At 59.3% G+C, this 57,671-nt stretch carries 42 protein-coding genes and 1 pseudogene (1 of these 43 running past the window's edge); 21 read left to right on the forward strand and 22 right to left on the reverse strand.

The window, feature by feature from the left end; genetic code table 11:
• Positions 1-158: 158 nt before the first annotated feature.
• The 3 genes from AACY11_RS15230 to AACY11_RS15240 form a co-directional block, all read right to left on the reverse strand.
• The gene (locus AACY11_RS15230) at positions 159-755 is read right to left on the reverse strand and encodes a superoxide dismutase (RefSeq protein ID WP_095191553.1); all 597 of its coding nucleotides are present in this window, start codon (positions 753-755) and stop codon (positions 159-161) included.
• Between the two features lie 176 nt (positions 756-931).
• Positions 932-1,534, reverse strand: a complete 603-nt coding sequence (locus tag AACY11_RS15235; RefSeq protein WP_339434075.1) for a LysE/ArgO family amino acid transporter — start codon at positions 1,532-1,534, stop codon at positions 932-934.
• 5 nt (positions 1,535-1,539) lie between these two features.
• Positions 1,540-1,941: an ACT domain-containing protein gene (locus tag AACY11_RS15240; RefSeq protein ID WP_339434074.1), complete on the reverse strand. Its 402-nt coding sequence runs from the start codon at positions 1,939-1,941 to the stop codon at positions 1,540-1,542.
• Between the two features lie 95 nt (positions 1,942-2,036).
• Here AACY11_RS15240 and AACY11_RS15245 point away from each other — a divergent pair, with 95 nt between their 5' ends.
• From AACY11_RS15245 to AACY11_RS15260, 4 genes are all read left to right on the forward strand, one after another.
• A complete protein-coding gene (locus AACY11_RS15245; protein WP_339434073.1) occupies positions 2,037-2,930 on the forward strand; it encodes a LysR family transcriptional regulator ArgP in 894 nt (297 codons plus the stop codon).
• 54 nt (positions 2,931-2,984) lie between these two features.
• Positions 2,985-3,977, forward strand: a complete 993-nt coding sequence (locus tag AACY11_RS15250) for an NAD-dependent epimerase/dehydratase family protein (protein WP_339495121.1) — start codon at positions 2,985-2,987, stop codon at positions 3,975-3,977.
• A 116-nt stretch (positions 3,978-4,093) separates the two neighbouring features.
• Positions 4,094-4,948: an ATPase gene (locus AACY11_RS15255; RefSeq protein ID WP_339434071.1), complete on the forward strand. Its 855-nt coding sequence runs from the start codon at positions 4,094-4,096 to the stop codon at positions 4,946-4,948.
• A gap of 137 nt (positions 4,949-5,085) precedes the next feature.
• Positions 5,086-5,934, forward strand: a complete 849-nt coding sequence (locus tag AACY11_RS15260) for a cache domain-containing protein (protein ID WP_339495123.1) — start codon at positions 5,086-5,088, stop codon at positions 5,932-5,934.
• A gap of 32 nt (positions 5,935-5,966) precedes the next feature.
• On the opposite strand, the gene AACY11_RS15265 is transcribed toward AACY11_RS15260, so the two are convergent.
• Both AACY11_RS15265 and pobA read right to left on the reverse strand, forming a co-directional pair.
• Positions 5,967-7,484, reverse strand: a complete 1,518-nt coding sequence (locus tag AACY11_RS15265; protein WP_339495125.1) for an MDR family MFS transporter — start codon at positions 7,482-7,484, stop codon at positions 5,967-5,969.
• 79 nt (positions 7,485-7,563) lie between these two features.
• A complete protein-coding gene (pobA, locus tag AACY11_RS15270) occupies positions 7,564-8,757 on the reverse strand; it encodes a 4-hydroxybenzoate 3-monooxygenase (protein ID WP_339434068.1) in 1,194 nt (397 codons plus the stop codon).
• Positions 8,758-8,934: 177 nt separating this feature from the next.
• Between pobA and AACY11_RS15275 the strand changes: the two genes are divergently transcribed.
• Complete coding sequence (locus AACY11_RS15275) at positions 8,935-9,819, forward strand: helix-turn-helix domain-containing protein (RefSeq protein WP_339434067.1); 885 nt, start codon at positions 8,935-8,937, stop codon at positions 9,817-9,819.
• Between the two features lie 56 nt (positions 9,820-9,875).
• On the opposite strand, the gene AACY11_RS15280 is transcribed toward AACY11_RS15275, so the two are convergent.
• Together AACY11_RS15280 and AACY11_RS15285 are read right to left on the reverse strand one after the other, a co-directional pair.
• Positions 9,876-10,052, reverse strand: coding sequence for a hypothetical protein (locus AACY11_RS15280; protein WP_339434066.1), 177 nt, complete (start codon positions 10,050-10,052; stop codon positions 9,876-9,878).
• A 120-nt stretch (positions 10,053-10,172) separates the two neighbouring features.
• Positions 10,173-11,078 (reverse strand): LysR family transcriptional regulator, encoded by a 906-nt coding sequence (locus tag AACY11_RS15285; protein WP_339495127.1) that lies wholly within the window; start codon positions 11,076-11,078, stop codon positions 10,173-10,175.
• A gap of 114 nt (positions 11,079-11,192) precedes the next feature.
• Here AACY11_RS15285 and AACY11_RS15290 point away from each other — a divergent pair, with 114 nt between their 5' ends.
• The gene (locus AACY11_RS15290; RefSeq protein ID WP_339434064.1) at positions 11,193-12,071 is read left to right on the forward strand and encodes an MBL fold metallo-hydrolase; all 879 of its coding nucleotides are present in this window, start codon (positions 11,193-11,195) and stop codon (positions 12,069-12,071) included.
• A gap of 45 nt (positions 12,072-12,116) precedes the next feature.
• The gene (locus AACY11_RS15295) at positions 12,117-12,731 is read left to right on the forward strand and encodes an NAD(P)-dependent oxidoreductase (protein ID WP_339495129.1); all 615 of its coding nucleotides are present in this window, start codon (positions 12,117-12,119) and stop codon (positions 12,729-12,731) included.
• Positions 12,732-12,853: 122 nt separating this feature from the next.
• Here AACY11_RS15295 and AACY11_RS15300 read toward each other — a convergent pair whose 3' ends face one another.
• On the reverse strand, positions 12,854-13,735 hold the full coding sequence (locus tag AACY11_RS15300; RefSeq protein WP_339495131.1) for a LysR substrate-binding domain-containing protein: 882 nt from the start codon (positions 13,733-13,735) through the stop codon (positions 12,854-12,856).
• 146 nt (positions 13,736-13,881) lie between these two features.
• On the opposite strand from AACY11_RS15300, the gene AACY11_RS15305 reads away from it, so the two are divergent.
• Positions 13,882-15,519, forward strand: coding sequence for a 5-guanidino-2-oxopentanoate decarboxylase (locus tag AACY11_RS15305; RefSeq protein ID WP_339495133.1), 1,638 nt, complete (start codon positions 13,882-13,884; stop codon positions 15,517-15,519).
• Positions 15,519-16,967, forward strand: a complete 1,449-nt coding sequence (locus AACY11_RS15310) for an aldehyde dehydrogenase family protein (RefSeq protein WP_339495185.1) — start codon at positions 15,519-15,521, stop codon at positions 16,965-16,967. The genes AACY11_RS15305 and AACY11_RS15310 overlap by 1 nt, the downstream gene beginning before the upstream one ends.
• A gap of 137 nt (positions 16,968-17,104) precedes the next feature.
• Here the strand turns inward: AACY11_RS15310 and AACY11_RS15315 are convergent, their stop codons facing one another.
• Positions 17,105-18,034, reverse strand: a complete 930-nt coding sequence (locus tag AACY11_RS15315) for an AraC family transcriptional regulator (RefSeq protein ID WP_339434059.1) — start codon at positions 18,032-18,034, stop codon at positions 17,105-17,107.
• 336 nt (positions 18,035-18,370) lie between these two features.
• Here AACY11_RS15315 and AACY11_RS15320 point away from each other — a divergent pair, with 336 nt between their 5' ends.
• Entirely contained in the window at positions 18,371-18,724 is a 354-nt protein-coding gene (locus AACY11_RS15320) for an antibiotic biosynthesis monooxygenase family protein (protein WP_339495135.1), read from the forward strand.
• A 43-nt stretch (positions 18,725-18,767) separates the two neighbouring features.
• A complete protein-coding gene (locus tag AACY11_RS15325; protein ID WP_221732048.1) occupies positions 18,768-19,010 on the forward strand; it encodes a hypothetical protein in 243 nt (80 codons plus the stop codon).
• Between the two features lie 4 nt (positions 19,011-19,014).
• On the opposite strand, the gene AACY11_RS15330 is transcribed toward AACY11_RS15325, so the two are convergent.
• Together AACY11_RS15330 and AACY11_RS15335 are read right to left on the reverse strand one after the other, a co-directional pair.
• Positions 19,015-19,644, reverse strand: coding sequence for a flavin reductase family protein (locus tag AACY11_RS15330; RefSeq protein WP_221732047.1), 630 nt, complete (start codon positions 19,642-19,644; stop codon positions 19,015-19,017).
• 254 nt (positions 19,645-19,898) lie between these two features.
• The gene (locus tag AACY11_RS15335; RefSeq protein WP_339495137.1) at positions 19,899-20,309 is read right to left on the reverse strand and encodes a heme utilization protein; all 411 of its coding nucleotides are present in this window, start codon (positions 20,307-20,309) and stop codon (positions 19,899-19,901) included.
• A 341-nt stretch (positions 20,310-20,650) separates the two neighbouring features.
• On the opposite strand from AACY11_RS15335, the gene AACY11_RS15340 reads away from it, so the two are divergent.
• Complete coding sequence (locus AACY11_RS15340) at positions 20,651-21,409, forward strand: COG4705 family protein (protein WP_339434054.1); 759 nt, start codon at positions 20,651-20,653, stop codon at positions 21,407-21,409.
• 75 nt (positions 21,410-21,484) lie between these two features.
• Here the strand turns inward: AACY11_RS15340 and AACY11_RS15345 are convergent, their stop codons facing one another.
• The 6 genes from AACY11_RS15345 to AACY11_RS15370 form a co-directional block, all read right to left on the reverse strand.
• Positions 21,485-22,804, reverse strand: a complete 1,320-nt coding sequence (locus AACY11_RS15345; protein ID WP_221734371.1) for an MFS transporter — start codon at positions 22,802-22,804, stop codon at positions 21,485-21,487.
• Between the two features lie 308 nt (positions 22,805-23,112).
• A complete protein-coding gene (locus tag AACY11_RS15350) occupies positions 23,113-24,444 on the reverse strand; it encodes a sigma-54-dependent transcriptional regulator (protein WP_339495139.1) in 1,332 nt (443 codons plus the stop codon).
• Complete coding sequence (locus AACY11_RS15355; RefSeq protein WP_339495141.1) at positions 24,444-26,204, reverse strand: ATP-binding protein; 1,761 nt, start codon at positions 26,202-26,204, stop codon at positions 24,444-24,446. Before AACY11_RS15355 ends, AACY11_RS15350 begins: the two co-directional genes overlap by 1 nt.
• Before the next feature lie 84 nt (positions 26,205-26,288).
• On the reverse strand, positions 26,289-28,931 hold the full coding sequence (locus AACY11_RS15360; RefSeq protein ID WP_339495143.1) for an RHS repeat-associated core domain-containing protein: 2,643 nt from the start codon (positions 28,929-28,931) through the stop codon (positions 26,289-26,291).
• Complete coding sequence (locus tag AACY11_RS15365) at positions 28,928-33,430, reverse strand: SpvB/TcaC N-terminal domain-containing protein (RefSeq protein ID WP_339495145.1); 4,503 nt, start codon at positions 33,428-33,430, stop codon at positions 28,928-28,930. Before AACY11_RS15365 ends, AACY11_RS15360 begins: the two co-directional genes overlap by 4 nt.
• A 221-nt stretch (positions 33,431-33,651) precedes the next feature.
• Positions 33,652-35,175 (reverse strand): fumarate hydratase, encoded by a 1,524-nt coding sequence (locus AACY11_RS15370; RefSeq protein ID WP_221730643.1) that lies wholly within the window; start codon positions 35,173-35,175, stop codon positions 33,652-33,654.
• A 459-nt stretch (positions 35,176-35,634) separates the two neighbouring features.
• Here AACY11_RS15370 and AACY11_RS15375 point away from each other — a divergent pair, with 459 nt between their 5' ends.
• From AACY11_RS15375 to AACY11_RS15385, 3 genes are read left to right on the forward strand one after another with little or no spacing between them, the layout of a single operon-like run.
• Positions 35,635-36,741, forward strand: coding sequence for a GGDEF domain-containing protein (locus tag AACY11_RS15375; RefSeq protein WP_339495148.1), 1,107 nt, complete (start codon positions 35,635-35,637; stop codon positions 36,739-36,741).
• Positions 36,734-37,669: an iron-sulfur-binding ferredoxin reductase gene (locus tag AACY11_RS15380; RefSeq protein WP_339495150.1), complete on the forward strand. Its 936-nt coding sequence runs from the start codon at positions 36,734-36,736 to the stop codon at positions 37,667-37,669. Before AACY11_RS15375 ends, AACY11_RS15380 begins: the two co-directional genes overlap by 8 nt.
• 29 nt (positions 37,670-37,698) lie before the next feature.
• A complete protein-coding gene (locus AACY11_RS15385; protein WP_339465227.1) occupies positions 37,699-38,448 on the forward strand; it encodes an enoyl-CoA hydratase-related protein in 750 nt (249 codons plus the stop codon).
• Positions 38,449-38,701: 253 nt separating this feature from the next.
• Here AACY11_RS15385 and AACY11_RS15390 read toward each other — a convergent pair whose 3' ends face one another.
• From AACY11_RS15390 to pyk, 4 genes are all read right to left on the reverse strand, one after another.
• Positions 38,702-38,941 carry a hypothetical protein gene (locus tag AACY11_RS15390; protein WP_339495153.1) on the reverse strand — a complete coding sequence of 80 codons (240 nt, stop codon included), beginning with the start codon at positions 38,939-38,941 and terminating at the stop codon, positions 38,702-38,704.
• A gap of 214 nt (positions 38,942-39,155) precedes the next feature.
• Complete coding sequence (locus AACY11_RS15395) at positions 39,156-40,433, reverse strand: delta-60 repeat domain-containing protein (protein ID WP_339495155.1); 1,278 nt, start codon at positions 40,431-40,433, stop codon at positions 39,156-39,158.
• A 275-nt stretch (positions 40,434-40,708) separates the two neighbouring features.
• A complete protein-coding gene (locus AACY11_RS15400; RefSeq protein WP_339495188.1) occupies positions 40,709-41,443 on the reverse strand; it encodes a hypothetical protein in 735 nt (244 codons plus the stop codon).
• Positions 41,444-41,642: 199 nt separating this feature from the next.
• On the reverse strand, positions 41,643-43,094 hold the full coding sequence (gene pyk / locus AACY11_RS15405; protein WP_339431009.1) for a pyruvate kinase: 1,452 nt from the start codon (positions 43,092-43,094) through the stop codon (positions 41,643-41,645).
• A gap of 192 nt (positions 43,095-43,286) precedes the next feature.
• On the opposite strand from pyk, the gene AACY11_RS15410 reads away from it, so the two are divergent.
• Positions 43,287-43,673 (forward strand): tetratricopeptide repeat protein, encoded by a 387-nt coding sequence (locus AACY11_RS15410; RefSeq protein WP_339431008.1) that lies wholly within the window; start codon positions 43,287-43,289, stop codon positions 43,671-43,673.
• A 231-nt stretch (positions 43,674-43,904) separates the two neighbouring features.
• Entirely contained in the window at positions 43,905-44,264 is a 360-nt protein-coding gene (locus AACY11_RS15415; RefSeq protein WP_339431007.1) for a PilZ domain-containing protein, read from the forward strand.
• Between the two features lie 147 nt (positions 44,265-44,411).
• Here the strand turns inward: AACY11_RS15415 and AACY11_RS15420 are convergent.
• A pseudogene (locus tag AACY11_RS15420) lies at positions 44,412-44,549 on the reverse strand (DUF6124 family protein); the annotation flags it as partial.
• A gap of 226 nt (positions 44,550-44,775) precedes the next feature.
• On the opposite strand from AACY11_RS15420, the gene AACY11_RS15425 reads away from it, so the two are divergent.
• The 4 genes from AACY11_RS15425 to AACY11_RS15440 all read left to right on the forward strand — a co-directional run.
• Positions 44,776-47,946, forward strand: coding sequence for a hypothetical protein (locus AACY11_RS15425; RefSeq protein ID WP_339495157.1), 3,171 nt, complete (start codon positions 44,776-44,778; stop codon positions 47,944-47,946).
• 144 nt (positions 47,947-48,090) lie between these two features.
• Positions 48,091-51,828, forward strand: coding sequence for a Tc toxin subunit A (locus AACY11_RS15430; RefSeq protein ID WP_339495159.1), 3,738 nt, complete (start codon positions 48,091-48,093; stop codon positions 51,826-51,828).
• The gene (locus AACY11_RS15435) at positions 51,825-55,931 is read left to right on the forward strand and encodes a Tc toxin subunit A-related protein (protein ID WP_339465234.1); all 4,107 of its coding nucleotides are present in this window, start codon (positions 51,825-51,827) and stop codon (positions 55,929-55,931) included. Before AACY11_RS15430 ends, AACY11_RS15435 begins: the two co-directional genes overlap by 4 nt.
• Positions 55,928-57,671 carry the beginning of a hypothetical protein gene (locus AACY11_RS15440; protein ID WP_339495161.1) on the forward strand. Its footprint extends 2,309 nt past the window's final position, so only the first 1,744 of its 4,053 coding nucleotides appear in the window; it begins with the start codon at positions 55,928-55,930; its stop codon lies off the right edge, out of view. The genes AACY11_RS15435 and AACY11_RS15440 overlap by 4 nt, the downstream gene beginning before the upstream one ends.

Raw genomic sequence — 57,671 nt, forward strand, 5'->3', positions numbered from 1 at the left:
TTTGCCAATGTCGATACCGAGAAGCGTTATCGTATTCATGAGAGATCCTCCGCCGAAAACGAGAAAAGCCCTGCAAGCGTAAACCTGCAGGGCTTCTCGGTCAGGCTGACCATCTCATTAAACCCGGCATCAGCCGGGTTTCTTCTCTGGCGCGCAGCTTAAGCGGTGAAGGTTTTGCCTTCGAACTGCTCAGCGACGAACTTCCAGTTGACCAGGTTCCAGAACGCTTCGACGTACTTGGGACGAACGTTGCGGTAGTCGATGTAGTAAGCGTGTTCCCAAACGTCGCAAGTCAGCAGCGGGGTGTCGCCGCTGGTCAGCGGGTTGCCGGCGCCGATGGTGCTGGCCAGTGCCAGGGAACCGTCAGCCTTTTTCACCAGCCAGCCCCAGCCGGAACCGAAGGTGCCGATCGAGGTTTTGCTGAACTCTTCCTTGAACTTGTCGAACGAACCGAAGGCTGCGTTGATTGCATCAGCCAGCGCGCCGGTTGGTTGACCGCCGGCGTTTGGCGCCAGGCAGTTCCAGTAGAACGTGTGGTTCCAGACCTGAGCGGCGTTGTTGAAGATGCCGCCCGAGGAAGACTTGACGATTTCTTCCAGGGTCTTGCCTTCGAACTCGGTGCCCGGCACCAGGTTGTTCAGGTTCACGACATAGGTGTTGTGGTGCTTGTCGTGGTGAAATTCCAGGGTTTCCTTGGAAATGTGCGGCTGCAGGGCATCGTGTGCGTAAGGCAGCGGCGGCAATTCGAAAGCCATGATGATTCTCCTAATCAGGTCTGTTGCGGTGAGCGCAAGGCCGATCACGGGCGGCCAGAAATGCGACGACGAGTTTTTACTCTTTGCGGCGCAGGGTTCGGATCATAGCACCGGGGTTGCGGCTTAACCACGCAACAACTGTGTGGGATAGAGGTTCCAGAGCCTTTTGGAATAAATCACGGAGCGAGTATCAATTGTCCTGCCACCGCGAACATCATCACCGCCACCAGCAGATCGAGGATCCGCCACGTACTCGGCCGGGCCAGCCACGGCGCGAGCCATGCCGCCCCCAGCGCCAGCGTGAAAAACCACAGCAACGACGCACTGGCGGCGCCCACCACATAAGCGCCCGGCACCGATTGTTGGGCGCCAAGAGAGCCGATCAACAACACGGTATCCAGATAAACGTGCGGGTTGAGCAAGGTCACTGCCAAGGCGCTGAGCATCACTGCCCGCAGCGAGCGCACGGTCTGGTTTTCGCTCTGATCCAGGCGCTGTTTCGAGAACGCCCGGCGTAGCGCCTGGCTGCCGTACCAGATCAGGAACACCGCGCCACCCCAGCGCGCCACCGCCAGCAATGTCGGGTTTTGTGCCAGTACCGTGGCAAGGCCGAACACCCCGGCTGCCACCAGCAGCGCGTCGCAGGCAACGCAGAGTGCGGCGACCGGCAAGTGATGCTCACGACGCAGACTTTGTGCCAGCACAAAAGCATTCTGGGTGCCGATCGCCATGATCAGCCCCAACGCCACCAGCAACCCGTTCACATAGCTTTGCCACATAGAATTCACTCCGCGTTGGCTGCGAGATCGCGCAGCACGTGCATGGCGCGTTCGGCGTCGGCCTGACCGACAAACAGGTGATCGTGGTAGTAACCGGCGATCACGTTGCAACTGATCCCGGCCTTGCCCAGTGCGGTGGCGAATGCGGCAGTGAGGCCTACGGCCTCGAGCGCCGAGTGCACGTTGAGGGTGATCCACGCGGCCACGTAATCGAAACTGAAGCCGGCCTGTTCGGCCAGTGAGCGTTGCAGAATCACGGTCAGACCTTCTTGTTCACGAAAGCAGCCGACAATCTCCAGGCCAATTGGCAGTTGCCCGTCGGGCAAGGTGCAAAACACATAGTCGCCGGCGTTGAGCTGCGGGCTCATGCTGCGCAGCAGAGTCGAGAGTGAGGTTTCGCCAGCCATGGAAAGGTCCTTGAGAGAGAGTGCTTGCTGGCTATTCTCCAGTCGGACGCGTTATAAGAAAAACCAATAATGCTGATCGCTCATTAGGAAAAGTGATGTTCGATTACAAATTGCTGTCTGCTTTGGCCGCCGTGGTCGAGCAAGCCGGATTCGAGCGCGCGGCGCAGGTGCTGGGCCTGTCGCAATCGGCGATCTCGCAGCGGATCAAACTGCTTGAGGCGCGGGTCGGCCAACCCGTGCTGGTGCGCGGTACGCCGCCGTCGCCGACCGAAATTGGCCGGCGCCTGCTCAACCATGTGCAACAGGTACGTTTGCTTGAACGTGATTTGCAGACCCTTGTGCCGGCGTTGGATGAAGAAGGTTTACCCGAGCGACTGCGCATTGCGATCAATGCCGACAGCCTCGCCACCTGGTGGGCTGAAGCCGTGGGGGATTTCTGTGCCGAACAGCATTTGTTGCTGGATCTGGTGGTGGAGGATCAGACCGTCGGCCTCAAACGCATGCGCGCCGGTGAAGTGGCGGCGTGTGTTTGCGCCAGCGAGCGGCCGGTGGCCGGCGCCCGCAGCGTCTTGCTCGGCGCCATGCGGTATCGCGCGCTGGCCAGCCCGGCGTTCATCGCCCGGCATTTCCCCGATGGCGTGCGTGCCGAACAACTGCCGCGCACCCCGGCGCTGGTGTTCGGCCCGGATGATTTTCTTCAGCATCGCTATCTCGCATCACTGGGTGTCGATGGGGGATTCGAGCACCATTTGTGCCCATCCTCTGAAGGTTTTATCCGCCTGACTGAAGCCGGGCTCGGTTGGGGGCTGGTGCCGGAACTGCAAGTGCGTGAGCAATTGCAACGCGGTGTACTGCGCGAACTGTTGCCAGATAAACCGATCGACGTGCCGCTCTACTGGCATCATTGGCGCAACGGCGGTCAGTTGCTGGGCTTGCTGACCGAGCAATTGGTGCGATCTTCGCCACAATGGCTGGTGCCGTTGGACTGACGGCCAGCGTCAAGACACACGAATCAGGCAAATCGAAAGACAGCGGAGCTTTACATGAAAATTCTGGTCACCGGCGCAAGCGGCTTCATTGGTGGACGCTTTGCGCGTTTCGCTCTGGAGCAGGGCCTGGATGTGCGGGTCAACGGCCGCCGGGCCGAGAGCGTCGAGCACCTGGTCCGCCGTGGCGCCGAGTTTGTCCCTGGTGATCTGACTGACCCGGATCTGGTGCGCGAACTCTGCACCGACGTCGAAGCGGTGGTGCATTGCGCCGGTGCCGTCGGGCTGTGGGGGCGCTATCAGGATTTTCATCAAGGTAACGTGCAGATCACTGAAAACGTTGTCGAGGCCTGCCTGAAGCGACGGGTTCGACGGCTGGTGCATTTGTCGTCACCGTCGATCTACTTCGATGGCCGCGACCACCTGAACCTGACCGAAGAACAAGTGCCAAAGCGCTTCAGGCATCACTACGCGGCGACCAAATATCTGGCCGAGCAAAAGGTTTTCGGCGCGCAGGAATTCGGTCTGGAAACCATCGCCCTGCGCCCGCGCTTCGTCACCGGTGCCGGCGACATGAGCATCTTCCCGCGCCTGTTGAACATGCAGCGCAAGGGCCGTCTGGCGATCATTGGCAATGGCCTGAACAAGGTCGATTTCACCAGCGTGCAAAACCTCAACGAAGCCATGCTCAGCAGTTTGCTGGCCGCCGGTTCCGCGCTGGGCAAGGCCTACAACATCAGCAACGGTACGCCGGTGCCGCTGTGGGATGTGGTCAACTATGTGATGCGCAAAATGGAGATCCCAGAGGTCACCCGGTATCGCTCCTACGGGCTGGCCTACAGCGTGGCCGCGCTCAATGAAGGGGCGTGCAAGCTCTGGCCGGGACGTCCGGAGCCGACGCTGTCGCGGCTGGGGATGCAGGTGATGAACAAAAGTTTCACCCTCGACATCAGTCGCGCCCGGCATTATCTGGACTACGATCCGAAAGTCAGTCTGTGGACCGCCCTCGACGAGTTCTGCGGTTGGTGGAAAGCTCAGGACATTCGTTGAAACGAATCGGCCGACCGGCAATGAACCGCACTACAGGTTGAGGGTCAATCCCTGCGGCTGTGGGGTTTATACTTCGCCCCCATCTGCCATCACCGCGTTTCACAAAGGTTGCCTCAATGTCCATGCGTAATGATGCCCACGACGATTTCGATGATGTACCGAGCCTGCGTGCCGACACTTTCGACGACGATGACATTCCGACCACCGCCCGCACCTCCGTGCACTCGCGTACACCGCCCGTGGTCAAGGTCAAAGCGGCAAGCACCGGGCCTTTGTGGGCGCTGGTTGGCGCATTGTTTTTCGCCTTCATCGGCCTTGCCTGGTGGAGTTTTCAGCAGATCTCGCTGATGGAGCAGCAACTGGTCGCAACCCAGGAAAGTTTCGCGCGCATCAGCGAAGAAGCGGCGGGGCGCCTGCAGGACATTTCCGGCAAGGTCGTCGCCAGTCAATCCAACGTCACCAGCGACAGCGAAGCGTTGAAGCTGCAGATCAAGCAACTGGAAGGCAAGTTGCTCGATCAGAGCAAACAGCAGCAGGGCGTTGCCGGCCAGACCAGTGAACTGGACAAGCGTCTGGCGCAGATGAGCGCCCAGACCAGCGAGCAACAAAACGCCAACAGCCAGTTACAGGCACAGGTCAAAGCCCTGAGTACAGAGCTGACCACGCTGAAAAACGCCCCGGCCGATACCAGCAAGGTCGACGCCCAGCTCAAGGGTTTCGATGCGCAGCTCAAGAGCCTCGGCGCGGACATCGCCGCACTGAAGAAACAGGGCAATCCGAGCGCGGCAATTGATCGACTGGAGCAGGAAATCGTCGTTCTCAAAAGCGAACAGGACAACCGCCCGGCAGCACCGCAAGGTGCCGCCAATACCGCTGAGTTCGATGCGTTCCGTCGCCAGATGACCCGCAACATCAACACGCTTCAGGCGCAGATCCAGAACTTGCAGCAGCAGATCAATGCCCGGCCTTAAAGCCTGATCAAACGTGTGGCGAGTGGGCACGTTCCCTCGCCACAGCACGGTGTAATCTCCAGAAACCTTCTGAATGTCCCCGCATCATCCCAAGCCGTCTACGCTCTTGAAACACCAACAAGAACGAGGGATGCGCTATGGGTTTTTTGCATAAAGTGGCCTGGCTCGGCGTGATGCTCCTGGCCGGGTTCGGCCAGGCCAACGCCGCGACCACTGCCAAGGATGACAGCCAGGCCGCCATCGCCTTGCTGGAAAAAGCACTGGCCTACTACCACGACAACGGCGACAAGGCGTTCGCCGCGTTCAGTCGCCAGGGTGAGTTTGTCGACAAGGACCGCTATGTGTTTGTGCTCGACACCAAGGGCGTCATGCTCGCCAGCGGCGGGCCCTCGTCGGAGTTGATCGGCCGTGATGTGAGCGAGGTGCTCGGGCCGGATCTGCAGAAAGCCTTCAAAAATGCCTTGAAAGTGCCCGAGGGCAACGGCATCCAGCAAGCCGAGTACCGCTGGCAGAACTGGTCGGATGGCAAGGTCGAGCGCAAGCATGTGTTTTACCAGCGCATCGGCCAACGGATTCTGGCGGTCGGTTATTACCTGCCGCGGGCGTCGGCGGAGCAGGCGATGGCGTTGCTGAACAAGGCGGCTACCGATCTGGGCAAAGACGAGAAGGGCACATTGACGGCGATCAACTCGCTCAAGGGCGGCTATTTGCAGGATGACCTGTATGTGTTTGTCGTCGACCTCGATACCCGGCGCTATGTCGCCCACGGCACCAATCTGCGCTTGATCAATACCGACTTCAGCAAGGTCAAGGACCCGGAAGGCAAACCGGTGGGTGAGCCGATACTGGCGCTGATTGCCAAACAGGATGATGGCGAATACGAATACCGCTGGAAAAACCCGGTGACCGGCAAGGTCGAGGACAAGCATGCCTACCTGAAGAAGGTCGGCCATTTTCTGGTAGCGGTCGGTTACTACAGCCCTTGATCAGCCAGATCCTGTGGGAGCGGGCATGGCTGCTATTGGGTGCCGTGCTCTCTGCCGCGCAGCAAGTTGTTCGGCATCGCAATCGCCGCCGTCAGCCCCAGCAGCGACACCGCCGCACTGACCCACAGCAAATGCCGGAAGGTCACCGAAAGCTCCGTGCGCAAAGCGTTTCGAGCATCACCCGGCGCCGCGTTCAAACCATCAAGCAACACATTGCCCGAATGTCCCTCGCTCATCAGCGAACTGCTCGCCAGGTGGGCGAAACTGGAGTCCTGCAACAACGCCAGCAACAGCGCCGACATCAGCGCCACACCCACCGCGCCGCCGAGCGAGCGGAACAGGTTGGTGGTGCTGGTGGCCACGCCAATGTCGCGTTGCGCCACCGAGTTCTGCGTGCCTACCAGAGAGGTAGGGAACTGCATGCCGCCGGCAATCCCGCTGAGCAACATGAACACGCCGCTGAGCAGCGTGGCCTCTGGCGGACTGAAGGCCATGCCCAGGATCGAGATCGGCATCAACATCGCGCCGGTCAGAATCTGCGGTTTGTAACGACCGGTCACTGAGGTGCGACGCCCGGCAAAGTAGGCGCCGATTGGCAGCCCCATGGCCAAGGGCAGCAAGTGCAACGCGGCGCTGTCGGCCCCGGCACCGGTGACGCTTTGAAAACGCAGCGGCATCAGCACAATCAGCGAAATCGCCTGGAAACTGGTGAAGAAAATCGTGCACCAGCACAGCAGGGCGTTGCGGTTGGCGAACAGGTGCATCGGCAGCAAGGGCTCACGCGCGCGGCGTTCATGCCAGACAAACAGCGCCAGCACCAGCACCGCACACGCGAACAGCCCAAGCACTTCGCTGCTGCGCCACGAATGACCCTGACCGATCTGGGTGATGCCGAGCAACAGAGCGGTCAGGCCAATGATCATCAGCAATGTGCCGAGGTAATCGATGATCGGTTTGCGCTGCGGGATCGGCAGGCCGCGCAGGTTACGCCGCGCCACCCAATAAGCACCCAGGCCCAGCGGCAGGTTGATCAGAAACACCCAGCGCCACGACAGGTACTCGGTCATGTAGCCGCCCAACACCGGCCCGGCGACGCTGGCCACCGCGTACATGCTGCTGAAGTAACCCTGATAGCGTCCGCGTTCGCGTGGCGGCACGATGTCGCCGATGATCGCCTGACTGACCGAAATCATCCCGCCGGCCCCGATGCCCTGGAGAATCCGCGCCAGCACCAGTTGCTCCATGCTTTGCGCCATGCCGCAAAACAATGAGGCGAGGGTGAACAGGCTCATGCCGAACAGCATCAGTTTGCGCCGGCCATACAAATCACCGAGCTTGCCGTAGATCGGCACCGCCACGGTCATCGCCACCATGTACCCGGAAATCACCCAGGCCAACAGGTTGACGTCTTTGAATTGGTCGGAAATGGCCGGCATCGACACGGCGACGATGGTCTGATCCAGTGCGCCAAGAAAGATCGCCATCATCAGCGCGACCAGCACGCTGCGAATGGCCGGTTTGGGCGTTTCGGGATGATTGAGATGGGGCACGAACAACACCTGCGGGCAGTGAGAGTCCCGCAAATGGCCAGGCGAGCGGGGAGGCTCGCCAGTGTAAGTCGGTAGGAAGCTATTCGATAGCCTCATAAGGAAGTCCGACGTAATTTTCTGCAATGGTTTTTCGCCCTGCTTGCGAGCTGACAAAGTAGTCCAGTTCCGAGGCGCTGATGCGCTGGCTGAAATCATCGTGATCGTCGAAGCGATGCAGCATCGACGTCATCCACCAGGAAAACCGCTCGGCCTTCCACACCCGACGCAGGCAGATTTCGGAATATTTCTCGAGCAGGTCGACGCGTTCTTCGCGATAGACCTTCAGCAGAATATTGAACAGTGTGCTGACATCGCTGGCGGCCAGATTCAAGCCCTTGGCGCCGGTAGGCGGGACGATGTGCGCGGCATCGCCGACCAGAAACATCCGTCCGTATTGCATCGGTTCGACCACAAAACTGCGCAACGGCGCGATGCTTTTCTCGATCGACGGCCCAGTGACCAGGTTTTCTGCAAGCGCCACGGGCAGACGGGACTTCAGTTCATCCCAGAAGCGCTGATCGCTCCAGTCATCGACGTTTTCATCCGCCGGCACTTGCAGGTAATAACGGGTGCGAGTTGCCGAACGCATGCTGCACAGTGCGAAGCCGCGTTCGTGCCGGGCGTAGACCAGTTCTTCATGCACCGGTGGCGTGTCGGCCAGAATTCCCAGCCAGCCAAACGGATAAACCCGTTCGAAGACCTTCAGGCTGTCAGCCGGAATCGACTGCCGGGCCACGCCGTGGAAACCGTCGCAACCGGCGATGTAGTCGCAGTCGACGCGCCAGGTTTCGCCGTCCTTTTCAAAGGTGACAAAGGCTTCGTCGGTTTTCATGCCGTGAGGAACGACATCGATCGCCTGATAAATCGTCGGTGCGCCCGCGTCCCGACGAGCGGCCATCAGGTCGCGGGTGACTTCGGTCTGGCCGTAGATCATCACGGTTTTGCCGCCGGTCAACGCGTGCAGATCGATGTGCACCTGGCGCCCGTCCAGCGCCAGATCGAAACCGCCGTGAACCAGACCTTCGGCGTCCATCCGTTGACTCACGCCCGCCTGGCGCAACAGCTCTACCATGCCTTGTTCAAGCACGCCGGCGCGGATTCTGCCGAGTACATAATCGGGTGTCTGGCGTTCGAGGATGAGGGTGTCGATGCCAGCGTTGTGCAGCAACTGGCCGAGGAGCAATCCGGATGGACCGGCGCCGATGATGGCGACTTGGGTTTTCAGCGTTTTCATTGTTTTTATGACTCGCAAGCTTCACACGGCCAAGACCGTTGAATGATTTTTATGGATCGAGTGCTTGCATTTTTCCCTTGCGGGTCTGTCAATTGAAGGTGAAAACTGAGCCGATACCTGTACATTCTGCCAATCGGTGCGATTATCGCCCACAACCCCGAGGCCTGGATTGAAGTGATGAACAAGCCTGAGCTGCCTTCGATTCCGGTGTTCAAGCTCTACGGTGAAAGCCTGGACTGGCCAACCCCTGACTTGCTGCACTGTGAAACCATTTCTTCACGCAGTCGCGAACATCAATGGGAAATCAAACCCCACCGCCACGCCGATTTGTGCCAATTGCTCTTCGTCTTCAAAGGTCAGGCAGAGCTTGAAATCGAAGGTCAGCGCACACAACTGCACACGCCCGCGATTCAGGTGCTGCCACCGCTGTCGGTGCACGGCTTCCGTTTTTCCGAGGACGTCGAAGGATTTATCGTCACCCTCGCCACGCCGCTGATCCATCATTTGCAGGCGCAACTGGGCGATTCGGTACACGCTCTGGCCCTGGCTGAAAGCTATTCGGCGGGCAAGGACGGCGATTACCTGAACAGCCTGTTTACTGCGTTGCAGGCCGAGTACAACGGCCACCAACCGGCGCGGGAAATGCTCATGCATTCGCTGGTCAGCGTGATTATGGTCTGGGTCAGTCGTCAGGCGATCGTGCGCCATAACGCCAGCCAGCGGCCGCAGCGCCAGCGTGAATACCTCAACGGTTTTATTCAATTGGTGGAAGAGACGTATCGCCAGCATGTGAAGGTCGAAGACCTGGCGCATCGGTTGGGGATTTCGGTGTCACACCTTAATGGCACTTGCCGTGAACTGGCGGGGCAGCCGGCGTTGCAGATCATGCACGAGCGCCAGTTACTGGAAGCCAAGCGCTTGCTGACGTACACCAGCATGACGATTTACGAGATGTCGGAGTTGTTGGGGTTTTCCGATCCGACCAACTTCACGCGCCTGTTCCGGCGCCGGGTGGGGATTTCGCCAAAGGCTTTCCGCGACCGCCTGAAGGCCGAGCAGTAAACCTGTAAACACCTCAATCCCTCTGTGGGAGCAGGCCGCGTTTGCGCGTTGTTACATCAACGCAACGCATTCAGCGTGGCATTGTGTGGAATGCAGTGCTCCAGGTTGCAACTGGCGTATTCGCGAGGCAGTTGTCGCAGTTGCTCGACCCGCCAGGCTGCAGTGCCGTACAACGCCAGTGTGGCGGCGCAGGTGATGAAAATCGCGAGGTATCTTCTTGTTTTGATGTTCATGGTGTCTGACCTCTGAACGTATACCCTTGGGTACTACTTTGAGCATAGGTCAGCGGTGACGACTTGCCAGCGTCAGCGTTTGCGCATCTAGCGTGACATTCAGAGCCGTTATGACCGGGGTTACAGGTCGATATCCCACGTCGGGTTTTCTGGGAATCTGAGTACCAGAAAATCCAGCATGCTGCGCAGCGCCGCCGGCATGTGCTTGCGTGAGGCATAGACCGCGTAGATGTTCATCTGCCGCGGTTCGGCGTGGGGCAACAAGCGAATCAACTCTCCGGCATGAATATGCACCCCGGCCTGATAGGTCGGCAGCATCGCCACCCCCGCGCCGGCCAGCGTCGCGCGCAACAATGTGCTGGCCTCGTTGGCGCTGATGTTGCCCTGTACCGGCACCGACACCGGTTCGCCATCCTCTTGGAAATGCCACAGGCTCTTGCCGAAATACGAGTGGGTCAGGCAGTTGTGTTGACTCAACTCTTCCACCCGTTGCGGCGCCGGATGTTCCTGAAGATACACGGGAGCCGCGCAGACCACCGAACGGCAAACGGTCAGGCGCCGGGCAATCAGGTTCGGGTCCAGATCATTGCTGGTGCGAATCGCCAGATCGATACGCTCATCCACCAGATTCACCGTGCGGTCGAGCATCTGCATATCGATGCTGACACCGGGGTAGCGCTTGACGTAGGCGGCCATCGCGTCGGCCAGTTGTGCCTGGCCGAACGAGGTGCTGACGCTGATCCGCAGCAACCCGCGCGGTGCATCGTGGGGCTCGCTGACAGCGGCCTGCATGTCAGTCGACAGCTCGATCATCTGCCGGCAGCGCGGCAGGATTTCACTGCCGGCGGCGGTCAGGCTCAACTTGCGCGTGGTGCGGTGCATCAGGCGTGCGCCGACCCAGTCCTCCAGTTCCGCCAGATAACGTGAAACCACCGGGCGTGAAAGGTCCAGATGATCGGCCGCCGCTGACTGGCTGCCCAGATCCACCACTGTGACGAACACCCGCATTGCTTGGAGACGATCCATGATTTGCCCGCTTTCAGAAACAAACTATGTCCAAGCATCGCATTTTTTGTACTGACTCATGCAACTAAGCTCTGTCCCATCGCCAGACACGGCATTCGGACACCGGAGCAACAGATGATCGGTTTCACCACTCTCAAACGCGTTTTGCTTGCCACTGCCACCCTCGGTTTCGCCGCGCATGCCGCTGCTGCCAACCTGACCCTCGATGTCTACAATCCTGGCACCCAAGCCATTTTCCCGGTGACTTCGGTACTGGTCAGTGGCGAAAAGGACGCGATCCTGGTCGACGCGCAGTTTGGTAAATCCCAGGCCGAGCAAGTCGTCGAAAAGATCCGCGCCAGCGGTAAAAAACTCACCACCATTTACATCAGCCACGGTGATCCGGATTACTACTTCGGCCTCGATACCCTGACCAAAGCCTTTCCTGACGCCAAGGTGCTGGCTTCGCAGCCGACTGTCGATCACATCAATCAAACCGTCGCCGGCAAACTCGCGTTCTGGGGGCCGAAAATGGGCGCCGACGTACCGGCCAAAACCATTGTGCCGGGCGTGCTCAAGGGCGACAGCCTGATGCTGGAAGGGCAGAAATTGCAGGTGATCGGGCTGGACGGCAAGCAACCGGATCGCAGCTTTGTGTGGATTCCGTCGCTCAAGGCTGTGGTCGGTGGTGTGGTTGTCGCCGAGAACATCCACGTCTGGATGGCCGACACCCAGACCGCGCAATCCCACGCCGACTGGCTGCAGACCCTGCATTCGATTCAAACCCTGAAGCCGAAAATCGTGGTGCCGGGTCACTACCTCGGTGACAGCAGCCGTTCGTTGGCCAGCGTGAAATTCACCGCCGACTACATTAAGGCTTTCGACACAGAAACCGCCAAGGCCAAAGACTCCACCGCATTGATCGCCGCGATGAAAAAGCGCTACCCGAAACTGGGTGAAGAAAGCTCGCTGGCGCTGAGCGCCAAAGTCGCCAAGGGTGAGATGCAGTGGTAACCCGATTCTGAAAACGCAGCACTCTCAAGCCAACTGGAGAATGTCATGAGCAAGATCGCAATCATTGGTGCCACCGGTCGTGCCGGTAGCCAATTGCTGGAAGAAGCCCTGCGCCGCGGCCACAGCGTCACCGCCATCGCTCGCGATACCTCGAAGATCGGCGCCCGTGCGGGTGTGGCCAGCCAGAATGTCGATGTGCTGGATTCGGCGGCGCTGCAAGATGCCGTTGCCGGTCACGACGTGGTGATCACCGCCGCGCACTTCACCACGGTGCCGGCCAGCGCGATTGTCGGGCCGGTGAAGCAGGCGGGGGTGAAGCGTCTGCTGGTGGTTGGCGGTGCCGGTTCGCTATTGCTGCCGGACGACACGCGGGTGATCGACAGCGCTGGTTTTCCGGCAGAGTACAAAGTCGAAGCCAGCGTTGGTGCCGCGTTTCTGGATGCGCTGCGTCAGGAGACGGAACTGGACTGGACGTTCCTGTCGCCGTCGGCGGAGTTTGTCGAAGGTGAGCGCACCGGCACATTCCGGGTCGGCAAGGATCACTTGCTGGTGAGTGCCGAAGGTCGCAGCTGGATCACGTTTGCCGATTACGCGATTGCGCTGATCGACGAAGTTGAGGCGCCGAAGCATTCGCGTCAGCGGTTTACGGTCGGTTACTAAGCAACAGCGCAGAACAAATGTGAGAGCGGGCTTGCTCGCGAAGAGGGAGTATCAGTCAACCTGATGGGTGACCGATACACCGCTTTCGCGAACAAGCCCGCTTGTACATTCGATTAGGGTGTTCAGCGGGTGTGGGCCTGCTCCACCAGCCAGATCATCAGTTCTTCCAGCTTCGGTGATGGCTCCCCGCCTTGCGGCAACACCACGTAATACGCCAGCCCCGTCTTCACCTTCAGCTCAAACGGCATCACCAGTCGTCCGGCACGCAAGTCATCGCCGATCAGCGACCAATCCCCGATCGCCACACCCGTCCCGTGGGACGCCATCGACATCGCCTGATCCAGCGTCTCGAAATGCTGGCCCATGTTCACATTGCTCAATTGCAGATGGGCGGCCGTCAACCACACGGTCCAGTCCTGAGTGTCTGCGGTCGGATGCAGCAGCAGATGATGTTGCAGATCGGACGGTGCGGATAACGCCGGCGGGCCTTTCAACAACGCGGGCGAACAGACCGGTGTCAGTTGCTCATCAAACAGATGCAGGGCTGTGGAGGAGTTGTCCGGCGGCGCTCCGTAAATCACCGCCGCATCGAATGGCTCGCGCTGGAAGTCTACGCCATGGGCCAGCGTGGTGGTCAGTTTGACCGGCACGTCAGGGCGTTCCCTCTGCCATTGCAGCAGACGCGGTACCAGCCAGCGCATCACGCAACTTGGCGCCTTGATTTGCAGGGTTTGGCGCTTGAGACCGATCTGCTCGGTACCTTCGCTGATCAGGCCGAAGATTTTCTCCACCCGTGGCAGCCATTCGCGACCTTCACTCGTCAGCGCCAGGCCACGCGCCTGACGAATGAACAGCTCATAACCCAGATGATCCTCAAGCCCGGCGATCTGTCGGCTCACGGCCCCCTGGGTGATGTGCAACTGCTCGGCCGCCCGGGTGAAGTTGCAGCACTGCGCGGTGATCAGAAAGGTGTGCAGGGCGGGCAGGGGAGGCAATCGCTTCATTGGGATCCAAGGTATGACGTGAGGACATGGCTAGTATGACTTTTAATCGATTGTTGCCGCTACCTGCTGCCCGTTCAATGAGCCCATTCCACGGCCCGCTCCCACCCAGGGCCCTGTGTTTCAACTGAATATAAAGGGCAATCGACATGGCGACGTGTGGCGAAGTACTGGTCAAGTTACTCGAAGGTTACGGGGTCGAGCAGGTGTTTGGCATTCCCGGGGTACACACCGTGGAGCTGTATCGCGGGCTGGCCCGTTCGAGCATCAACCACGTCACGCCACGGCATGAGCAGGGCGCCGGGTTCATGGCCGACGGCTATGCGCGCACCAGTGGCAAACCGGGCGTGTGTTTCATCATCACCGGCCCGGGCATGACCAACATCACCACGGCGATGGGCCAGGCTTACGCCGATTCGATACCGATGCTGGTGATCTCCAGCGTGCAGTCGCGCAGCCAGTTGGGAGGCGGGCGTGGCAAGCTTCACGAGTTGCCGAACCAGGGCGCATTGGTCGCGGGCGTCGCGGCGTTCTCCCACACGCTGATGTCGGCCGCTGAGTTGCCGGTGGTGCTGGCGCGCGCCTTTGCGCTGTTTCAGGCCGGGCGACCGCGTCCGGTGCATATCGAAATCCCGTTGGACGTGCTGGTTGAGGAGGCTGATGAATTGCTCCTCAGCGTCCCGGTCAACATCGACCGGGCCGGCGCTGCGCCGGCCGCCGTGAGCCGCATGACCGAGTTGCTGGCCGGCGCCCAGCGTCCGTTGATTCTTGCTGGAGGCGGTGCCATTGATGCTGCCGCTGAACTCACCGAACTGGCCGAGTTGCTCGACGCGCCCGTGGCACTGACCATCAACGCCAAAGGCATGCTGGCGTCCAGTCATCCGCTGTTGATTGGCTCGACGCAAAGCCTGGTTGCCACTCGTGCACTGGTCGCCGATGCCGATGTGGTGCTGGCGATCGGCACCGAACTGGCCGAGACCGATTACGACGTCACGTTCGCCGGCGGTTTTGAGATTCCCGGCAAGCTGCTGCGCGTTGATATCGATGCTGATCAGACGGTGCGCAACTACCCGCCGCATCTCGCGTTGGTCGCCGATTCGCGCAACGCGGCACAGGCGCTGCTCAGTGCGTTGTCGCACAAACCATTGGCCGAGCGCCGCAACGATTGGGGCCAGATGCGTGCGGCACGTCTGCGTGATGATCTGGCCGCGACCTGGGATGCCCCGACCCTGGCCCAGACGCGTTTCCTCGAAACGGTCCTGGACGAATTGCCGGACGCGGTGTTCGTCGGCGACTCCACGCAACCGGTGTACACCGGCAACCTGACCTTCAACCCGGAGCGTCCACGCCGCTGGTTCAACTCGTCGACCGGTTACGGCACCCTCGGTTACGCCTTGCCGGCAGCCATCGGTGCGTGGCTTGGCGGCCACTGCGACAACGGTGCGCGCCCGCCAGTGGTGTGCCTGATCGGCGACGGCGGTTTGCAATTCACCCTGCCGGAACTGGCCAGCGCCGTCGAAGCGCGCACGCCAGTGATCGTCTTGCTGTGGAATAACCAGGGTTACGAAGAAATCAAAAAATACATGGTCAACCGCGCCATCGAACCGGTCGGCGTCGACATCTACACCCCGGACTTCATTGGCGTGGCCAAGGCGCTGGGTTGCGCGGCCGAGGCGATCAGCTCGGTTGAGCAATTGCGTGGTGCGCTGCGCGCCGCGACGGATCGTCAGGGGCCGAGCGTGATCGAAATCGACCAGCACCAATGGATGCAGGCGGTGGCCAAATGATGAGTTTTCCAACCACACTCGACGGCCTCTACATCAACGGCCAATGGTCGGCCGGTCGCGAGCATTTGCGCGTGATCAACCCGGCCACCGAAGCGCTGCTGACTACGGTCAATGGCGGTGATGAGCGGGCCGTCGATCACGCGGTGACCGTGGCCGCCGAAGCCTTCAAGGATTGGTCGACCACCACGGGGGCCGAACGCGGCGCGATCCTGCGCAACATCGCCAACGGCGTGCGCAATGGCCGCGAGGACTTGATGAAGTTGCAATCGAGCAACAACGGCAAACCGCAATTCGAAGCGGGCATCGATGTCGACGACGTGATCGCCACCTTCGAGTATTACGCGGAACTGGCCGAGGGCCTCGACGCGCAACAAGACACGGAGGTGCCGCTGCCCAGCGATGATTTCAGCGCACGTCTGCGCCGCGAACCGTGCGGTGTGGTCGGGCTGATCGTGCCGTGGAATTTTCCCATGGTCACCACCGCATGGAAGCTCGCCCCGGCCCTGGCCGCCGGTTGCTGTGTGGTGCTCAAACCGTCGGAAGTCACGCCGTTGCCCGAGTTGGAACTGGCGGCAATCATCGCTGAATCGGGCCTGCCCAAAGGCGTCTTCAACGTGGTCTGCGGTACCGGTATGGCCGTGGGGGCGCCGCTGTCGGCGGATCCGCGTATCGCCAGGATTTCCTTCACCGGTAGCAACGCTGTCGGTGTGCAAGTGATGCAGCGCGCCGCCGAGAGTGTGAAGGGCGTGAGCCTGGAACTGGGCGGTAAATCTTCGCTGCTGGTGCTCGAAGACGCTGATCTTGATTTGGCGGTGGAACTGGCCTGTGGCGGAGGTTTCTTCAACGCCGGGCAGATGTGCTCGGCCACCAGCCGGGTGTTGGTCGCCGATGAATTGGCGGACGCGTTTCTCGTGCGCCTGAAGGCCCGCGCGGAAAAAATCCGCGTGGCCGAACCGTTCGATCCGGACGTGGAAATGGGCGCACTGGTCAATCAGGCGCAGTATCAGCGTGTGCTCGGCCACATCGACCGTGGGTTGAGTGCCGGGGCGAAGCTGGTGTGCGGTGGTAACCGTCCGGCGGATCTGCCGCGCGGCTATTTTTTACAGCCGACGATCTTCACTGACGTGCCCCTCGACAGTGCGCTGTGGTGCGAAGAGATTTTCGGCCCGGTGCTGTGCGTGCGCCGTTTCAGCAGCGAAGCCGAGGCGATTGCCCTGGCCAACGACAGCCAGTTCGGGCTGGTCGCCAGTGTGGTGACGCGTAACGCCGAGACCGCCGACCGGGTCGCCAACGCTCTGCAGGCGGGGCTTGTGTGGCTCAATGCGCCGCAGGTGATCTTCCCGCAGACGGCGTGGGGCGGTTACAAGCAGAGCAGCATCGGCCGCGAATTGGGGCCGTGGGGCTTGTCGGCGTTTCAGGAAATCAAGCATGTGATCCGGGCGCTCTGAAATTGAGTGGCCCGGACTGACGCCATCGCTAGCAGGCTCCCACGGGGGTTCGTAGTGAACACAGATGTTGTGGACACCACCACTGTGGAAGCCAGCCTGCTGGCGATGAGGGCAGCGAACACAGTAAAAAGTCTGGATCAGACCGACTGCCGCAACCGCGCCAGATCCCGCAACGGCGGCGCGCCGAACAAACGGCTGTACTCGCGGCTGAACTGTGAGGGGCTTTCATACCCCACGCGATACCCTGCCGCCGACGCTTCCAGCCCTTCGGCCAGCATCAGACGCCGCGCCTCTTGCAGGCGCAATTGCTTCTGATACTGCAGCGGGCTCATCGCCGTCATCGCTTTGAAACGATGATGCAGTGTCGACACGCTGAGGTTCACTTCCTTGGCCAGATCGTCAATGCGCAGCGGTTGCTCGAAGTTGCCGTTAAGCCATTTGATGGCCTGGCTGATGCGGTGGCTCTGACTGTTGGCAATCGCGATTTCATACAGTCGATGGCCCTGCGGGCTGCGCAGCAGGCGATAGAGAATCTCCCGACGGATCAGCGGCGCGAGCATGGCGATGTCTTTCGGCGCATCCAGCAAACGGGCCAGACGCAGCACCGCGTCGAGCATCGCACTGTCGATTTTTTCAACGTACAAACCGCGTCCGGTCGGCCGGGTCGGTACACCGAGCGGGCCGGCGTCGGCGATCAGTGCGGTGATCTCAGCCGGGTCGATGTCCAGACGCACGGCGAGGATCGGATCTTGCGGCGACACGTTGACCACGCGCCCGCTCAACGGCATCGAGACCGAGACCACCAGATAATTGAGCGGATCGTAATTGAAGAACTCGTCGACCAGTCGCACCTCTTTGCGACCCTGAGCCATGATGCACAGGGCGGGTTGTGCCAGCACCGGGGCGAAGTCGTGGGACTTTGTGTGGCGCGACATGAACAGCGAGCCGATGGCCGTGGCGTAACTGCCATCGTCCGTGGTGTTGCGGCGAATGATCGCCGCCAGTTCAGCGCGTTGCTTTTCCATGTCGGCGTCGAGTGGGGCTTGAATCGGATCGAATGACGTCATGCACGGCATCCTCGGCAAGGGATGTGGAGTGGAGCAGAGCATATGTTTGTGCAAGCGTGAACGGTAGACACATTCTGCGAAATGCTTGCCTGATTCTGCGCGGTGTTGCTCATGTTCCCGCCCATAGCGGGACGCAGAGCCTGGAACTTGCTTGAAACGCATGTGACAGCCATGTGACGAGGTTTTGCAGACGGTTGCAGCGACAACGCGCAGTCTCGCAGGATTGTGCAACGCGACGGCAGGAATCGACTAACGGCCCCTGGCGCTCGCCCCTTAATCTTGGATCCTGTCGCAGCCCGTCCCCGGCTGCCACGCGACTCCCTGGGAGGGTTGAACATGTCCAAGCAGATTCCCGTCAGTCATATGGCCTTCGTTCGAGCGCGCGCCGGACGCTCGGCGGAACTCGGTGTGCGCCTGAGCGCATTGATCGAACCGTCCCGCGCCGCGCCCGGTTGCCTGAGCTTTGCCTTGCAGCATTCGCAGTGTGATCCCGAGTTGTGGCTGGTCTGCGGTTTCTGGAGCAATCAGCAGACGATGACCGCGTATTTCAGCAGTCCGTCGATGGAAATCTTCGCCGAGTTGGTGCAGGAGCTGGTGGTCAACAGTCTGGATTTCCACACCTTCAAGGATGTCTCGGCAGCCCAGGCCCTTGGCCAGTGTTCGGCACCGGTACACAAACTCGCCGGTTGAGGGTTTAATGTCCGGCTTAATTGACTGAGCCAGGACTTGCGACATGGCACGTAAAGAGTTCGAACACTTCGAAGCAGTATCCGCAGTCGTCCCCGTCGAACTGGGTGGCAACAAGGGTTATTACGCGGCAATCGCGGTCAAGGCCCTGGTGGATGGCGGTGCACCGCGCTTTCACAAATTGCTGGCTGATCAGGTATTCCCCGGCGCCATCGCCGCCGATGACGCCGCCATCAATGAGCTGGATCGCCTCAAGGGCGTCACTGAAGACGCCGAGCTGATCTGGTAATCCGTTACTTGGCCGCCCCCGGTCGCCACATCTTGAACAGGGCTTCAGGCCCCAGCTGGAAATAATCCGCCGGCCCGCCGCCGCGCAGAATCGGTTCTGCCGCGGCGGTGTCGTAGATCCCATCCTTCAACAGCCACTTGGCGATATGCACGGCGACCACTTCGCCGAGGATCAGCCAGCTCGGCACTGTCTCGCCATCGGCACGTTGCAACTGAATGATCTGCGTGACCTTGCACTCGAAGGACACCGGGCTTTCGGCGACGCGGGGCACGGAAATCACCTTTGACGCGACTGTCGTCAGGCCTGCCAATTCAAACTCGTTGACCTCAGGTGCAACCATCGCGCAGCTCTGGTTCATCTGCTCGGCCAGCGGGCGGGTGGCGAGGTTCCAGACGAATTCGCCGGTCTGTTCGATGTTGTTCAGGCTGTCTTTGCGTCCGACGCTGGAGAAACCAATGATTGGCGGAATGTAGTTGAAGGCGTTGAAGAAGCTGTAGGGCGCCAGATTCAACTGGCCGTTGGCATCCTGCGAAGAAATCCAGCCGATAGGGCGGGGGCCGACGATGGCATTGAACGGATCGTGGGGCAGACCGTGGCCGTGGGCGGGTTCGTAGAAATGGATGTCATCGGGCATGGCTTGGGATCCTGGAGTGCATTGGGTAGGGGCAATAGTGCAAGCCGGGTGATGCAATTTCCAGACAAATGCAAATCTTGTGGAGTGGGTTTGTTTGCGAAGAGGTCGTGTCAGTTGCCATCAGTATCGACTGAACGGACGCCTTCGCGAGCAAGCCCGCTCCCACAGGGTTTTTGTGTGGAACCCTACATTTTGTTTGCCCCAGAAATGACTAAGCCCGGCCGAAGCCGGGCTGTGCGCTGGTTAATGAATTATCAGCTGATCGAAGCTGATTGGGTGCGGTCGTAGCCATCTTGAGCGACGGTGGCGGAGCCGGTGCGGTCGTAGCCGTCTTGAGCGACGGTGGCGGAGCCGGTGCGGTCATAGCCGTCTTGAGCGACGGTGGCGGAGCCGGTGCGGTCATAGCCGTCTTGAGCGACGGTGGCGGAGCCGGTGCGGTCGTAGCCGTCTTGAGCGACGGTGGCGGAGCCGGTGCGGTCGTAGCCGTCTTGAGCGACGGTGGCGGAGCCGGTGCGGTCGTAGCCGTCTTGAGCGACGATGGCGGAGCCGGTGCGGTCGTAGCCGTCGGCGGCAATGGCCGAGCCGGTGCGATCAAAACCGTCGGCTGCGAAGGTGTTGGCGGCCAGTACGGACAGGGTCAGGGCGAGGATCAGTTTGGTTTTCATGTTCGTTACTCCAGATTCGTTGGGGGTGTGTCTTGCATGGGTTGAATGCTACGCCAATAAAGCTGATTAAAAAGCGCAAAATAATGCTAAAAACAATCGATTAATTTGATGTTAAGGGCGGCGCATTTAAATCGCTTACGTCTTCGCAGCGAACGACACGCAGGTCATCGATCAGGTGTTGGCAGGATGCAGCGCCAGGATTAATCAGCGATTAATCGCTGTTTTGCCGTTTGTGACAGATTTTTCATGAATTCCCGACCGCTTTTTCACCGCTGCAACGCCAGTCTGCCCTCGGCCAGAAAACCAAGAACCGGCCGTCACACAATGGAGCGTTACCCGCGATGAATAAACTGCCTCAAATCACCCTGGCTTTCTGGATCATGAAAATCTGCGCGACGACCCTGGGGGAAACCGCGGGGGATTTGCTGTCGATGACCCTCAATGTCGGCTACGCGATCAGCTCGTTGATTCTGATCAGCGTGTTCGTCCTGACGCTGATCACGCAATTGATGGCCAAGACCTACAAGCCGCTGCTGTACTGGATCGTGATTTTGTCCACCAGCACCGCCGGCACCACCATGTCCGACTTCATGGACCGCACGCTGGATTTGGGTTACGCCACCGGTTCGATGATCCTGATCGCGATTCTGTTGGCGATCTTCTCGGCGTGGCGACTGAGCGGTGACTCGCTCAATGTCAGCAAGGTGCAGACCTTGCGTGGCGAGATGTTCTATTGGATGGCGATTCTGTTTTCCAACACCCTGGGCACCGCGCTTGGGGATTACCTGGCCGACGATTCGGGGCTTGGTTTTGCCGGCGGCGCATTGCTGATCGGCTCTACCATTGCTGTGGTGGTGCTGCTCAAGTACTTCACGAAGATTTCGACAGTGTTGTTGTTCTGGGTGGCGTTCGTATTGACGCGGCCGTTTGGCGCAACGCTGGGCGACTTGATGACCAAGTCTCATGAGAAGGGTGGGCTGGACTTCGGCACCATTGGTTCGTCGGCGGTGCTGGCGGGGATTCTGCTGGCGATGATCGTGGGGGCTTCTTATGCGCAGAAACGTTATGGCACACAACACGCTACTGCCGAGTTGACTTGATACCGAGTTACCCCTTCGCTGGCAAGCCAGCGAAGGGACCCGCACAGCCACCGTTGCAGTGGCTGTGAAACCCGATCAGTCCGTCACGATCCGCGAATGCTTCTGGGTGTCTCTCATGGTGATGTACACCAGCAATGACACGGCGATGCACGCGGTGACGTACCAGTAATAACCGCTTTCCATGCCAATGCTCTTGAACCACAGCGCGATGTATTCGGCAGTACCGCCGAAGATCGAGACGGTCAGTGCGTACGGCAGGCCGACGCCCAGCGCACGGATTTCAGTCGGGAACAATTCCGCTTTCACCACGGCGTTGATCGAGGTGTAGCCGCTGACGATGATCAGCGCTGCCATGATCAGGAAGAACGCGCCCCACCAGGTTTGAATGGTGTGCAGGGTCATCAGGATCGGCACGGTGAAGATCGTACCGAGCACGCCGAAGGCGATCAGGATCGGACGACGACCGATCTTGTCCGACAGGCCACCGATGATCGGTTGCAGGCACATGAACAGGAACAGCGTGGCCGCGGAAATGGTGGTCGAGTCGGAGATGCTCATGCCGACGGTGTTCACCAGGTACTTCTGCATGTAGGTGGTGTAGGTGTAGAACGCCAGTGTGCCGCCCATGGTCAGGCCGACCACGGTCAACAGCTCTTTGGGGTGACGCATCAAGGTGCGCATGGCGCTTTCCTTGGCTTTTTCTTTTTTGGTGAACGACTCGGTTTCTTCCATGCCGCGACGCAGGTACAGCGCAACGACTGCGCACAGCGCGCCGATGGCGAACGGAATACGCCAGCCCCACGCGTACAACTGCTCGGTGGTCAGGGTCTGTTGCAGCACGATCAACACGCCCAGCGCGATGAGCTGGCCGGAGATCAGGGTCACGTACTGGAAGCTTGAGAAGAAACCGCGACGTTCCTTGGTCGCCATCTCCGACAGGTAGGTGGCCGAGGTGCCGTATTCGCCGCCGACCGACAGGCCCTGCAGCAGACGGGCAAACACCAGCAGGATCGGTGCACCGATGCCAATGGTTTCGTAATTGGGGCTCAGGGCGATCAGCAAGGAGCCAAAGCACATCAGGTAAACCGAAGCCATCAGGGCTTTCTTGCGCCCGACTTTGTCGGCGTACAGGCCCATCAGCCAGCCACCGATCGGGCGCATCAGGAAGCCCACGGCGAAGATCGCGGCGGTGTTCATCAGTTGCGCGGTGGAAGAGCCCGCGGGGAAAAAGGTCTTGGCGAAGTACAGCGAGAAGGCGGCATAGACGTACCAGTCGTACCACTCGACCATGTTGCCGACGGAACCGCTGAAGATCGACTTGATCCGGCTGGCGGTGGTTCGTTCTTTGACCGGCACGGCAGCCGACCCAAGAGGCAGGGCGTTGGAGTTATCCATTGAAGGATCCTTCGTTTAATTGTTTTTGTGGAGCGCGTAGAAACGCAGCCTGCTGGGGCTATAGCAGGAGCTGTGCCAACGGGGAGAGGGCCGGTTTAGAGGGGGTGGCGGTTTTTTTTGAGCGGAAATCCGCTTATGGCTGGTGGGTGGTGAGCGGAAAATTGCTCATTGAGGTGGGCAGGTCTTTATTGCCTGTGCCGGCCTCTTCACGGGCAAGCCACGCTTGCACCGGACAGACCGTGTGAACACTGCCGACCACTGTGGGAGCGGGCTTGCTCGCGAAGTGGCCCGAACCGGCACCGCAACATTCAACTGCCTGGAACAAACATCTCCCGAGTCAGCCCATGGCGCTGCATCTTTTCATTGAACGTGCGGCGCGGCAGTTGCAGCTCTTCGAGCACCGCTTTCACATCGCCCTTGTGCCGGGTCAGCGCGGCGCGCAAGCACTGCGCTTCAAACGCCTCCTGCTGCGCTGCCAGCGACTGCCCCGGATCAATTCCCGGTGCCGGCTCATCCAGCCCCAGCACCTGACGTTCAGCAACGTTGGCCAGTTCGCGCACGTTGCCCGGCCAGTCGTGGCTGAGCAGATGACTCAACTGCGCACCACTCAAGGGTGGAAAGGTGCGGCCCAGACGCAGAGCGGCATTCTGGGCGAAGGTCTCGAACAGCAAGGGAATGTCTTCGCGGCGATCTCGCAACGGTGGCAGGCGCAGCTCGGCAATGTTCAGGCGATACGCCAGGTCTTCGCGAAAACGTCCGGCCCGGGCTTCATCGAGCAAGTCGGGTTTGGTCGCCGCGACGATCCGTAAATCCACCCGAATACTCTGGTTCGAGCCCAGGCGCTCAAGCTTCTGCTCTTGCAACACCCGCAGCAACTTCACCTGCTGAGCCAGCGGCATGCTTTCGATTTCATCGAGAAACAGCGTGCCGCCATCGGCGTATTCGAGCTTGCCGATGCGCTTGCCGGACGCCCCGGTAAACGCACCGCTTTCATGGCCGAACAGTTCGGCCTCGAACAATTGCTCCGGGATCGCCGCGCAGTTGAGCGCCACGAATGGTTTGTCCGCACGCGGGCCGAAATCGTGCAGACAACGCGCCACCAACTCTTTGCCGCTGCCGGTTTCGCCACGGATCAGCACGTTGACCGGCAACGCTGCCAGATCCAGTACCTGCCGGCGTAGCGTCTGCAACCCACGGGACACGCCGAGTAACGTCGCATCGAGTTTGGCGCGGTTGTCGGCCTGCTCGTGCAGGGCGCGGTTTTCCAGGATTAACCGGCGTTTTTCCAAGGCCCGGCGCAGGCTGCCGAGCAATGTTTCCGGGCTGAACGGTTTTTCCAGAAAGTCGTAGGCGCCGTCGCGCATCGCGTCGACCGCCATCGGCACATCGCCGTGACCGGTGAGCAGAATCACCGGTAAGTCGGCATCGCGGCGCTGCACCTCGGCCAGCAGTTCCAGACCACTGAGACCGGGCATGCGCACATCGCTGAGGACCACTCCGGGAAAGTGCGCGGGCAGTGCGGCGAGGCATTCTTCGGCGCGGCTGAACAGTTGCACCTCAAAGCCCGACAGGCTCAACCACTGCTCGACTGCGCTGCGAATGCTGCTTTCGTCATCGACCACCATTACCGAATTGAGCATCAGATACGTGCCTCCAGATCGATCGGCACAGACAGGGTGAACACCGCACCGGTCTCGCCATTTTCCACACTCAAACGTCCACCGGACTCATGGACGATGGCGAAAGATACCGCCAGGCCCAGACCCAGACCGTCGCCCACCGGTTTGGTGGTGAAGAACGGATCGAATACCTGGTTCAGATGCTCTGCGGCAATGCCGCCACCATTGTCGCTGACGCTCAGTTGCCACAGTTGCTCATCGGCCTGCAGGCGTATTTCCAGACGCTTGCACGGTTTGCCTTGCATCGCATCGAGCGCATTGCGCAACAGGTTGATCAGCACTTGTTCCAGACGGATCGCATCACCGCGTACCCACGCCGGACGAGTCAGGTGCAGCACCAGACTGACCTGTTCGTCGCGCAGCCGCGCATCGAGCAGTTGCAGGGACTGATCAACCACCGTCGCCAGATCCAGGCGCTCGCGCAAACCGCCGGGGCTTTTTCTGGCGAAGGTTTTCAGGTGGCCGGTGAGGGCGGCCATGCGCGTGAGCATATCGTCTACCGGTTTGAGTGCCTTATAGGCGTCATCGACCCGGCCATGGTCGAGCAGCAGGCGCAGCGTCGCCAGTTGCATGCGCTGAGCGGTCAGCGGTTGATTGATTTCGTGGGCGAGTGCGGCGGACATCTGGCCTAATGCCGCGAGTTTGGCCGATTGCACCAGACCGTCCTGTGCGGTGCGCAACTCGCGAGTGCGTTCCTCGACCAGTTGCTCCAGCTCTTCACGGTTGCGCTGGCGGATTTTCGACAGGCGCCAGCGCTGGTTGAGAAACAGCAGCAGAAACACCAGCGCCAGCCACACGCCGGCAGCGGCGAGCCCGGCGTTGCGCAGGTCTTCGAACGCCACTTGCGGGCGACGCAAAAGGTGCAGCGTCCAGCCTTCGGCGGCCAGCGGCAGCGATTCCCACAAATAATCTGCTGTGCCTTGCGGACCTTCGACCCGGCGCAGTTCGCTGTTGTCATCGAAAAGGCGTAGCGACAGATGGGTCAGTTGCACCAGCGACTGTTTGTCGTACTGACGGGTGGCCTTGATCTCGGCCAGATCGCTGGCGCTCAACGGTCGCAACGAGCGATAGCGCCAGCCGGGCTGGTTGGCGATGAAAATGATGCCGCGCGCATCGCTGACCAATAGCGTGTCGTTGCCCTGGCTCCATTCGCGTTCAAGTTCGGGGAATTCCAGCTTGACCACCATCGCCCCCAGGAACTCATTGTTATCGCCGAGCACCGCGCTGGAGAGGAAGTAGCCGGGAATCCCGCTGGTCACGCCCACGGCGTAAAAACGCCCGCTGCCCTGGGTACGGGTCTGACTGAAATAGGGGCGAAAACCGTAGTTGTGGCCGACGTAACTGCTCGGCAGCCGCCAGTTGCTGGCAGCCACGGCGAGGCCGGTGTGGTCGAGCAGTTCCAGGGTCGAGGACTGCGCCGCACCGTTGATCTTTTCCAGCTTCAGATTAAGGGCCGCTTGTTCCTCGGCATCGACCGGGCCGGCCAGTGCCGACCGCAATTGCGGGTCCAGCGCCAGCACATCGGGAAGGGCGCGATAGCGGTCGATCAGGGTGTGCAATGAATTGGCGTACAACGCCAGTTGCTGGTTGGCGCGGGTCGCGTCCTCCTCCAGCGCCTGCCGTTCGGCGTGGCGGATGGCCAGAGTGGCCGCGAGCGCGGCACCGGCGATGATCAGCAGGGTATACAACGACAGACGCAAAGTACGGGAAGTCGGCAGCATGCTGGGCAGACGGGTGGCAGGTCGGGCGGGCACGATAGCATGGGCGGGGGTGGACCGGCGCGCTGATCGGAGCGGCCATGGATGTCACACGACGGTTTCGCCGACAGACGCCCGACGAATGAATTTCGTCCGGGGTTTGGGCACGGGCCTGGTCATGGGTTGCGCCATCGGCTGCGCAGCGATGTTGTCCATCATCGCCTGGAGGCGATGGTTCGCTTGCTCTGCTTCACTGAGGTTGTCATGTATTTCCTGGACTGCTTCCAGTCCGTCCTGAATGCCGCGAGATGCCGCCGCTGCCAGACCTGATACTGAGCGGTATGCGTCAGCGATTGAGTGGCCAGCCTCCACCATTTCTGTGAATTCAAGTTGATCCAGCGGGGACATCTCCTTGACCTTTTCCAGCAGCGCCTCTGTGGCTGATTGCCGGATCTGGTTCAGGTTGTCCTGAATGATCTGGGGGATTGTGCCGTTGGCGACATCGTTGGCTCCTTCGGCGACGGCCTGTATGGCATCACGGATGTCAGCAGTGTGTAGGGTTTCTGTCACGCGGATGCCACGCTTGAAAAAGCGGTAACGGACATACGCCGCCCCCAATCCACCCACTAAACCACCGATGAAGCCGCCTATCGTATTGCCGATGACGGGGGCGAATGATCCGGCCACTCCGCCGACGACGCCCCCGACCGTGAACCCCAGACTGAAGGCTCCCATCCCCTTCTTGGAGAAAAGGAAGCGGCGGAAGGTCATGTTGTCACGGATTTCCTGGCTGACATCCGCTTCATCATCAGGACCATCAAATCTGTCGGCAGTGTCATGTACCTGGTTTGCGACACTGGCTGTGGTTCGAAACAGGCTCGCGATCCGATTGAAATCGAACCCCTTTTGTCCATCAGGATCAACGTAAATCATCGGGTTGTTCGACACGAAGGTGTACAGATTCAAACCCTGCACATCGCCGGCAGGATCAGCGCTGATCCAGCGTTGCACCCATGGCGCGTAATAACGGGCGCCGTAGTAATAAAAACCGCTGGCGTCCATCTCCTTGCCCGAATAGCGAATGAATTTGTAACTGACCTCAATCGCCGATCGGGTAGCCATCCACGCCGTGGCACCAAACGGGTAATAGCCTTCGTGGCTGATCACTTGGGCGTTCTGATCCAGTTCCATCACGCAGGAGCCCAGGTGATCGTCGAGGCTGTAGCGGCGTTGATTGTTTTCGGCGCCTGGCGGGGGATTTTTCGTCCAGTGCAGGCAGCGCACATTGCCAACACTGATGACGTGCAACACCTCGCCATTGTCCTTTGTGCGAATTTCCAGCCCCGGTAAATAGCGCACCTGATGGAAGTGTTCGGCGGTGTCGGTAAAGGTTTCATGACGTTTGAACACCCGTACGCCTTGGCTGTAGTGGTAGTGCTCGGCGTCGTCGCGAGCGTCTTCACGGTGGATCAGCGTCACGCAGGCCAGCTCGTCTCGCACGTTCCATTGCATGTCCCCGGTAGCCAGCGTCTGCAGATTGCCGTGGCGGTCGAACAGCTTGTCGAAGTCAGGGGGCGGGTCGCCCGGTTTCCAGCGCACGCCGCGGTTGCTGGTCGAGTCGATACACATCTGGACGGTGTGATTGGCTCCGGCCCGTACGTGGCACAACTTGATCAGGTTCCCACCGGGGTCGTACTCATAGGTCTGGGTGTAGTTGAGGCGGTTGTTCGGGTCGGTCGGTTGCGGCAGGCCGGGAATGTCCGAGAGCGGGCCGTCGTCATAGCCGGTGGCGCAGGTCAGTCGGTACAGCGAGTCGTAGCAGAAATCACGGTGACCCTCGATGAGCTGGTTGGCAAACCACACCGGCTGGAAGGCGTGGTCTTCAATGCGGGTGATATTGCCGACCGGGTCGTAAAAGTATTCGAAGTCTTGCAAGACCGCACCGGCAGCTTTGCGGCTGCGCTGGGTGTGCAGGCGACCATCGGCCGGATCGTAAGTCCATTGGCTGAGCACGCCGTTACCGGCCTGCTGTTCGATGATCTGGTCGGCGGCGTTGTATTGCGCATCGAGCAGAACCGGCTGCCAGTCGGGCTGGCCGTTGATCAGCAATTGCACCTGCTTGAGTTGCCCGGCCAGGCCATAGCGCGACTGCTGCCGATGGTCGCCGGCATCGGTCTGTTCCAGTACGGCACCCAGGGGGCTGAACACCCGTTGACTGGTGAAGGCTTCGCCATCGCCAAAGGTGCGGGTTTCCTGCATCGGCTGGCCGGACAGGGCGAAGCTGTCGGTGTGCAGCGTGCCGCCATTGTCTTTGTGCGCCAGCAACTGACCGCGCAGGTTGTGCCCGGCATCGGCCGAGGCATCGGCGTAGGTGAAAGCTTCGACCTCACCGTTCTGTTCGATCGCCACCACACGCAACTGGTTATCGAAGGCCGTGAGCCATTGGTGGTCGCGCTCGTCCCAACGCTTGCGCGGCTCGCCCGCCAGCCCGGGCAGGTTCAAGCGCCAGCCGGCGTCGACACTGTCGGATTTCAGCGCGGCACCGCTCAAGGCATACACCGTGGTCTGGCACGGAACCAACAGGCGCGGATCCCACTGCGCCACCAGCCGTCCCACCGCATCATGCTGCTGACGGTTCACCAGAGGCGTGGTTTGTGCAACGGTACGCAAGTAAGCGACCTGCCGAACAGGCAGGCCCCGGCCGTCGCTCACCGAGAGCGTGGGTGTACGCCAATGCTCACTGGCGGTCATGACCGTGGAACCATTGTTTCGGGCGAAGGCTCGGCGGTGTCGTTGAAGTCTTCGCTGATGTGGTACCAGGGATGGTAGGTCTCGCGGGAGAACTCGCCTTTGGCGTTGATCAGTTTTATCTGCCGTCCCAAAGCGTCATAGAACAGTTGATCGAAGTAGCCGAGTTCGCGAAGGGATTGATCCTTGATGTAGCCATGCACATTGGCCAAAAACGCTCGGAACTGGCGATTCGGTTCCCCCTTGTTGTTGTATTCCACGCGTTGGCTGATGCGCCAGCGCGGATCGGCATGTACCTCGACATACTGGCCGTCTTGAACGACGAGTGAGCCATCCACCACCTTGTACGCCATGCCCGGGTCTACAAGTTGCTGGGTTTGCAACGCCCGGCCAAAACCATCGACGCAGGCCTTGATGATCTGGATTTGTGCGGGGATCTCGTCGTCGGGGTAACGGTCGGCGCTCAGCACGACGCTGTGCACCGGCTCCCGGTGAGCCGATGTGATCGCTTCAAGCAAGGCCTGTTCTGGTGACGTCAGCGTGTTGCGTCGTGCAAGCCTTTGACGCGCGCTAGCCCGAATATGTCCGCTGGGCAACAGGTATCCCTCGTTCACCCACGGCTCGGTCGCAGCAACGACACCCATCCAGCTGAACAAGTCCTTGCGCAGGGTGCTGGCGGCTTTTTGCACCGCCAGCGCCGGATTTTCGATGGCCGGGTCCGGGTGATGATCCGCCGGACGATCGTATTCGCTCAGCGGTCTGAAACCCGCGGCGACACCCTTTTCGGTGCCGTAAAAACTGGTGGCCAACGGTTGCCCGGAAGGTTCGTAAATCGCCTCTTCAACGTTGTCGTTGGGATCGATGATGCGCAGTGGTTGCAGGGCGTGATAGTCGTAATCGATGCTGGTGGTGCAGCCGTCGGGCAGCACGATACGCGTGAGTGCCAAATGGTAATCGTCGTATTCGGCCCTGGTCGTGCCGTGGCTGGGGGTTTCGCGGTAACCGAGCACTTTGTAAAAGCCTTGGAGGTCGGCGTATTCGGCGATGGAGAACGTTGACGACCACAAGTCGTGTTCCGTCCCAGTCAAGGGGGGGGACCAGAACAGAAACTGCATTGGCGTGTAACCGATCCTCTCCAGTTCGGCGCGGATGTCGAACGGCGGCGGCAGGACGCCGTAAGCGTCCAGTGCAATCTTGTCCAGTTGCGCCAGTTCCAGCGGGCCTGCCAGTGCTTCGAATTCGGCAACGCCGTCGGCCAGCAGCGTGCCGTCGGTTTTCACGTAGCGCTGCACGGACTGGGTCGTCAATACGCGCTCGGAGTTCCAGTGCGGCGAATCCTGATGATCCCTCAGTTGGTCGAAAGAGACCTGTGCCGGCGAAAGACCGGTCGGCAGCGTGCCTTTGGGCAGAACCAACGCATTGCTGCGCAGTTGGTATGGCAAGCCCAGTCGCCAATGCTGAGGATCTTCATTCAGGTCGATGAAGCAGGAACGGGTTTCGCTCAGATAGAACAACTGCTGCGCCTCGTCATGGGCGTCGCGCCACCACTGTTGTTCATCCGGGTCGGTAAATGGCGGCGAGTCTTCACGGGTCAGGCGACGTGCATAACTTACCGTCAGTGCGTGGGTCGACAGCCCGTACTCGTTCCAGCGCAGGTTGACCTCGTGACGGCACAGTGGATCCTCGATAAACCGGTCGTACTGGTAGCTGATTTTTTCCAGCATCAGCGGCAGTAAAGTCGCTGCCGCATACGAACCCTTGGGGCGCACTTCGCGTACCAGATAGCGCATCTCCTGCACAGCATACGGCGTGGCAATGCCTGGTTCGTCGACCTGGGCATCGGCATAGGTTTCGATGCGGGTGACCGCCCCGACCAGCGCCCGGGAAATCTGGTATTGGCTGTCGGCGTCGTGTGGCTCGATCGGTTCGTCGACTTCGTCGGCAGCGTGATAACGGCTGAACAGCGTCTTGCCCAGTGCAACAGCCTGTGCGTCTTCGTTGAAATAAAAGTCGCGGGGCCGATCCATCGATTGCCCAGTATGGAACCAGGTGCAGACCCGTACGGGGTCGCTGAACCCGACATCGTCATCGCCGGTGGCGCTTTCGCTGTCGGTCTGCTGCAACTGACCAAAGCCACGGAACTCGCGGTCCTTGCTGTCGTAGACACCTTCGCGCCAAGTAAATGTCTGGGTCAGGCAGTTCCCGGTGACCTCATCCAGTTGCTGCTGTTTTTTCACCACGGCCACCGGGAACGGCAGGTTCGAGACCGGTATTTGGTTGAGTTCCAGTATTCGTTGTTTTTCATCGAGCCATTCCTGTGCGGAACTGCGATAGACCACGCTGGCACTGCAGCCCATATTGTTGTTGCTGGACGTCAGCAGATAAGGCTTTGCCGGCACGAAGTCGTAACGCCAATGCTGCGGTTGAACGTACGGCACCGTCAGGATCAGGCTGGCGCAGCCCAGCCCTTGCAGGTCGGCGAAGCTCACCTGGCAAAGGCGGTCATAACGCACGCCTTCGGGCCACGGCACGGTGACGGGAATCTGCTCCAGACCATTGCCGCCGCGGTTCAGATAAATCTCGAAAGTGTCGGATTGCAGATAGATCAGCGCCGAGGCACCGGAGCCGTCGAGGTCGGCGAGGCGTACGCGCGACGAATCGAATTGCTCGTAAGTGAAGGGCAAGTCGCTGATCTTGCGACCTTCGCCAAACGTACCGTGGCCCAGATTGGGCCAGCATGTGATTTCGTCATGGCGGATGCGGCTTAGCTCGGGCATGTCGCTGCCCAGCAAGTTGCCCAGCAGTACCAGTTCGGTGGGTGAATCACTGAACAACGGCAAGCGGTCGTCGTCAGGCTTGTGATCGACGTCTTGAGCCGCGGCAAAGCCCTGCTCGCGGCGGTTGGCGTACAGCCGCACCGAGTTCGGGCCGATCAATGCAACGGAACTCAAACCGTCTCCACTCAAGTCGCCGAGTGTCGACAGGGTGTTGAAAAACTCCAGCGGGAATTTGTCGAAGGGGACGAAGTCGGCGAAGTTACGCTGTGCATTCAGCGTACGGAAACCACTGATGCCCGGCTGCGCAGTGATCCAGTCCAGGCGTCCGTCACCGGTCAGATCGGTGAGCAATTGCTGTACCGCGCGGTTGCGATCGGCCACCGGGATCTTGTCCAGTTGCCTCCAGGGCCCGTAGTCGATGTCGTCGGTTTGCGGTGTGGCACGCAATGGTTCGCGGTAATACCAGCCCTGGTCATAGCGGCAGAGAAACCCAGGAATGCCTTCACCGTAGAGGTCAACGCACTGGTAGAAGTTGCCGTCTTCAATGCCTGGCTGGGTTTGTGACTCGAACAAACGAGCTGAGGTTTTATTGAGGTCGAAGGGCGAGTAGTCGAACTCCACCGGCGGCGAGTTCTCGACAAAGCCACTGGCATCAAAGGCCTGATAATGGGCCGCAGCGATCTGGCTGAAGGCCCATTGCGTCACGGTTTGCGGGTCGCGGTATTCCAGCAGCAGACGACGTACCAGTTTCGGCGAGTCGTCCGCTTTCGTGGGGAAGCGGTGGAACATCAGCACTTGCTGGCAACGCCTGCGGGTGCCCACCTCAAAGCCCTGCCCGTAGGTCGAGAAGCGGTCTGCGCGGTTGAGCCACGGCTTGAGGGTAGCGCCGTCATACACCGGAACCTCGGTCAGCGACGTGGTGCGCTCACCGTAGTCAAACAACAGCTGAAAATGCCACTGTGGCGGCGCGGTATCCTCCAACTCCCAGGCATACAGTTTTTGGCTCGCGGTGAAGTTGCCGTAGTGCACCCGCTCCAGATAGCGCTGGGCACGGTAGTCGTGGACGGGGTCGGGATCCTGATCATCGGCCTTGTACACGTAACCGATGTGTTCACCGCGAGCGTTCATGCTTTCGCAGAGCAGCCAGGCGCCAATGCGCTGCGGGTCGTCCGGGTCTGCGCTGCGTGAATTCTCTGTTTTGCCGTAGACATGCAGCGAACCGTCGGCGCCGTGTATCAGCCAGAAACCCGGCGCAACCCCCTCTCCTGAACCCGGCGCGCGCTGCCAGTATTCACGCAACGCAAAATCACCTTCCACCCGTGGCCAGTAGCGCACCACGCTGTGCGGGCCGACGTCATCGCCGTCATAGGTGGATTCAAGGCGCGACTTGATCGTGCCGTCGGCTTCCAGTTCCGGCATCCACACCTCACCATCGGCGCCGATGATTTCATCGTGATCGGTGTAGTGCGGCACGCCCTTGCTGGTACGTCGGCTGATCTCACTGAGGCCCAGTCCCCAGCCGATGCCGAATGGACCATTGCCGGTCTGGCTGCTGTAGGACAGGGACAGTTGCGGATCCCAGCCTCGCCCGGCGGATGTCGGCAAAGGCAGTACGAATGAGGCGGCACCCGTAGGGCCGACCGCGCCCCAACTTTTGCCGATCGTGGCGATCGTCGAGCTTTTGGCAATGGAGGGTGTAACGATGCTCAGCTCTTGTTCGGCCATGATTGCGTCCGGTGCACTTGGGGTGGCGTAGTTGATTGGACGCTACCAAGAATCGGACGAGGCGTAACCTGTCAGATCTGACAGGTCAATAAGATCAAATTGTGTGCATTGGCGCGGTTTTTATCGCCAAAGCAATGGTTGGGGCCGGATGTCGGGGGCGTAGGCACAAAAAAACCGGCCCGTCGTGAGACGGGCCGGCTTCGTTTGCCGCGATGAAACGCTTACTGCACTTCTACCGCCAGGCTTTGGCTGATCTTCTGTTGCCAGATCGCAGGGCCGGTGATGTGTACCGACTCGCCTTTGCTGTCGACAGCAACCGTCACTGGCATGTCCTTGACCTCGAACTCGTAGATCGCTTCCATGCCCAGTTCGGCAAACGCCAGCACTTTGGACTTCTTGATCGCTTGCGCCACCAGGTAAGCCGCGCCGCCGACCGCCATCAGGTACACGGCTTTGTTGTCCTTGATCGCCTCGATCGCAGTCGGGCCGCGCTCGGACTTGCCGATCATGCCCAGCAGACCGGTTTGCTCAAGGATCTGACGGGTGAACTTGTCCATCCGCGTTGCCGTGGTCGGACCTGCCGGGCCCACCACTTCGTCACCGACCGGATCAACCGGGCCGACGTAGTAGATGAAGCGACCTTTCAGATCCACCGGCAAGGTTTCACCCTTGTTCAGCATCTCGACCATGCGCTTGTGCGCCGCGTCGCGACCGGTGAGCATTTTGCCGTTGAGCAGCACGGTTTCGCCCGGCTTCCAGCTCTGCACGTCTTCCGGGGTCAAGGTGTCGAGGTTGACGCGACGGGCCGACGGGCCGGCTTCCCAGACGATTTCCGGGTAGGCGTCCAGCGGTGGCGCTTCCAGCGAAGCCGGGCCGGAACCGTCGAGCACGAAGTGCGCGTGACGGGTGGCAGCGCAGTTCGGGATCATGCACACCGGCAGGGAGGCGGCGTGGGTCGGGTAGTCCATGATCTTCACGTCGAGCACGGTGGTCAGGCCGCCGAGGCCCTGGGCGCCGATGCCCAACTGGTTGACCTTCTCGAACAGCTCCAGACGCATTTCTTCGATGCGGTTCTGCGGGCCACGGGCCTTGAGTTCGTGGATGTCGATGGATTCCATCAACACTTCTTTAGCCATGACCGCGGCTTTCTCGGCGGTGCCGCCGATGCCGATGCCGAGCATGCCCGGTGGGCACCAGCCAGCGCCCATGGTCGGAACGGTCTTCAGTACCCAGTCGACGATCGAGTCGGACGGGTTGAGCATGGCCATTTTCGATTTGTTCTCGGAACCGCCGCCCTTGGCCGCCACGTCCACTTCCACGGTGTTACCCGGGACGATGGAGTAGTGGATGACTGCCGGGGTGTTGTCCTTGGTGTTTTTACGAGCGCCCGCCGGGTCGGCGAGGATCGAGGCACGCAGGACGTTTTCCGGCAGGTTGTAGGCGCGGCGCACGCCTTCATTGATCATGTCGTCCAGGCCCATGGTGGCGCCATCCCAGCGTACGTCCATGCCGACGCGCACGAACACGGTGACGATACCGGTGTCCTGGCAGATCGGGCGGTGGCCGGTGGCGCACATGCGCGAGTTGATCAGGATCTGCGCCATCGAGTCACGGGCCGCTGGCGATTCTTCGCGCAGGTAGGCTTCGTGCATCGCCTGGATGAAATCCACGGGGTGGTAATAGGAAATGAACTGCAGGGCGTCGGCAACGCTCTGAATCAGGTCGTCTTGCTTGATCACGGTCATGAGTCGCGCTCCTCTAAAAGACGGGAACATTTTAATAGGGCAGCTTTGAGCTTCGAGCTTCGAGCGGCAAGTCAAAGGCAGTACGTGGACTGTTTGAGCTTGCGGCCTTGAGCTTGCAACTTGAAGCTGGCCCTTTGGGCCGGGCACGCCGGGGCTGCTGGCGCGACGCTAAAAAGGCGCGGCAGTATACCGCGCCTCGGTGGGGCATACACGCGCCGGGATTCATTCGTTGGTCGAATGGCTTGACGGGGGGCGGGGGATTGCATTGGCAAATCGAGATCCTTGCCCTTCAGTCAGGCCCTGTCTCCCAGGGCGGTGAGGGGCTTTTGAGGCCACGCTTTTGACGCCAATTATCCGGCCCGAAAATCAATGGTCATTTATCGACTACGCCACTAAAGTGGCAGCCGGTCTGTAGGGTAGGACACTCGGTCAGCCTCCAATCGCACGGTGAGTCAACGATTGACCCATAACGCCATTCAACGTCTTTTGCTTAAACGCTTCGCCCTCGCTGCAGCCACCTATGGATTGGCTTTGCTGCTGCTGTGGCTGGCGTTTTTTACCGGTCATTTCGGCGAGTCCCTGCGTGCTGTGACCATCGGCAGTACGCTGGTGGTGATCAGCCAAGCCACCTTGTTCGGCCTGTTCTGGAGCGGACGCAATATGCGTTTTGCCGACCCCAGCCTGACCGAAGCGCAAGTGCTGCTCGGGCTCGGCTGGCAGACGTGGCTGATCGCTCATCTGGACGAGGCCCGGGGCGCGTTTTTGGTGTTCTACGTGCTGATCCTGCTGTTCGGTCTGTTTCATCTGAGCCGACGGGCGTTCATCCGCTGTGCCCTGTTGGTGTTCTTCAGTTTCTGCGCGATTACCCTGTGGGACGGATACCACTTCCGCCTGCCGGAGCCAGCGCTCGCCGTGCTGCAAGTGTGCATCCTGGCGATGGTGCTGGCGTGGCTGGTGATTTATGCGCGCTTTGTTCAGGTTTCGCGTCAACGCATACGCCAGCGCCGGTTTGCCTTGCAGGCACATCAGGACACCTTGCGCGGGATGATGCGCCAGCTCGAAGACCTGGTCGCCACCGACGAGTTGACCGGGCTGTTCAATCGTCGACACTTTTTGCGTCTGGCCTCGCGTGAACTGAATGCGATGGACAGCGAAGCGGTGCACGGCCTGGCGCTGATCGACCTCGACCATTTCAAGCGCATCAACGACCTGCACGGTCACGCCGCCGGCGATCAGGTGCTGCAGGCCTTTGCCGGTGTCGCCCAAGCGTGTCTGCGCGACGGCGACGTATTGGCGCGTTATGGTGGTGAGGAATTCGTGGTGTTGCTGCCCGACTGCGACGCCGAACGCCTGACCGCCTGCTGCGAACGTCTGCGCGTGGCCTTTACCGACGTCGAATTGGTCGGCGTGAATGTGCGTGATCTCAGCCTCTCGGCCGGCATGACCCTGTTGACCTTGGGCGATGATCTGGATGACGCCTTGCAGCGCGCCGACCAGGCGCTCTATCGAGCCAAGCGTGACGGGCGCAATCGCTGTGCGGCAGCCTGGGAGAACGTAGATGCCTGAGCTTCGTGTGGGTCAGCAGAACTGGTCGGTAGCGGCGGGTAGCAACCTGCTCGATGCCCTCAATCAGAACGGCGTGCCGGTGCCATATAGCTGCCGCGCCGGCCGTTGTCATGCCTGCCTGGTGCAGTGCGTGCAAGGCCTGCCGGCCGACAATCGCCCGGATGCCTTGAGTGCCGAACAGCGCCAGCAGGGTTGGCGGCTGGCTTGTCAGTGCCAGGTTGTCGAAGACTTGCAGGTGCACACCTTCGATCCGGCGACGGACGGACGCCCGGCAGTTGTCGAGGCGCTGGACTGGCTGAGCGACAGCGTTCTGCGTTTGCGTCTGAGTCCGCAGCGCCCGCTGCGCTACAGCGTCGGGCAACATCTGGTGTTGTGGATCAATCACATCGCACGTCCGTATTCGCTGGCCAGCCTGCCGGAAGAAGACCGTTTTCTGGAGTTTCACCTCGATTGCCGCCAGCCCGGGGAGTTCAGCGACGCGGCACGTTGTCTGCAGATCGGCGACCCGATCCGCCTCGGCGAACTGCGCGGTGGTGCGTTGCAATACGACGCCGACTGGCATACCCGACCGTTGTGGCTGCTGGCGGCGGGTACAGGCCTCGGCCCGTTGTTCGGTGTCTTACGTGAAGCGCTGCGTCAGGATCACCAGGGCGCCATCCGCGTCATTCACCTGGCCCATGACGCCAGTGAGCATTATCTGGCCAAACCCCTTGGCGCACTGGCCACCCAGCGTGAAAACCTGACCGTCGAGCTATGGACGGCGGCCGAGGCGCCCGCCGCTTTGGCGCAACTGCGCCTTGTTTCCCGGCAAACCCTGGCCTTAGTCTGCGGCTCGACGGCCAGTGTCGACGCCTTCGCCCGGCGTCTGTACCTGGCCGGATTGCCGCGCAATCAACTGCTGGCCGACGTATTCCTCAGCCGTGGTTGAGCGCTGATCCATCAGACGCGAGACACGCCATGACCGAAGCCATCCTGCTGGAACGCGAGCGCGGTTTACTGACCCTGCGCCTCAATCGCCCGGACAAGAAAAACGCCCTGACCCGCGCCATGTACAGCCGTCTCGCCGAGGCGTTGAAGCAGGCCGACAGCGACCCCGACATCAACGCCGTACTGATCACCGGCAGCAGCGAATGCTTTACGGCCGGCAATGACATCGCCGACTTCATCCAGCAACCGCCCAGTGACCTCGACAGCCCGGTGTTCCACTTCATGCAGGGCCTGCTCGAATGCCGAAAACCGGTGATCGCGGCTGTGGCCGGCGCAGCGGTGGGCATCGGCACCACGCTGTTGCTGCATTGCGATCTGGTCTATGTCAGTCGCGATGCACGGTTGTGCATGCCATTCGTCAACCTTGGGTTATGCCCCGAGTTCGGCTCCAGCCTGATCCTGCCGCGCTTGCTTGGCCAGGCCAAAGCAGCAGAGTTGTTGTTGCTCGGTGAAGGTTTCAGCGGTGAGCAGGCCGCGGCCTGGGGCATTGCCAGCGAAGCGTTGGGCAGCGGCGAAGCGGCATTGGCCAAGGCGCGGGAGATGGCGCTGCGCTTCGACGAATTACCGCCCGAAGCGGTGCGCATCAGCAAACAATTGATGAAAGCGCCGGATCGCGAGCAGATCCGCCAAGTGATCGAAGAGGAGGGCGCACTGTTTACTCAGCGGTTGCGCTCACCCGAAGCGCTGGCGGCGTTGACCGGGTTTATCAAGCGGCATTGAATTTTCGCTGACGGTAGCGGCCTTTCGGGAGCAAGCGTCCTCCCCAATCTGAAATTCATTCCCCTGTAGTGAGCAGGCTCGCGATTGCATTTGATCAGTCAAAACCCCTCTGGGATCAGAAAGACAAAAGCCCCCCGCCATTCACATGACGGGGCGACATTGAATTGCAGACAGACTGTGTGTCGGCTTCAACTCTTCCCGTGGAAACGAAGGATCACGCCCTGAGTCACCGACGTTGACAGAAAGCCCGCGATCACGATTTTTCCAGCGATCCTTCAGGCAACAAGCGGCCCAATATGTAGTGCCCTCCGGAATCATGAAAAGCATCGCCAGTAAAATAAAGGCGTTCCAGTGTCGAAAGGGATTGCGCTGTAACGTCTAAAAGTGTGGTTTGCGACCGCAGGTTAGGGATGTTCAGGTGCCAAATGCCTTTCTCACCAAAACTTTCATCCAGTGAACCGGCTTGTCGGACTGATGGGCTTGGAGTGGCCATGTAACGCTCCTTGAATGGATTGTTTTCGGCTTTAGTAGCTGCCCATCATCCTGCCGCGTCTACTGGCAGGTCTGACAGTTGACACTGGTTTGTTCGTTGTGCGTGCCGCGCCTCACGGTCAAGGGGCGCTGCCTTTCGAGCGCCGCATGCAGGATGTAAAAGCCCCGTCATTCATCGGCCGGGGCTTTTGCTTTCTGCTCGCTTGAAGTGACAATCAGCCAAGTCCGTGCAAGCGCAGTACCTGACCTTGAAACTGCGGGGTAGTCCCGGTTCCTGCCACTACGATCTTTCCATCCTTCTGTAGCGTGACAGCGTAGAAAGTTGTTCTGCCGCCAACGTCCGTACCCACCCAACCGACGCCCGCGAATGTTGTATCAAACGAACCGTCACTGAGTATTCTTGCGACGACGGCTGGCGCTGTGTCATCCAGTTGCTTGCCTATCAAAACGATCTTGCCATCCGGTTGCATGAGTCCGCCGGCCCAGTAGGTGGGCTCATTATTCAATCGGGTGAGCAAGGGTTGACCTCGATTGAACTGGAGATTGGCGCTGCCATCCGGTTCCAGACCGATCAAGAGACCTTGGGGCGTTTCGGTTCTGCCGATGCCCAGCAGACGGTTGTTCGGTTGTTGAATAATGGCCACCAGTCTGGCGGACTCCGACACTGGCACAATGACAAACCCGCCATTGCCAAAGCCTTGATCGAGGCTGCCGTTGAGTCCGTAGCGCGCGAACAGAGGCGCCGACGTGCCTGAGCGTGGCGCCAGTTGGCCGCAGACGACAATGTTGCCGTCCTGATCGATCAAACCGCCATGCACTTTGACGTCAGCAGGATCGGCACCCGGATAAATGACCTGGACATACCCCTTGTCATTGAAAGAAGTGTCCAGCGAACCATCGTTGTTGAGCTGGAAAATAAAGGCGCGGGTGTCCGCCAGATGAGTGATGACGTAAGAATTTACGATCAGGATTTTTCCATTGTCGAGGGGCAAGACGTTTGCCGGCACGCTCTGATCTTTACCTCCCCCCACGTCTATGAACATCAGGGCATTGAGCTCTTGAGGTCGCGGAAGTACGACATGCCCCGCCATTCCAAATTCGACGTCCAGCGTTCCGTCGGGCAGGTATCGGGCCAATGCCGGATCACGTGCGCCTCCTACAGACCCGGTCACGAGAATTTTGCCGTCACTGAGAACGCTCACGGCGTTCCCCCGGGACTCGTTTGTTCCGGCAAAAAAACCGGTCACGACGCCATTCGTGCCAAAGCGGTTGTCCAGCGTTCCGTCAGCCAGCAAGCGCCCCAGCAGGTAGGGCGAATGGGTGACACCACGTCGTATCTGACCGGTGAAATACAGGTGCTCCAGGGCTGTGGTGACGCCGAGGATGGTTGTTTCAGAGCCCAATTGCGCGAGGTCGAGACGAAAAATACCTGCATCTGCAAAACTTTCATCAAGCGACCCTGCGGCCTGCACAGATCGATCTGAGTGGTTCATGTGGCTGTCCTTGAGTAGGGGGCGACTCAAGTAGCTACCCCTCACCATCCCCCGTCTACTGTCAGGTCTGACAGTAGACGGGGGATGTCACTCTGTGATTTACGCTTGCTGTGTCAGCGATGAGGCCGGCACAGGCGCCACACCTGCCTGAACCGGACGCAAAAAGTCCCGCCATTCAAATGGTGGGGCTTATTTTTCAGAAAGTCAGGTGGACCCATATCCTGACGCCATCGATACCCATGGTTGAAGAGGTTGTCAGAGGTGATTGCATACCTTCAACCAAGCAGGCCGCGCATGATTTTGATGTTCGTATCGGTTGTCCAACTGAAAAACAGTACGTTGTCAGGCATGAACGCGATGGCGAGTGATGAGCCCGTGGTCTGCGGGAAACGCAGGGAGCCGGTGCCTTTGCCGAATGAGCTGTCGAGTGTGCCGTCACTGATCAAGCGAGCGATCACAACGTTCCGTGTGGCCTCCATCGGCAAGTCTGCTCTCCCTGCCACGAGAAGTTTTCCGTCGCTCTGCGCTGTGCCCGCAAGCCACCCGGTTTCTGCATAGTCGAGCACTGTCTTGAGCGGTTGTGTGCGGTTGAACTGAATATTGGCTTTGCCGTTTGGCTCTCGACTGATCAGCAATCCTTTTCTGACGCTTGCAGAAGCTTCACCGATGGCAAAAACGCGTTGATTGGGCTGCAAGGCCAATTGATGAATTGCAAAGTATTCCTTTTTTTTACCAACGCTCAGATAACCCGTTTTGTTGAAAGTCTTGTCCGGCGAGCCATCGCTGTTCAGCACAGTGATGACGCCGAATGGGCTGTCCAGGTTCTGCAGCAAAAGGATTTTGCCATCGGGCATTACTGATGCCTGAGCCTGATCGTTATTGGGTTGACGGTCAGTTGCAGGTGTTGATGCGCAGCGGGTGGCCGGTAGATCGACGATGACTAAACCATTGTTGCCGAAGGTAGCGTCCGCAGTACCGTTCAGCGCCATCCGAAACAGTGCTTTTTCGATGGGGTGCCGCTGGCTCTCATCTGTTTGGCTTCAGGAAGGCAAGGCCTTCTTTCGTTCTTGATGGGATGCAGGCATCGACCTTGGCAGGCTCCTTACTGTAAGACCTGACAGTTGACGCATGAATAATTGCAGTGTCGGCCTTTACAGGGGCGAAAAAAAACCGCCATTCACATGGCGGTTTTTTTCAGCATCCGGTCACTCAGACCTGCGGGTCGCCCACGTGCAGGATCTTCATGCCGTTGGTGCCGCCGGTGGTGTGGTAGCTGTCGCCCTTGGTCAGGATGACCCAGTCGCCTTTTTCCACAACGCCGCGTTTGACCAGTTCGTCGATGGCCTTCTGGCTGACTTCGTGCGGTTCCAGCGAGGCTGGGTCGAACGGAATCGTGTACACGCCACGGAACATCGCCGCACGCGCCTGAGTCTCGCGGTGTGGCGAGTAAGCGTAGATCGGCACCGAAGAACGGATACGCGACATGATCAGCGGGGTGTAGCCACTTTCGGTCAGCGCGATGATCGCTTTGACGCCCGGGAAATGGTTGGCGGTGTACATGGTCGCCAGCGCAATGCTTTCGTCGCAGCGGGTGAATTCCTTGCCGATGCGGTGGCTGGAGGTTTTACCGGTCGGGTGCTTCTCAGCGCCGACGCAAATGCGCGCCATCGCTTGCACGGCTTCCAGCGGGTACAGGCCAGCGGCGGATTCGGCCGAAAGCATCACGGCGTCGGTGTAGTCGAGCACGGCGTTGGCCACGTCGGACACTTCGGCGCGGGTCGGCATCGGGTTCTGGATCATCGACTCCATCATCTGGGTCGCCACGATCACAGCCTTGTTGTGGCGGCGTGCGTGCAGAATGATTTTCTTCTGAATGCCCACCAGTTCGGCGTCGCCGATTTCCACACCGAGGTCACCACGGGCAACCATCACCGCGTCGGAGGCCTTGATCAGGCCGTCGAGGGTTTCGTCGTCGGCCACGGCTTCGGCGCGTTCGATCTTCGCCACCAGCCAGGCAGTGCCGCCGGCTTCGTCGCGCAGTTGACGGGCGTAGTTCATGTCGGCGGCGTCACGCGGGAAGGACACCGCCAGGTAGTCGACTTCCATTTCAGCGGCGAGCTTGATGTCGGCCTTGTCTTTTTCAGTCAGGGCCGGAGCGGTCAGGCCGCCACCGCGACGGTTGATGCCTTTGTGGTCGGACAGCGGGCCGCCGATGGTCACGACGCAATGCAGTTCGGTGGCCGTGGCGGTTTCAACGCGCATCACCACGCGGCCGTCGTCGAGCAGCAGCTCGTCGCCCACGCCGCAGTCCTTGACCAGATCCGGGTAGTCGATGCCGACCACTTGCTGGTTGCCTTCGGTCAACGGATGGCTGGTGGAGAAGGTGAACTTGTCACCGATCTTCAGCTCGATCTTTTTGTTGGCGAATTTGGCGATACGAATTTTCGGGCCTTGCAGGTCACCCAGCAGGGCGACGAAGCGGCCGTGCTTGGCAGCGAGGTCACGCACCAGTTTCGCGCGAGCCTTGTGCTCGTCGGGGGTGCCGTGGGAGAAGTTCAGACGGGCAACGTCCAGGCCAGCCAGAATCAGCTGTTCGAGAACTTCCGGCGAGTTACTGGCCGGGCCAAGGGTAGCGACGATTTTGGTACGACGGACGGACATGCAAAGACTCCTGAGTTCAAGCGCTAGCGAAGGCTACTATGCTCGAGGGGTGTAGTCATTGTTCGTTTGCACTACTTTTTGCGAAGCGCTTCGTTCTAATCTTTTCTTTATTGAACTCGGCAACTTTGGGACAAACGCGCCTGAAGATTTCCGAGCAGGGGTCGATACAGAGCACAAGACAGGAGAACCCTCATGCGATTGTTGCCCATTGCCGCCCTTGCCCTCAGCGTCCTCGCCGTCACGGGCTGTACCCGTTGGTCGATGAACCATCATTTGAACAACGCCTACAGCGCCTATGATCGCGGCAATTGCGAGCAGGTCATGCTTGAACTGTCCAAGGTCGAACGCGCCAGCCGTGCCCGCCCGTACGTGTGGCCGGAAGTGTCGATGATGCGCGGCCAGTGCCTGGAACGTCAGAAAATGTTTGTCGACGCGGCGCAGACCTATCAGTTCATCATCGCCTCGTACCCCAACAGCGAATACGCCTACCGCGCACGCGCGCGCCTGGAAACCTTGCAGAGCCTGGGCCATTACCCGATCCCGGTCGCCACCCCCGCCGTGCGGCCAACCCGCTTTTAATGGAAGTTGTCAGACAAAATCTGGCTGTGTGTACAAGCTGAGCTATAGTCGATTAACCCGGGTTTAGAGCCGAATCTGTAAACCCGGAGCAACACCTGCGACTGGCAAGTGGTCAGGTGACGGCGACGTAGCGACCGTCACACCGGAAGCGGGGAGAGCGGGCCTGCGACTCAGGCACGTTCCGAAGCAAAGGTGCGGCTCTGTGACGGAGCCTTGCATGGCGAACTGCGCATGTTTACCGACCGCCGGATTGAACGGCATCAGCTGCCGTATTTCCTTAGAGTGTTCAATAGCGTTACCGACAAGCCCATCGGTTTTCTCGGCAACGTGTCCGCAGACGGGCTGATGCTGATCAGCCATTTGCCCATGATGGTTGGCGTGGATTTCCAGTTGCATCTGAAAATCCCCGCCAGCGATGGCTGCCAGCAAGTCATCGACTTCACCGCGTATTGCGTGTGGTGCCATGAAGACGCCACGCCGCTGCATTACGACGCCGGGTTCGTTGTGCAGCGACCGCCGCCGGAATATGGGGAACTGGTGCAGGCGTTGCAGCGTTATTTCAGTTTTCAGCCGTTGCCGGCTTCGGCTTGATTTCGGCGGCGCTCGCTGTTGCCATCGCTGGCAAGCCGCCTCCCACAGTTTTGCATTGTGCATGGATGTTGCTGTCGACGCAGACCCTGTGGGAGCGGGCTTGCTGGCGATGGCGTCTTCAAAGGCGCCCGTGATCCAAAACCAGGCCACCGCGATCGCCCGCTCCTGATCCAGCGCCTCTTCCGCCAGCAATAACCCCATCTCACTCATCTGATAGATCGCCATCGCCAGATGCCTTGGCCTGTCATCGAGGTTGTCGGCCAGGTCGAGCAGCAGAATGCTGACCGGGGCAACTTTAAAGCGCACAAGCCGGCGGATTCTGAGTGAGTTGTCGGCAACTGCGCAACCTGGTGTAGCCGGGTGTTAGTAGCTGAAGGACATCCGTATGTTGTAGCGTGAGAAAAGTTACCGTTGGTCGGGACTGTCAAAGTTGACAGGTGCGCGCGTAAGTCAGGCCGCCGTAACTTAGGACGACCCGCCACTAGCGACGCCGACAATTGGAGCCCCGTGAATGACTTCCGACGACAGCGACAAATCCAGTCTGGAAATTTCCGGGCAGCAAGACAAAGAACTCGTCAATCAAACTGATCTTCGCGAAGTAACTGAAGATGCATTGGTTTCTGGCGCGGGGCCGCAACAATCGAGTGATGATCTTGCTTCCTCTATGTCGAAACCTCCCCCAGTAGAGTTGTTAGCGCCATATAGCTCTGTCATTCAAGGATGGGCGTTCAAATTGGAGTTCCGAATTCCTTGGGACGGAACCCATCAAGTATGGATAGATTACATGGTCGATGGCGTCATTCATCATCAGGTTTCCGAGTGGTTTCCCGGGCGTGTTGTTAATGTCGTCAATACAGCGTATACGAGCGACGGCGCAAGGTCGCTACGCATCCAGTGGCGTCTCGGAGATGAATTTTCGGATTACAGGTATCTCGATTACTACATTATTCATGACGTTTTAAGTTTCGAAGATATTTCAGAAGACTTTACCATTCGCGGTTATGGGGGGGGCGGAACGACGGCTTTTGCGTTGGAGGTGGGTCCCGGGAGTCACAACGCACTTGGTGCTGAAGTGGATTGTGGTCAGACTTGGGTTGCGCCGCTTGATACGGTGTACCCCCCAGGAAAAAAATCCATTGGGATGTTCCAAACGGCTCGTTATAAGAATCGTCAGTACTTTCGCTTATCTGCAGTCAGAGAAATGTTTTATTTATATTTGCCAAAGCTGGAGTCTCCCCGGCAAGGGCAAGTCTTGCGAACGTCCGAGTTGAGTTTCAGTGGCAAGGGGCATCGCGGATTAAGACTTCAGGTAGTGAGTCGAGATGATCACTATGACGTATTAAGTGAAGCTTCAGTAACTGCTTCCGATTCTTGGAAGTTGGCACCATTAAAAGAACGCATCCGATCTGGGGAACTCACTGTTGAAGTACAGTATACACACCCCAATATCAGCCACGGATACTCAAGAGCGGTCACGTTTGTTGCCGTCGGCGTGCTTGAAGTGCTCAAACCAGGACCCTCTTCTACGCAGGAGCCGAATTTTGTGTTGGAAGGGGACAACGGTGTAAGCGGCGCCAGTATTTCGGTGTATTTGGATCTCACCAATTCGCTGGTCGGCTCGGCGGTTGTGCCTGAGAAAGGTAGTTCGTGGGTTGCTTCTGTCGCTGATTTGCCACCAGGGCCGATCAGTCTCGTTGTCGAACAGGATCTGGGCGGTGTGTCATCCGAACGCAGTGCACCGCGAGCCTTCAGAATCCGCCCTCCCGAACTGGAAAAACCTGATGTCACCTTACTCCCGGATACAAGCCTGAAGTTCTCCGGCACCGGCCATTTCGATCAAAACTTCTCGACCGAAATCCAGTTCTCTGCCCGCGACGTTTCGCTGCCTTTACCTCCCAACATCCGCGTCGATGGGCTGGGTCAGTGGGAAACCGCCCCCGTTGTCTGGCCTCTTGGCAGCTACGATGTGACGGTGATTCAAAAAATCGCCGACAACGCCAATGGCTGGATCGAATCGCTGCCGCTTGAATTCGAAGTCCACAACAACATGCCGGATATCACCGAGGCGAGCTACACCGAGGAGTATCTACCCGTCTTCAGCGGTGAAGGTTACACAGGCGCCACCGTCTCGCTCAGGTTTCCCGATACAACCGAGGCTGCACGAAGTGTAGCGGTCGTGAACGGCAAATGGTCGACCCCGGCATTGGTGAAGTGGGGGCCAACCAACAAGCGGGAAGTCCACATTACACAGCATCTGGGAGACCATCCCTCGCAACGTCCTTTCATACTGCACGTCACGATTCCACCGCTGGCGCCAGGCCTGGATGATCCTGCCGAGGAGGGGCTGGAGCCGATGTTCAGTGGCACTTGTTGGTCTGAAGCGGTGGTGAAGCTCCGGTTCAGCGACGACGGCTCGGAGTACGAAGCGGATGTGGAGGGTGAGCGCTGGGCATTTCAGCGAACCAAAGCATTTGAACCGGGAGTCCTCCACCGCGTCACCGTTACCCAGATCGTTGTCGATGTCCCTTCAGTGCCGGCATCGAAAACCTTCACTGTCCACAGAGTCATGTTGCAACCGCTCATCGTCGCGCCGGTATCCGGCTCAGAAGTGGGGTACGACGTCACCATTGAAGGTGATAACGGCATGCAGGGCGCGATGATGCAATTGCATGACAGCCAGATGGGAGGAACGCTGGGTGCTCCGCTCGAATTGCTTGAGGAGGGCAAATGGTCGATAGGACTACGCGATCTGGAGCTGAGGCATTACTTCCTCCACGCGCAACAGATACTTAACGGGCAAGAGTCGACCAACAGCGCTGTGCACGAACTCAAGGTGGTGGTGCCGCCGCCTCGATTCACGACGCCGATCCCTGGCGGGAAAGCGCCGCGCACCTCGAAAATTGCTGGCACTGGCCGACCTGGCGCGCGGGTGGAGGTCTGGCTGGAAGGCGCTACTGAGCCATTGCTGACGGATATTGAAGTGAACGCGTCAGACAGCTGGGAAGCCGAAGTGAGTCTGCCGGTGGGAAACACAACCATCTGGGCTTTTCAAACCTTCGTCCACAATGGCACTCCACAACGCTCTCAGCCCAATGAGCGTTTGCGTTACAAGGTCGTGCCGGCGGCTCCGTTTATCGAAACCCCGACTGCCGATGACCATGTCGGCCGACGGGTCGTGGTGTCGGGTTTCGCGACGCCCGGCGACACCGTGACCGTGACGCTGGGTAGCGACCAGGCAAGCGTCGAGGTGCGGGAAAACCGGACGTGGTCGGTAACGCTGAAGCCTGGGCAAAACGAAGGCAATCATGAACTCGAAGTTGTGGCGGCTTACGAAGGGTTTGAATCCGATAGCGCGAAACGCACGCTTCAGCTGGCAACTTATCTGCCCACCATTGAGATACCCGCGCCGGGACGCTGGGTCAGCAACCCGGTGCTGTTTGCCGGCACGGGCCGTCAAGGTGTCGGTGTTCTGGTCGACCCCTTCAACCCGGACAAGACATGGGCAGCGTCGATTCAGGTCGACCCTGACTGGCAAGGCCTGTCTGACCAAGCGCTACCGTTGGGTGGCAACTGGTGCCGTTTCAAGCTGCAACCAAGCGATAGCGATCCGCTGGGTTCCGACTGGGTCGCCAGTGAGCGGTTTGAAATCGAATCAGCACCGACGGGTAAATCACACTTGTAAAATTCCGATGAACGGGCATTAAACCTGTCATTTATGACAGTTGGCGGCTGCTGCGTTCAAGCGCTAAATCCTTATGGAACGCTGGGTCCGCCTGACACGACAGTCAGGCGGGCCGGGCCCGTTATCGACTCAAGGAATGTGACCATGGCTGATTCACTCCGTCCCGCTGCGCAGTTGTTCATTCAGCTGTTTGGTCAGCAAACGTCCACTGCGCAAAACCGGCTTTCGAAACTCTGGAGTTACGTTGAGGAAGGGGGATCGTTTTTCCCACTGGTCGAAAAGGGTATTCCGGTGCTGGTCGGCGAGTACGGACTTGAGCAGGAAGAGGCGCGACGTTTTTTGCGCCGGGCCAACAGCCTGGCGAGCTATGTGCGGCGTCGGTTTATTGAACATCACGTGGAGAGGGATAAAGCCGGGTCGATAGGACCGTCCAGTGGTTTGATGTCGCTCGTTGACGGGCCGCAACTGGAGCGAATATTCGATCTGCAATTGAGAGCCAAGTGCCCCTCGGATTCTCTGGAGTCCATGTTCGGGCCTTCGGCGTATCTGGTCTTTTTGTATCGCTTGATTCGCGACTTGATCGAATCCGTTGGTGACGACACCCAGCTGCCGTTGCATGAGCGTCGCACGGATTTGATGACGTTGACGGTCGACAGTAAAGCGGTGAACGCGCCGGAGTCATCAGTCGACGTGATCGTACGCGTGCTACAGGCGTTCATCGCTGCGAACACGGTAGTTCCAATTGAACAGGCATTGATCACAGCACGCTATCCCAACGGTCTGCCGTATTACCAGCATTGGGTCACGGTTGATGGGGTTGCGGGTTTCAGCGGACGATCAGTAGGGGATTTTGCCAACATCGTTGACAGGAAATTCCCCAACTTCTTGCACTCCGCGTCCCTGACCAGGCTTGCCGCTGCTGCTCTGGCTCATGCCTCTCGGCTGGGCCCTTACCAGCAGCAGCTTCTTACTGAGGAATACACATATCCCGAGGATATGTATCAGTTCTATCTGGAGAACTTTGGCACCGAAGACACTGAGTATCTGAATCTCAATCAGATATTTTATTTGGCTCAACGTACAAATCTTGTGGCCGAGGAGATTACAAGTCTTTTTTCGGTTGGGGACTACGCGCCGCGGCGTTCGGCCAATGTGAATTACTCCAGTGAGCCCGATGTCCCGGAAGGCGGCCGATCCGGCTCGGTTTACATCAATGATAATGCTCACCCCGCTATCGGTATCACCACGCAGTCAGGGAATAGTTTTCATCGGATAATCGTGAATCCCAATACCCCAAGAGGCTTGAATACATTTGATCGACTCAACCGCAAGTTGCGCCTGGACAAATGGCTGAATCTGTCCCCTGAGCAGACTGACGCCCTGTTGGTGGCAGCGATCAGGGCGCAAGCGCGTGGAGCCGAAAAGCCTGAGGTGTGGGCGATTTCGGTCAACGTGATCCATGCATTGGGCCTGTTTCAGCGACTGCGTGAACGCTACAACTGCACGGCAGCGGATTTCGCCGTGTTTCTCGATGAACTGTCACTGTACGGTCGCGGTGATGCACTGTCGCAGTTCGATCAGGTCTTCAACAATCAAGATAATTATCGCGAGCCGCTGAGACTCGACGGCACACCGTTTGCGCTGATACCGACATCGGACCAAGACAATCTGACGGTCAGCCAGCTATGCAGTGGTTTGGGCATTGATCTTCAGACTTACCACTACCTGGCGTTGGCGATAGCCCAGGCTCATGATCTTACCGATAGTCTGGTGCGCAGTTCGCCGGTCATTTCCAGTTTTTACCGTCTGGTAAAACTGCCCCGGCTGTTGAATATCACGCCGGTCGAAGGCGTGTTGATGCTCAGTGTGCTGGGGGGAGAAACCTGGCTCAAAGGGCTGGCGGGCACGCCGTGTATTGTCGACGTGGCGGGTGATGACAGCCGCATTGACGCCACGGCTGGCGATCCGGGTGTGCTGAGCCTGATCGAAGCCATGCAGGCCTGCGTGCAATGGTGCGAGCAAAGCAACATGTCGGTGCTGTGGATGTTGCAGCACGTGAGTGCACCACTGCGTCTGAGCGATTTCTCCCAGCAGGACCAACAGTTCTTCGACAAGATCGGCACCCTCCTGCCCAGCGCGCGGTTATCCAATAATTCTTTTCTCGTAGCCGGTATTCCGCCGGCCGGAGAAAGCGACTGGCTGGATTTACTGTCGATTGACAGTGAGGGGTTGGCGCCGGTTGTCGATGTCAATGGGCTGATACTGGCCACTGCCATGACGCCGGAGGATTATTCGGCCTTTGCCCGCGAGAAGCTTGAATGGGCCGTCAGGAACGGCCTGGACATTGAGGACGCCCAGGTCAGCGTCTTGGCCGAGATCATGCTCGCCGTTCTTCTGCAGGCCAGAGACGCTCAAGTGTCGCTGGTCAGGGAGTCGCTGGCAGTCTACGCCGGCATTGAGGGCGAATTGGCCGTTCTGGTGCTGAACTGGGTCGATGCTTCGGTGTACCAACTGTTGCGCCAGGTGTATGACCGCACTGACCTCGAACCGCCAGCGACGCAGCGCAGGCGCGACGAACCTTCAGATCCGTTACTCCAATTGCTGGCTGTTGTGCGCCAGCGCGCCGAAGTCGTTTCAATGCTGGGTTTGAGTGCGGCCCTGCTCCGGGATTATCTGGATTATGGATATGAGGCGTGGGTCGACCAAAGCATCATCGATCCCTCTCAAAAATCTGTGTTCTCGGTGCGCATACTTTACGCGATGACCACGCTGACCCGCGCGTTCAGCATGAGTGAACAGCCGGAACAGAAATTGCTGGACTATCTGCGTCAGGTCCATTCGCTTCCTGCCCGACCCAGCGAGGATGCATTGCGGGTGGTGCAGCAGGCAGCAGCCATCAAACTGGCTGAATTCTTTGCCTGGAGCGCGCAGGAAGTCAGCGAATGTGTTCGCCATATCGATCCTGAAACCCAAGTGTTGAAAACCCTGGAACAACTGGATCTGCTGATACGCGTTTACCAGTTGTCGATGCAGACCGGTATGGATGCCCGGACCATTTTGCGGATCGGTACCTTGCCGGAGACAACCGATGCCAGCGAGGCCTATGCCCAGGCAGCTGAACTGGCTTTGCTCAGTCAGACCCAGACGCCTGTGCCTGTCGTGCAAGCACCGGGCGAACTGAAGCAGTTGGTCAGGATGACTTGCGCAGTAGAACCGACGGAAGTCTTCGCTAGTAAAAAAGATGAGAAAGCGATCATTACGATGACGCTCACCGACGCCCGAGGCGCAGCGTTGAAAGGCATCGCTGTTGATTGGCACTCCGAGCTAGGGACCATCAAATCGGGCATCACCGATCCCAATGGAGTCCTCACGGCTGAGTATTTTCCGGGCACAGTCTTGGGCACGGACAGCCTTTATTTTTCCATGAGCCTGCTCGAGCCTGAGTGGGCAGTGAGCATCAACGTCATCGCTCACGCCGAGAGCATGAGTTTCCCGACCGGGCTGATGTCTCCGGTGCCAACGGAGGTCGTGCCGCTTGGTCAGGAAATCACACTCTACGCCACGATGGTGGACCAGTACGCAAACCTTGGGGCCAACATGCTGGTGGACTGGGCCTGGGAAGGAGATACAGATCCCGAAGAACGACCAACGATCCGTCCGGCACAGGGTTTCACCAATCAGCAAGGTCAAACCACGGTTTATATCACCAGCGATTTCAGCGGTGAATTCGAAGTCGGTATACGCAGCCTGGCAAGCGGGTTGGGGACACTCTTCGAACCCATCAGGTTTGGGGTGACGCAAGGCCGCAGCCACTCGCTTGAACAAGCGTCAACGCCTTCCGCCAGTGACTCGGGAACCTCTTCCACGGAGCAAGGATCATGACATCGAACAACATTGGTCTGTTGCAGGAAAAACGTCGTACCGCGTTGCTTGAGTATTGCATCGGGCAAGTAAAGGCTGAGCGTTACCCGCCTTTGCGGACCCCGGAGGACGTGTTCGAATTGCTGCGCATCGACCCGTTGGACAGTGCTCGAGTGCAGACGTCGGGGGTGGCCGAAGCGATCAGTTGTGCGCAGCAATATATCAGTGCGGTGTACAACAAAATGGAGCCCGGTTTCGAAAACCACGAGTTTCCCCCTGAACAGCTTGAAAACTGGGCGCTGTACAACAACTACTCGGACTGGGCCGCAGTGCAGATGATCGCGCTCTACCCGGAAAACTACATCAATCCGTTCGTCCGTCAGCGTAAGACGGATCTGTTCAAGGCCCTTGAAAACAACCTCAACCAGGCCCGTTTGAACAGCGATTCGGTTCAAGCCGCGCTACAGGATTACTTGCAAGCCTTCGAACAGATCTGCGATCTGGATGTTGTCAGTGGCTACATGGACGGCACGACCCCGGAGCGCGCCGATTATTACTTTCTCGGGCGTCAGCGGGTGCCGCCGTTCCAGTACTTCTGGCGCAAGGCGCAAATCGAGATCACGCCCACGTGTGTGGCCGTCAACCCGGCGGCGTGGAGTGAATGGAAAGCGGTGGATGTTCAACCTGCCGGGCGGGTGCTGGACATGCGTCCGGTGGTCTGGAATGGCCGACTGTGTCTGGTCTGGGCGCAGTGGCGGGACAAGGTCGGCGAGCTCATCAAAGCCGTCCCCGCGGATCCCTCAAAGGACGACAGATCCCGATTCGTGCCCCATCAGCTGGATATCAATGTGGCCTTCATGAGGCAGAACGGCCAGTGGTCGGCGCCTTTGAATTTACGCCATGGCGAGTTTGATGAGGATCTCTCTGCGGGTGCCCGGTTGATTGCAACCGTGTGGGTCGACTCTCAGAATCCCAAAGGCAAGCTCGGGGTATTGCTGGACAATGATAAAACCGGCACAGCTGCCTTGAAAGAGACCGCGATCATCGATGTGCTGATGCGCCCCGTTGTTGAAGACGGTGGTAACTGGCTGGAGCTGGCCAAGACTGAGCGATTTGTTTCTGCCTTGACGGTTCAGCACCCCTTGGGTCTTGAGGTTACTGTGGTCCCAAGTGAGTCACCGCCAGGCTCCATGGCAGCTTTTCTGGGGCTGAACGTCTTCGCCATGCGATCGGGTAGTAATGATGTGCTGACGGTTGAGGGTTTTTGCCGGCCCACAGGTTTGTCAGAGAAAAATACAAACTTTACCTTGCAGTTGGAAAATCCCGCCAATGGCGACCCCGCGCCGGTGAAGCGTGCGGTGTCGACAGCCGGCGGTTGGACAATGAATTTTTTGGGTACTTTCACTCGACCAAAGGGGACGTGGAGCAACGTCAGGTTCACTCTAAAGAACGATACTGACGGCTTTGGCGGTAAACAGTTTGCCCTGACGATTGTCGACCTCCCGTATTTCCTCCCGCCAACGCTGCTTAAAAACGCCACGGATGCCGCCCAGTTCCTCGACTTTCAACTGGGTGATGACTGGGCGTTGCGATACGTTCGGCTCAATTCGCTGTTCGGCCCCGAGCTGGTCACGCGCTCCACTGTCTCTGCGGCGACTCTGATTAATTTGGACTCCCAGCATCTGTCAGAGCCGCCGCCTACCAATGTTGATTTCGAGGAGCGCAACGGCGCTTTCGACGGTGCCAACGGGCTGTTTTTCTGGGAGCTGTTTTTCCATCTGCCGCATTTGATCGCGACACGCTTGCGTGATGAAGAGCGGTTTGCCGAAGCCCAGACGTGGCTGCATTTCATTTTCGATCCCCGGGCCCCTGCCGACAGCAGCTCGGTACCCGAGAAACCACGTTTCTGGCGCTGCCGCCCCTTGATCAACGATCTGGGGCATGCCGGTTGTGAAGCCGCAGCGCCCGCCGACCCGGATGCGATTGGATATTCGGCGCCTGTGCATCTGAGGCTGCTGATGTTCATCGAATATGTGAAGAACCTCATGGCCTGGGGGGACTGGCATTACCGCCAACTGACCCGCGAAAGCCTGGTGGCGGCGAAGCTGTGCTATGTACAAGCGGGATCATTGATGGGCAAACCGCCTCTGACTCAAACGGTGAACTTGTGGCAGACCGCGACGCTGGGGAACCTTCTGGCCCAAAGTTGCACGCGTACGGCACTGGAAGCGTTCGAGCAGACATTGAATTACAGCCTGGCAGATGTTCCGGGCGGCTCCGATACGGCTCCCATGCTGGGCATGTTGGGGTGTCCGCCGTTCAGGGCACCCATCAATGATGAGTTGTTCGCGTGGTTCAACGAGCCGCAGTACCGCATGAACAACTTGCGCAACAACTTGACCATTGATGGCAAGCCCATGCTCCTGCCGTTGTTCAACCCACCGACTGACCCGAACCAATTGCTGCGCGCTCTGGCCGCAGGTGGTGTCGGTGGTGCCAGACCGATGGGCGGACGGCTGGTGGTGATTGCGTTTCGCTGGCGTACGATCTTCGAGGTTGCCTTGCGTGCGGTGCAGGTCTTGCAGGATTACGGCAGCCAAGTACTCAATCTGCTTGAGCGGCGTGATCGTGCCGAGCAGGAAGAGCTGCAGCAAAACCATCTGGTGGAGTTGGGCAACTACGCCAAAACCGTGCAGGAGCAATCCATCGCTCAGTTGGAAGCGAGCATGACGGCGCTCGAGCAGAGCCGGACAGTGGCCCGGGAACGGGCTGCTGCTTACGCAGCCCGCTATGACGAAAACGTGTCGGCTGTCGAATATCAGGTCATGGCAAACCTGGACCAGTCCAAAGAGCTGGCGCTGACTGCCAAAATCCTCAAACCGGTAGGCGCGGCCTTGGCGGCCGCGCCCAATATCTTCGGTATGGCGAACGGCGGGTTTCGTATCGACAAAGTTACGGATGCCATCTGCTTTGGCCTGGAGATAGCTTCGTCGATGCTGCAAATCGATGCCGACAAGCAAGCCACCACCGAAGGTTATCGCCGTCGCCGCAATGAATGGGGGCTGCAACGCGATCAGGCGCTGGCAGAAATCGCGGCCATCGATGCGCAAATCGTCGCGCAGAACCATGCGGTTGATGCGGCTAGAACCAACCTTGCGCAAACGCTGCGAGCTAACGCTCAGGCGCTGACGATGTACAACTATCTGAAAAAGCGCGCAACCAATGCCGAATTGTTCGGCTGGATGCTGGGCCAGCTCAAGGCCTTGCACTATCAGGCTTACGACGCGGTGGTCAGTCTTTGCCTCAGCGCGCAAACGGCGATGAGCGCCGAAACCGGCGATTACGATTCACATATTCCCTTGCCGCAGGTCTGGCAGGATCAACGTCACGGTTTGACTGCTGGCGAGCATCTGCGCGCGCACCTGCTGCGTATGGAGCGTGAGTACTTGCAACGCACCGAGCGACGGCTTGAACTGGTGAAAACCATCTCGTTGCGTCGCCTGTTCAATGACGCAACTGACCCTCAGGGCGTTGGTGGTTGGGAGGCTGCATTGGCGCAATTGCAGACGACCGGCTCGCTGGAGTTCAGACTGACGCAATTGCTGTTCGATCGGGATTATCCGGGACATTACTGCCGGCAGATCAGTTCGGTGGAAGTCGACTTGCCAGTGCTGACGGGTCCTTTCGAGGACGTGCGCGTGACCTTGCTGCAGGTTGGCAGCATGACCGCCAGCCGGGCTTCGGTGCAGTCAGTGCAGTACTTGCATAAACCTGATCCTGGGGAAGTGGCCCCTTCCGATGTGCTGTTCAACTTGCGTCCGGGCCAGCAGATCGCCCTGTCGGTGGGGATCGCCGACAACGGCATGGCGGCGGCGAAGCCAGACGAAGGTTTGCTCTTTCCATTTGAAAATACCGGTGCGGTGTCTGCCTGGGAGCTGAAATGTCCATGGCATAACGAACCGCCGCAGAAGGCCATGCTGCGCTCGATGAACGATTGCATCTTGCGCATTCGCTATACGTGCAAGAGCGGAGATCAGTCGTTTACCGATTCGGTGAAGGAGTTGGTCAATGCAGCACAAGCAAGAGCGTCTGGCCGGCAAGGGCAAGGGAGTGCGCAGTCATGAATAATCCTATCGTTCAGGTCAATGAAAACCTGGTGTGCAACGGTGATTTCGAAGAAAGGTTCGAATGTTGGGCAAGGACGGGTGCGGTTGCCATAGGCCTGGCGTATTACGACAACACGCCTGTCAAACACATCAAAGCGCCGAAGGGCACGGGTGTCACGCAGGACGTCACACTTCCAAGAGATCCTGATGGCAATGGTGCTTATTGGCTGAGTTTTCTGTGGGAAAGCAGTTTCAGCCAATCAGGCTGGGTGAGGATTTCTCAGGGAGAAATCGAGCATTACCGCATCGAACTCAAACCCGTCGGTAAACCTGATCAGGTACAACATCGCGAGGGTCTCGGATCAGGGCCAGAGAGGCGATTCAGTCCGACCCTGCATGAAGTGCAACTGACATCGGACATCTCAAGCTCAAAGCCGCTGCGCATCGAAATATACAGCTCGACAGAGTCTTCAAGTCCATTTGGCGAACTCTGGGTTACACGCGTCAAAGTCGAGTTGAAACTCGCGCCACTTGAGTTGCAGGAAATTGGGCTGGACGGCGTGTCGTTTCTGCCCTTGCGCAAAATGTACCTGTGTCAGGGCGCCAGCAGGGGCGGAGCTTTTGGCAGCAATGCATTGATCACGCCCCACGTACTCGGTTTTGTACCTGTGCCGGATAACCCTTGGGACGGCACCCCGGTTGAATTGAGCATCGACAATAACCCGCAGGGCGCGATTGTCGCGACGCCTGCTTGGGACACCCAGCAATCGCTGGACGTGCCATGGACGCTCGATTGCCCGTTAATCGATGATCAGGACTACGAATTCACCCTGAGCTTGCGCAACCGTTACACCGCGCAGGCCTACGAGATCCTCGTATCGCTGGGGCATCATCGACTGATTTTTCGTGAGGTGGTCGAGGCCGCTTATTACCCGTTGATTGAGCAAAGTGTCCGTTTGGGTGTGCAAGTAGCGTCGTATTACACCGGCCAGCCATTTGCCGGGCTTACGGTGAACTGGGCGACCGCCGAGCATGGGGTGTTGGCGGCTACCGTTACTGGTGAACAAGGTTGGGCTTACTTCGATTATGAGGCGAAGGCAGCAGGGGACTTCGTTATTGAAGCCTCTGTGGTCAGCCTTTATTACGAGCAGGGTGTGTGGACTCAGACGTTTGACGTACTGGTACTGGGCGAGGATCCGTGGGCACGGTTGACTGTCCGTGAAAACAACGAAATCAGGGACTGGATTGATAACAGTTATCCGAACCGGGGTTCTACCCATTTCATTGATGTAATGCTAGAGACCAACAGTCGTCTGCGAGGCAGCGACTTCTATTTGCATTGGCACGGTGACAAGCCAGGGCAACTGGGTGTCGTGGTCAGTCCGCCACTGGAAACATCGGTGCCCATGCCGATCGATGGAGGGGGCACTGCATCCTGGACGCTGAACTGCGAAGACCGGCGCGACGGGATATTCGAGTTGTCACTGGTCTGCTCGAAGCTGTTGTTGCCGTCGCCCAGAAAACGCATGTCGCTGGCGCGCAACAGGATCAGGATCAAAGAGGTACGCCAGGCCGAGAATAGTCCGGTGGTGGAGGAACACGAAAGTGCGTACCTGCGCTTGCAAGTGGTGCATGTTACTGATCAGGGCGACGGCGAACCGGTGATCGGTGCGCTGGTCGAGTGGCAAACCGCCGACAGCGTCGTGCAAAGCCAAACGGGAAGCGGTGGTTGGGGGAGCCTGAAGTTTTACACCAGAG

The sequence above is a fragment of the Pseudomonas sp. RA_105y_Pfl2_P56 genome, from assembly GCF_963970845.1.
GTDB lineage: Bacteria > Pseudomonadota > Gammaproteobacteria > Pseudomonadales > Pseudomonadaceae > Aquipseudomonas > Aquipseudomonas baetica_A.

Coding starts and splice junctions, on each gene's coding strand:
- AACY11_RS15230 (WP_095191553.1), bottom strand. CDS start 755: ATGGCTTTCGAATTGCCGCCGCTGCCTTACGCACACGATGCCCTGCAG.
- AACY11_RS15235 (WP_339434075.1), bottom strand. CDS start 1,534: ATGTGGCAAAGCTATGTGAACGGGTTGCTGGTGGCGTTGGGGCTGATC.
- AACY11_RS15240 (WP_339434074.1), bottom strand. CDS start 1,941: ATGGCTGGCGAAACCTCACTCTCGACTCTGCTGCGCAGCATGAGCCCG.
- AACY11_RS15245 (WP_339434073.1), top strand. CDS start 2,037: ATGTTCGATTACAAATTGCTGTCTGCTTTGGCCGCCGTGGTCGAGCAA.
- AACY11_RS15250 (WP_339495121.1), top strand. CDS start 2,985: ATGAAAATTCTGGTCACCGGCGCAAGCGGCTTCATTGGTGGACGCTTT.
- AACY11_RS15255 (WP_339434071.1), top strand. CDS start 4,094: ATGTCCATGCGTAATGATGCCCACGACGATTTCGATGATGTACCGAGC.
- AACY11_RS15260 (WP_339495123.1), top strand. CDS start 5,086: ATGGGTTTTTTGCATAAAGTGGCCTGGCTCGGCGTGATGCTCCTGGCC.
- pobA (WP_339434068.1), bottom strand. CDS start 8,757: ATGAAAACGCTGAAAACCCAAGTCGCCATCATCGGCGCCGGTCCATCC.
- AACY11_RS15275 (WP_339434067.1), top strand. CDS start 8,935: ATGAACAAGCCTGAGCTGCCTTCGATTCCGGTGTTCAAGCTCTACGGT.
- AACY11_RS15280 (WP_339434066.1), bottom strand. CDS start 10,052: ATGAACATCAAAACAAGAAGATACCTCGCGATTTTCATCACCTGCGCC.
- AACY11_RS15285 (WP_339495127.1), bottom strand. CDS start 11,078: ATGGATCGTCTCCAAGCAATGCGGGTGTTCGTCACAGTGGTGGATCTG.
- AACY11_RS15290 (WP_339434064.1), top strand. CDS start 11,193: ATGATCGGTTTCACCACTCTCAAACGCGTTTTGCTTGCCACTGCCACC.
- AACY11_RS15295 (WP_339495129.1), top strand. CDS start 12,117: ATGAGCAAGATCGCAATCATTGGTGCCACCGGTCGTGCCGGTAGCCAA.
- AACY11_RS15300 (WP_339495131.1), bottom strand. CDS start 13,735: ATGAAGCGATTGCCTCCCCTGCCCGCCCTGCACACCTTTCTGATCACC.
- AACY11_RS15305 (WP_339495133.1), top strand. CDS start 13,882: ATGGCGACGTGTGGCGAAGTACTGGTCAAGTTACTCGAAGGTTACGGG.
- AACY11_RS15310 (WP_339495185.1), top strand. CDS start 15,519: ATGAGTTTTCCAACCACACTCGACGGCCTCTACATCAACGGCCAATGG.
- AACY11_RS15315 (WP_339434059.1), bottom strand. CDS start 18,034: ATGACGTCATTCGATCCGATTCAAGCCCCACTCGACGCCGACATGGAA.
- AACY11_RS15320 (WP_339495135.1), top strand. CDS start 18,371: ATGTCCAAGCAGATTCCCGTCAGTCATATGGCCTTCGTTCGAGCGCGC.
- AACY11_RS15325 (WP_221732048.1), top strand. CDS start 18,768: ATGGCACGTAAAGAGTTCGAACACTTCGAAGCAGTATCCGCAGTCGTC.
- AACY11_RS15330 (WP_221732047.1), bottom strand. CDS start 19,644: ATGCCCGATGACATCCATTTCTACGAACCCGCCCACGGCCACGGTCTG.
- AACY11_RS15335 (WP_339495137.1), bottom strand. CDS start 20,309: ATGAAAACCAAACTGATCCTCGCCCTGACCCTGTCCGTACTGGCCGCC.
- AACY11_RS15340 (WP_339434054.1), top strand. CDS start 20,651: ATGAATAAACTGCCTCAAATCACCCTGGCTTTCTGGATCATGAAAATC.
- AACY11_RS15345 (WP_221734371.1), bottom strand. CDS start 22,804: ATGGATAACTCCAACGCCCTGCCTCTTGGGTCGGCTGCCGTGCCGGTC.
- AACY11_RS15350 (WP_339495139.1), bottom strand. CDS start 24,444: ATGCTCAATTCGGTAATGGTGGTCGATGACGAAAGCAGCATTCGCAGC.
- AACY11_RS15355 (WP_339495141.1), bottom strand. CDS start 26,204: ATGCTGCCGACTTCCCGTACTTTGCGTCTGTCGTTGTATACCCTGCTG.
- AACY11_RS15360 (WP_339495143.1), bottom strand. CDS start 28,931: ATGACCGCCAGTGAGCATTGGCGTACACCCACGCTCTCGGTGAGCGAC.
- AACY11_RS15365 (WP_339495145.1), bottom strand. CDS start 33,430: ATGGCCGAACAAGAGCTGAGCATCGTTACACCCTCCATTGCCAAAAGC.
- AACY11_RS15370 (WP_221730643.1), bottom strand. CDS start 35,175: ATGACCGTGATCAAGCAAGACGACCTGATTCAGAGCGTTGCCGACGCC.
- AACY11_RS15380 (WP_339495150.1), top strand. CDS start 36,734: ATGCCTGAGCTTCGTGTGGGTCAGCAGAACTGGTCGGTAGCGGCGGGT.
- AACY11_RS15385 (WP_339465227.1), top strand. CDS start 37,699: ATGACCGAAGCCATCCTGCTGGAACGCGAGCGCGGTTTACTGACCCTG.
- AACY11_RS15390 (WP_339495153.1), bottom strand. CDS start 38,941: ATGGCCACTCCAAGCCCATCAGTCCGACAAGCCGGTTCACTGGATGAA.
- AACY11_RS15395 (WP_339495155.1), bottom strand. CDS start 40,433: ATGAACCACTCAGATCGATCTGTGCAGGCCGCAGGGTCGCTTGATGAA.
- pyk (WP_339431009.1), bottom strand. CDS start 43,094: ATGTCCGTCCGTCGTACCAAAATCGTCGCTACCCTTGGCCCGGCCAGT.
- AACY11_RS15410 (WP_339431008.1), top strand. CDS start 43,287: ATGCGATTGTTGCCCATTGCCGCCCTTGCCCTCAGCGTCCTCGCCGTC.
- AACY11_RS15415 (WP_339431007.1), top strand. CDS start 43,905: ATGTTTACCGACCGCCGGATTGAACGGCATCAGCTGCCGTATTTCCTT.
- AACY11_RS15425 (WP_339495157.1), top strand. CDS start 44,776: ATGACTTCCGACGACAGCGACAAATCCAGTCTGGAAATTTCCGGGCAG.
- AACY11_RS15430 (WP_339495159.1), top strand. CDS start 48,091: ATGGCTGATTCACTCCGTCCCGCTGCGCAGTTGTTCATTCAGCTGTTT.
- AACY11_RS15435 (WP_339465234.1), top strand. CDS start 51,825: ATGACATCGAACAACATTGGTCTGTTGCAGGAAAAACGTCGTACCGCG.